This is a genomic window from Rhodococcus sp. Leaf233 (assembly GCF_001426165.1).
GTDB classification, from domain to species: Bacteria; Actinomycetota; Actinomycetes; order Mycobacteriales; family Mycobacteriaceae; genus Rhodococcoides; species Rhodococcoides fascians.
Window position 1 is genome coordinate 170,223 of sequence record NZ_LMRO01000010.1, and the last position, 57,530, is coordinate 227,752.

Below are 57,530 nucleotides of genomic sequence, written 5' to 3' on the forward strand. Positions count from 1 at the left end.
TCCCAGGCGCTGTCGTGGCGCGCGAGCTCGAGTGCGATCTTGAACATCTGCTGGCAGTAGAACGCCATCCAACTCGTGGCGTCGGACTGTTCCAGACGGAAACCGGGCGGCAGCGGAGCGGAACGATTGAACAATCCGATGTTGTCCATTCCGAGGAATCCACCCTCGAAGATGTTGGACCCCTCGGAGTCCTTTCGGTTGACCCACCACGCGAAATTGAGCAGCAGCTTGGTGAACACCCGGACCAGGAACTCGCGATCCTGGTACCCGTCGATCCGATAGACGTGCCAGGCCGCCCAGGCGTGGACCGGAGGGTTGACGTCGCCGAACTCCCACTCGTAGGCCGGCAGTTGGCCGTTGGGATGCATGGCCCATTCCCGGCACATCAGGACCAACTGCTCCTTCGCGAAGTCCGGGTCCACATGTGCGAGAGGAATAGCGTGAAAGGCCAAGTCCCAGGCGGCGAACCACGGATATTCCCACTCGTCGGGCATCGAAATCACATCGGCCAGTGCGAGGTGACGCCAATGGGCGTTACGGCCCTTGGGGTCCTGACGCGAGTGCGGCGCCGGGGCTCCCACCTTGTCGCCCTCGATCCACTGCTCGACGTCGTAGCGGTAGAGCTGCTTGGTCCACAACAGCCCCGCATATGCCCGCCGCGCCACGTGTCGATCGGCATCGGTGAGGTCCGCACCGATCACTGCGCCGTAGAACTCGTCCGCCTCCGCACGACGGTCACCGGTGACCGCGTCGAATCCCGCACCGAACGTCTGCTCGTCCGGCCGATGGGGCGACAAGCGCAGTCGCACCGATTGGGTTGCGCCCGAGGCGATGTCGTCGAATCTATACCAGAATGCAGCCTTCGTTCCGGTCTGCTCGGGGTTCACCGCACCCTGTTCGCCGTCGACGACATGTCGGCCGATACCGTCCTTGGGGTACTTCGACAGGTTGTCCTGCCCCCACAAGGACTCTGCATTGGTTTCGTTGTCGCAGAACAACACTGACGGCGATCCCTCGGCACTGAGGTAGTACCGACCGAGAAAGCCGTGATCGGCGGCAACGGCCTCGAGGCCGCCGGCCAGAAGTTCCGGTCGGGTCAGCTGGGTGAGCGATCCGCCGCGATCGTCGCGCCCCCACGACCAGGTGTTGCGCAGCCACAGTTGCGGCAGCAGATCGACCGATGCCGCCTCGGGTCCGTGATTGGTGATGGAGATCGTGATGCAGATGTCGTCGGGCGACGCTTTCGCATACGTGACCTGAACGTCGAAGAACCGGTTCTCGTCCAGGATCCCGGTATCGGCCAATTCGTATTCGCGGTCGCCTCGGCCGCGTCGGGCACTCTCCTCGCGCAGGTGCGCGTACGGATACTCCGCATGCGGGTAGCGGTAGAGCCACTGCATCCAACTGTGCGTCGGAGTGCCGTCGATCGCCCAGAAATACTCCTTGACGTCCTCGCCGTGATTCCCCTCCTCGTTGGCCAACCCGAAGAGTCGTTCCTTCAGAATCGGATCCTTGCGATTCCACAGGGCGAACGCGAAATTCAGGAAACCGAATCGATCGCAGATTCCACCGATTCCGTCCTCACCCCAGCGGTAGGCACGCTTGTGCGCCTGATCGAACGGAAACGACGCCCACGCGTTTCCGTCCTCGGAGTAGTCCTCGCGCACCGTGCCCCACTGCCGTCCCGCCAGATACGGGCCCCACTGACGCCATGGCCCGCTGACCCCTGGTGACTCCGCCAAACGGTTGTGTTCGACGGTGGACGGGGTGGGAACGCTCACGGGATTGGTGGTCACGGCACACAGTCTGGTGCTTCCCGGTCAGCGATGCACGCCGACATTGGCGGCGAGGTACCCGACTCGGCGTTGCACCGCGGCGATCTCTCGGATGCCGTCGGTGAGCAGACTGCGCTCGAGCGGTGAGAGATCGGCCATGATCAGCACATCGCCGGGCCGATGGCCTGCCGTCATCTGATCGATCTGGTGTGACAGCCGCAGCCGTTGAAGCAGCGCGAACACCTCGGTCAACGTGGTGACGTCCCGTTCGGAGAGCATCCCGTTGCCCGACGCGGCCGCCAGACGCGCCGGTGTCGAGGCCGAGGCCATTCCGACCGACAGTCCACCCCACCGAGCGAGATTGACGATGGGAGTCAGTGCATGGGCCTTGAGGTCGAACGTACCGCCGCGCCGCGCCAGCACGTCGCGCAGCGAACGCAGCCTGGCCCGTCCGGCGAGGGCGTCGCGAAGTTGCAGCCGCAGTGCATCGGGGTTGTCGACCAGCAGTCGGCGATAGGCCTCGGGAACGGTGTTCAACTCCCGCGGGCCCCACACCACCCTGCCGTCGATCATCAGCGACGACATGATGAGGCCGGAGTCCCCAGCCGGAGTGGAGCCTGCGGAACGACCAGTGGTTCCTGCTTTGCCACGATCGCCGAAGGGGTTGCTGAGCCAGTGGGCCGCGGCACTTTCCCATTGCCCGGCCGAGCGTGCGAATCTCGGCGAGCTCGCAACCGCACCGTTGGTGTCGGACGGCAACCCGGCACCGTCGAGGCTCGCGTGTACCCGCGCGGCCAGGCCCATCAGCACTTCGTCGCGAGTTCTCGGCACCGAGTTCGATCGTCCACGTACGTAGGGGTCGGCGGTGGTATCCGACCAAGTCAGAGCGCTGTCGACGTCCGAGGAGGGCATCGCCTCCCGTCGGGCGACGCTGCCCAGGGTGATCCAGGCGAAGTTGTGTCGCGGTACTTCGGGCCGCGCCGCCCATTCGATCTCCACGGCTCGGCGAACGAGGCTGTCGACCACGACGGACAGAATCGCGCTGACGGCCAGGGCGTCGGTCCCACCCCGGAACAGGTCCGCCACCAATCCCGGAACGAGCCTTCCTGCGTCGGCGAGTTCGGCCGATGTCGTTGCCGAGGTCACCGCGCGACGAACCACGAAGCTGCGACGCGTGGACGCGGCATGCAGATCGGAGTCCTCGACGACGCCGAGAACCTCGCCTCGGCTGGACACGACGGGCATGTGCCGCAGTCCCAGCTCGAGCATGTCCATCAGGACGGTGCCGGCCAACCGGTCCGCGGTGACCGTCTCTGTGGGCGACGTCATGACGTGCTCGACCGGAGTGTCGACGCCGATTCCCGCGGCGACCACCCGCACCCTGAGGTCACGGTCGGTGAATATTCCGTAGCGCGAACCTCGCAGCGGAACCAGGACGTACGAGCTGCCCTGTTCGGTCATGTGCCGAACTGCGTCTCGGACGGAGGTTCCGACAGAGACGAACACCGGTGGGGCCGAAAGCAGTTCGCCGACGGCGCGGCCGGCACTACCCTCGGCCGCCCCACCGCGATGCGTGCTGGCCGAGGTGACGGCGTCGGCCAGAAACGCCAGCCCGGTCGGCGTTGCGAACAGCGGTCGAATCAGCTCCCCGGGCAACCGAAGAACGGTGCTCGGCTCGGTTGCGCGCGCACAGAATTCGACCGTCCCGCCGACAAGCAACGCCGAGAAACCGAAGACCCCGCCCGGACCGATGGTGTCGATCGGTACGGCGGCGGGCGAGGTGTCGTCGGAGTGCACGATCACCACTCGACCGGTACGCACCACCCACACGGTGTCGGCCACATCGAGCTTCGACGTCGGGCCCACAACCCATGCGCCACTGGCATAGTCGAGTTCGACGGCAGCTCCGGCGATGTCGGTGAGTACCGCAGGTGACGCGCCTTGGAACGGTGGGTGCGCGCCGAGGAAGTCGGCAAGCTCCGATCTATCCGCCACGGATCAGGTCGGCGCACTTTTCCGCCATGGTCATGACCGTGATGTTGGGATTGACATACGGCAGCTTCGGCATCGCCGACGCGTCGACCACGCGTAGGTTCGAGATGCCCTTGACGCGCAACTCGGGATCGAGCACGGCCATGGTGTCGTCCACCGATCCCATCCGTGCCGTGCCTGCCGGGTGATAGACCGTGTTGTGGGTCTTGTGCACGTAGTCGAGCAGATCATCGTCGGTGACGGCATCGGGCCCGGGTGCGAGTTCGCGTTCGATCCAACCCGCGAGTGGACCGTCTGCGGCGATAGCGCGCGCCAGCTTCAGACCGGCGAGCATCACCGCGTCGTCGTGGCCGTCGGGGTCGGTGAAATAGCGCGGATCCACCTTGGCGCGATCGCGAAAGTCCCTGCTGCGCAACCGAACAGTTCCCCTAGAACGACCCTGGGTGACGTTGGGCGTCAAACAGAACCCGTTGTCGGTGCTCGGATAACCCCACCGGAGAGTGTTCATGTCGAACGGCACGCTGCCGTAGTGCATCATGATGTCCGGGTAGTTCAGCGACGAGTCGGTCTGCGCGAACACGCCGATCTCCCACCACTGCGAGGACGTGGTGACCATGGGCTTGCTCGCCTCCCAGAACACCAGCCCCTCGACGTGGTCGTCGAGGTTCTCTCCCACTCCCGGTGAATCGACCCGAACGGTGATTCCCATCTCCTGCAGCTGTGCCGCCGGTCCGATTCCGGAGAGCATCAACAACTTCGGAGTGTCGATGGCACCGGCGGTGACGATCACTTCGCGTCGCGCGGACACGGTGTCGTAACCGGTCAGGTCGGGGCGTTGGTACCGCACACCCGTCGCGGTCAGCGACTCGTCGATCAGAATCTCGCTGATCCAGCAGTCGGTGCGCACCTCGAGGTTGGGCCGCGATCCGATGATCGGGTGCAGGTAGGCATGGGACGTAGACATACGCGACCCGTCCTCACCCGCGTTGATCTGAAACCAGCCGGCACCGTTGAGTACCGGCGTCCCGCGGTTGAATGCAACGGTGGGAAGCCCTACTCCGGCGGCCGATTCGAGCACTGCTGCACCGCATGGATCGTGCGGCGGCACATCGCGGATTCGAACGGGTCCGTCGTGACCGCGGCCGGTGTCGTTGTTCTCTACGCGCGCAACGAACGGCAGGATGTCCGACGCGCCCCAGCCCGTCGCACCGGCCGCGGCCCAATCGTCGAGAGTTTCCGCCGGCGGATGAAAAGCGATGCAGGAGTTGTGCGACGAGCAACCGCCGAGCACTTTCGCACGCGCATGCCGCATGAAGCTGTTGCCACGTTCCTGCGGTTCGACGGGGTAGTCCCAGTCATAGCCGGAGTCGAGCAGATGCATCCACTCGACGAGTTCCCGGATCGCTTTGTCGCCGACGTCGGTGGGACCTGCCTCGACCAGGCAGACGCTGACGGAAGGATCCTCGCTCAGCCGCGCGGCCAGGACGCACCCCGCCGTGCCACCTCCCGCGACGACGTAATCGAACTGGGTGTCTGTCACTGCACGCTCCTTCTAGTTGCCCGTGGAGGCATGTGATTTCAGAGTGCCGATGTGCTTGCGCCCCTTGATTGCGTACCACAGCAGGCCCACGCCCAGGATGCCACCGATGTAGACGAACGCACCGAACGTGTTGTACCAGGGGGTTCCGTACACGGCCTCGCGCGGCCAGGCGAGGTTGAGCGCCATCCCGGCACCCCACACCACCGCCGCAATGTTGACCGGCAGGCCGAACTTACCCATCGTGAAGTATCCGCCGGGTTTGAGATCCTCCGGCGGCCACTCGCCTTTGATGCGCTTGACCAACAGTGGTCCGGTGACCATCAGATACGCGAGATAGATCATGATGATCGCGATCGAGGTGAGGACCGTGAAGATCTGCGGCTGACCGATGTTGACGACGAGGATCACGATGGCCAGCACTCCGATGGTCACCGCGGGCACCACCGGGGTCTGCGTCTTCGGATTCACCTTGGCCAGGCTTTCGCCGAAGGGCAACGCGTTGTCTCGCGCCATGGCGAACGTGAGCCGGATCGCCGCGGTGTGTACTGCCAGTGAGCAGACGAAGACCGCAATGACGATGCAGATGAGGAAGACGGTGCCGAGCGGGCCCCACATCACCGATTCGACGATGGATTGCAGGCTGCCGTCGGGGCTGCCGAGGGAAGGATCGTTCAGGTCCGGCGCGGCCATGACGGCGAACACCAGGATGGCTCCACCGATGACGAACGAGGCGAGGATGGCGCGAAAGATCGCTTTGGGAGCGGTGCGCCGAGGTTCGACGGTTTCCTCCCCGAGCGAGCTCGCGGTGTCGAATCCGTACATGACGTATCCCGACGCCAGCGACGCGACCAGGAAGGCACCGAGGTAGCCGCCGCTCTCACCGGCACCGTAGCCGTTGGTGGAGAAGAACACCTCGGGTCCCCGAGTGATGTTGGCCGCGAGCAAGATCGCGATGAGCACGGCCGCGATGAGTTCGATGAACACACCCGCACTGTTGATCATCGCCATCAATCGAACGCCCAGCGCGTTGATCGTGGTGGTGATGGCGATCAGAATCGCACCGAGCAGCACTGCATTGGCCGCGAAGTCGGTGGCACCCGAGCCGTCACCGATGATCTGAAATCCGCTCCAGATACGTGGCAGATTCAGCTGCAGAGCGAGGGCAACGGCGGCCAGTGTCACGATCGATGCCGTGAGCATCAACCAGCCCGCCGACCAACCGACGATCCTGCGGCCCAACAGCTTCGCCCAGTTGTACACCGATCCCGCCACCGGATACTTCGCTGCCAACTCCATGAAGCACAGTGCCACGCAGAGCTGACCGACGAAGACCGCAGGCCACGACCACAGGTATGCCGGTCCGGCGGTGCCGAAGCCGAAGTAGAACAGCTGAAAGGTGCCGGTGAGGATCGAGATGTAGCTGACGCCTGCGGCGAAGCTGGCGAATTTGCCGAGACTGCGGTCGAGCGATTCCTTGTAGCCGAAATCGTCCATTCCGCTCGAATTGTCGTTCAGTATTGCCATGCCTGTGGCCTTTCCCATCGTGCTCTATCGGGTACCGAACCACCCCGCCGCTGTAGGTGAGGTGTTGTGCCAAATATGCTTCGCTTCTTGATATTCGGACATACCGGACGGTCCGAGTTCGCGGCCGTTCCCGGACTGCTTGAAGCCGCCCCATTCCGCGGCCGCCGTGTAGACACCGAAGTCGTTGAGCCACACCGTTCCATGACGAAGCCCACGCACCATTCTTTCGCCTCGCGCGGCGTCGGACGTCCGAACACCCGCGGCGAGACCGTAATTCGTATCGTTACCCAGTAGAAGCGCCTCGGCCTCGGTGTCGAATCGCTCCACAGTGAGTATGGGCCCGAACGTCTCGTCTTGCACGATATTCATCGACCGATCGCAGTGATCGAAGATGGTGGGCAGGAAATAGCTACCTTTGCTCAAGGACGGATCGTCCGGCTTGGTACCTCCTATGACCAAGGTGGCCCCCTCCTCGATACCCGTCGCCACGAAGCCTTCGATCTTCTCGCGCTGCGCCTGCGACACCAGCGGTCCGGTCTCACTGGCCGGGTCCATACCCGGCCCCATCACGATGGTCTTCGCGCGCTCTGCCACGGCGGCCACGAACCGGTCGGCCACTGATTCCTCGATGATCAATCGGGTACCGGCCGAACACACCTGACCGGAATGCAGAAACACTCCGGTCAGTACGTTGTCGACCGAATCGGCGAACGACTGCTCGTCGGCCACCGCGTCGGCGAACACGATGTGTGGATTCTTTCCCCCGAGTTCCACCGCCACCTTCGTGACGTTCTCCGCGGCCGCGGCAAGAATGTGCCTGCCAGTGGCGAGTCCGCCGGTGAAGGAGATGAAGTCGACGTCGCGGTTCCTGGTGAGCGCATCTCCGAGCGTTGCGCCGCTGCCCTGCAGCAGGTTGACCACACCGGCAGGCACTCCCGCTTCTTCCACGAGCTTGGTGAACGCGATGGTGCTCAGTGGCGTCACCTCGCTGGGTTTGAGCACCATGGTGCACCCAGCAGCCAAGGCGGGGGCGATTTTCCACGAGATCTGCAACAGCGGGTAGTTCCAGGGTGCGATCATGACGCAGACACCGATGGGCTCGTGCACCACTCGGCTCAGAATTTCCGGACGGTCGACGTCGATCAGTCGATCTGCCTGCACCACAGCGAGATCGGCATAGAAGCGGAACACCGAGGTGACGTCGTCGATATCGATCTCACTCTCGCCGAACGTCTTTCCGGTATCGAGGGTCTCGATATGCGCCAACTTCGCCTTGTCCCGTTGGAGCAAGTCCGCGATGCGATTGAGCAGATCACTGCGCTCACCCACCGTCACCGAGCGCCAGGGGCCGTCGTCGAACGCTGCCCGCGCCGCGGCAACCGCAGCCAGGGCATCGTCGGGTGTCGCCTCGTCGACGACGGCCACCACGCTGCCGTTGGACGGATCGACGATGTCGCGGGTCCCGCCGTCACCGGCTCCCTGCCATTGCCCGTCGATGAACAACGACGGCCGCAGTGAGCTCGGGTCGAATCCTGCATCGGAGTCGGTCACTCGACACCTTCTTCCGTGTGGGGGCCTGTTGGTGTGTCTACGGTATGCCTCAGCGGCCGGTGACTCCATCGATCTGTTCGCGGATGATGTCTGCGTGCCCGTTGTGCCGCGCATATTCACTGATCATGTGCACGTAGACCATCCTCAATGACATCGGCCCGCCGCGACAGTCGACCGGATCCTCGAACGAGTATTGGGCAGCGACCACGTCCGAGGCCTCGCACTCGGCAGCGAATCGCGCGAAGTCCGACTCTGCACTCGATGCCGTCGCGCCCAGGAAGTCGGAATCCTTACCCAACGCAGCGTCGTACATCGGGTCGAACGACATCGACGCCAGTCGCTCTCGAAACCAGATGCGTTCGACCTTCGCGAGGTGCCGGACGAGTCCGAGGAGGGAGAGCGTCGAGTGCGAGAAGGGGCGTTGCGCAAGCTGTTCGGCATCGGCACCGGCACAGATGTTCGACAACGTGGCTCTATGCCAACGCAGCATTCCTTCGAGAATGGGTCTGTCGTCACCGACGAGCGGACCGTCGACGGGATCGGGCGTGGGCGCGGTGAAGCTCATACTGCGATTGTCGAGCACGAAGTGGCTCCTGCCGAACGACCCGCCCGAAACAGAGTGCGAAGCCCCAGCAACAACCCATTCGGACAATTCACACTACGGTGGGATTCATGACAATCGAAGATGTGGGCGGCAGGCGAACGGTGACGGCGGATGAGCTTCTTCTGTTGGTGGGTGATCATCTCCTCATCGAGGAGGGTGTCGCGACCGGGTTCATCGAAAGCGCTGGGCAGGTTGCCGAGAACGTGGCGGTGACGGTCACCGACGGCGTCGACGGAACCACCACGACCGAGCGAGTTTTCCTTCCCGACGCCGAGGTGACCATCGAACCAGCCGACCGCGGACGCGCTCCGGTCACGATGTGACGATCGAGTTCAGCCGACACCGAAGTACATTCCTGTAACTCGAGCAACTCGGATCACACCAGCCACACTGGCACCGAACTGAGCTAGGGTGACGAAAACCCGTCATCGTTCAGGAGGGCAGCCGACAATGCGATCCGGCCGAGAACAACCGTCGATTCGCGTTGCCGTGGTCTCTTGTGTCGCCGTGTTCGGGCTCGCCATGGGATCCAGTTCGGCGACGGCCGAGCCCGCTGCGCCGATCTCGACCCCAACGATTGCCGACGCAGTACGTTCGGCCGACGCGCAGCAGTACAACGATGCGCAGAATGCTCTGGTCAAGGGTCGCTACGAGGCCGGTTTCGCCGCACTGGACGCGGTTGCCACCGCCGCACCGAACGATGCCAATGTCGCAGCACTGCAGACGTTCTACGCCAACGCAACCGATGATGCCGACGCGCGAGCGCTGCACTCGGCCCGCCTGCGCGCCCTGTCTCCCCCGCTTGCCGATGCGGCGGATCGGGCTATCGAAGTCATCGACGAGGCGGCGACGGAGGCGATCGACTTCGCGCCTGCGACCGATGGCGTGAGGACGGCAATCGTGGTGCTCGGCCTGGGCCTGAACGACGACGGCAGTATGGCATCGGAACTGGTGCAGCGACTGAAATCCGCTGCCGCGGTCGCCGAGCGTTCCCCCGAATCACCCATCATCGTCACCGGTGGAAATCCGCAGCGCGGCGTCACCGAAGCCGAAGCGATGAAGAAGTGGCTGATCGACAACGAGATTGCGGCCGACCGCATTCACGCCGAGTCCACTGCGAATTCGACGGTGCAGAATGCGCAGCGCGCCACCCCACTGGCTACTGAGATCGGTGCTGTGAATCTGGTGCTCGCAACAACTCCCAGCCATCTTCGGCGAGCGATCTCCGACTTCGAGATCGCCGGTGCCGACGTGATCGGTGCCGCCACATCCACCCCCGACGATCTTCCGGCCCTGCCCGCGCTCGCTCCGACAGCACGGTTGGGCATGACCGTCGACGCCACCAAGATCATCGGGATACCGCGCACCTACTGACGCATCCACCCGCGCAGCACCGACGCCGCCCCGGCGTCGAACATCACCCGACGATCCTCGTCGTCGGCCATCCCGGGTATCGACAACTCGAGCGACACCAGACCGTGCACGATCGCCCAGAACGAGTGGCTGATCACGTCCACCGACGCGCCGCTCATCGTACCTGCCTCGACGGCGCTCGCCACCGCCGCCCGAAGCGGATCCATCGCGGCGGCCGCGAGGTGTGCCTGATCGGACACGTCGACCGAACCGAGCACTCCGCCGAACATCACTGCGTAGAGGTGTGGGTTGGCCATGGCCCAGCGGCGGTACGCATATGCCAGTTCGCGCAGGTCGACCTCGGATTCCCCGGTGACAGGAACGCTGCGTTGCGCGTCACCGAAACTCGAGAACGACGCGCCGAACAAAGCCACCAGCAGCTCCGCTCGACCGCCGAACAGCGAGTAGATGGCCGTGGTCGAGGTGCCCTGCGCGGCCGCGAGTTTACGCAACGACAACGAATCGACGCCATGGCGCGCAACGGTTTCCGCCGCGGCCTCGAGTAGCCGGGTGCGCAGTTCGGCATCGTGAATTCTGGGTCTCGCCACTTGCGAAATCTATCACAACGGTGTTTTATAACAGTGTCACGCCATGCACTCGGCCCCGAAACGAACAGACGGGAACACGTCATGCAATCCATCATCGACGGCCGCACCACGGTCGAATCCGACCGCGACACCGTCACGGTCTTCCTCATCGGAATGCGCATCAACAACCCCCTTGCCGTTCGCTCCTGGCTTCCTGCCGCGCGCGCGATGCCGCGGATGCTCAGCCACCTCGAGCAGGATCCCACCTCCGGACTGCTCGGCTACCACTCGTGGTTGGGCCGCACCACCATGCTCGTCAGTTACTGGCGCAACGCGGAAGACCTGACGCGATTCGCCTCCGATCCCGACGCACCACATGCCCCCGCATGGCGTGCCTTCAACCGATCGGTCGCTGCGACCGGCCATGTCGGCGTATGGCACGAAACCTATACCGCGACAGCCCAGGACAGTGAAGCGATCTACGTCAACATGCCGACATTCGGCCTCGCGGGAGCCATCGGTGGAATCCCCGTCGGCGCCGGCTCGCACACGTGGAAGCAGCGAATGAAGTCCGCGAAGTAAGCCTGTACGAGCTAGAGGAAGTTCCCGGCCCGCGCGGCGATATCGAGAACGGGCTGAGGAAAGACTCCCAGTGCCACGGTGACGACCACCGACACCCCGATCGCACAGGCCACCGGCGCGGTAGGACGCACCACCGTAGCGGTCCGTTCGCTGGGTTCGGTGAAGAACATCAGCACGATCACGCGCACGTAGAAGAACGCTGCAATCGCACTGCACACCACTCCGACCACGACCAGTGCGGCTCCCCCCGCACCCGAGGCTGCGCTGAACACCGCGAACTTACCGATGAACCCACTGGTGAGCGGGATCCCGGCGAACGAGAGCAGGAACAAACCGAACACAGCGGCGACGAGCGGCGAGCGGCGACCGATACCCGCCCATCGCTCCAGGTCGCTCACCTCACCGCGTTCGTCTCGGGCCAGACCGATGACCGCGAATCCACCCAGCGTGCTGAAGGCATAGGCAAGCAGGTAGAACATCGTGGCCGACACCCCCGAATCACGAACATCACTCGAACTACCCAGCGCAGTCACTCCGGTGAGGATGAACCCGGTGTGCGCCACGGACGAGTAGGCCAGCATCCGTTTGACGTCGGTCTGCGTCACCGCGACAACCGAACCGAGCACCATCGTCGCGATGGCGATAACCCACAACATCGGACGCCAACTCGACTCGAGACCGGGCAGCGCCATTCCGAAGATTCGCAGAATCGCACCGAAGGCCGCCACCTTGGTCACGGTGGCCATCAGCGCCGTCACCGGAGTAGGGGCACCCTGGTAGACGTCGGGAATCCACGAATGGAAAGGCACGGCACCGACTTTGAACAGCAGACCCACCGCGAGCAAGGCGGTTCCGATCAGCGCGAGTGATCTGCCCTGACCGTTTGCCGTGATGGCGTCGGCGATGCCGTCCAATCGGACCGTCCCGGCGTAGCCGTAGAGGAACGCGACTCCGAACAGGAAGAACGCAGACGAGAACGCGCCCAGCAGAAAGTATTTGAGGGCTGCTTCCTGAGAGAGCAGTCGTCGTCGTCTCGCTAGTCCGCACAGCAGATACAGCGGCAACGACAGTACTTCCAGCGCCACGAACATCGTCAGCAGATCCGTGGACGCCGGAAACAGCAGCATGCCGCCGATCGCGAACATCGCCAGTGGAAAGACCTCGGTCTGGGCGACGCCTGCATCGATGGCCTGCTTCTCTGCCACGCTGCCCGGCGTGGTCGAGGCCTGCGGAGTGAACGAGTCGATGCGGCGATCGGCCCCGGCCCCGGTGACGGCGACGGTGCGCTCCGCCAATAGTGCAATGGCCGGAATTGCCACGAGCACAATGGTTCCCTGCAGGAACAGAGTCGGTCCGTCGATCGCGACGGCCCCGTTCATCGCGGCTGCCTCGGTGCCGGCCAGGCCGAGCACTGCCGCTAGGGCGCCGACCAGCCCTGCCAGAGCGAGACCCACGTGGGTTGCGCGACGAGCACGTAGCGGTACGAACGCCTCGACGAGAACCCCGAGAACCGCGACACCGAAGACGATCAGCATGGGCGACAGCAGACCGTACTGCACTTCGGGAGTGGTCATCGTTGACCTCCTGCACTGTCGACGATCGTGGATTGCACTGCCGGAGTGATGATGTCGAGTGCCGGTTTCGGGTACACCCCGAACACGACTAGCAGCGCGAGCAACGGGATCACCACCAACGCCTCACGGGGAACGAGATCGGAGATCTTCTCGTTGCCCTCTCGGACCGGCCCCGTCATCACCCGCTGATAAAGCCAGAGAATGTAGATCGCCGACAGCACGAGCGCACCGGTGGCCACGATTGCGGCGACGCCGTAGCGACCGAATGTGCCGATCAGCACCAAGAATTCGCTGATGAACGGGGCAAGACCGGGTAGCGAGAGCGTGGCCAGACCAGAGATCAGAAACGTTCCGGCGAGCACCGGCGCGACCTTCTGGACGCCGCCGTAGTCGGCGATCGCGCGTGAACCACGACGGGACACGAGAAAGCCTGCGATCAAGAACAATGCGGCGGTGGAGATTCCATGGTTGACCATGTACAGCGTGGCACCGGCCTGACTCTGACCGGTCATCGCGAAGATGCCGAGGATGATGAACCCGAAGTGCGAAATCGAGGTGTAGGCAATGAGTCTCATCATGTCGGTCTGACCGATCGCCAGTATCGCGCCGTACACGATTCCGATCACCGCGAGCGTGATGATCCATGGGGCGAACGTCTGCGACGAACCTGGAAAGAGCTCGAGGCAGAAGCGCAGCATGGCGAAGGTGCCGACCTTGTCCACCACCGACATCATCAGCACAGCAGTCGCCGGGGTGGACTGCACTGCAGCGTCGGGTAGCCACGTGTGGAACGGCCACAGCGGTGCCTTGATCGCGAACGCGAACATGAAGCCGAGGAACAGCGCGTTCAGAACCATCGGATCCACACCGAGTCCCCCCGATGACGCCGCATCCGCGATCGCGCGCAGATCGAACGTGCCGCCGTCGAACGGGCCGTCGGGCCTGGCCGTGACGACGTACAACCCAATGACGGCAGCCAGCATCACCAGGCCACCGAACAGGTTGTACAGCAGGAACTTCACCGCGGCACGCGTGCGCTCGGTACCACCGAAACCACCGATGAGGAAGTACATCGGAATCAACATCGCCTCGAAGAAGATGTAGAACAGCAATACGTCCAACGCGAGGAACGAGACGAGCACCATGGACTCGACCACCAGGATCAACGCCATGTAGGTGTGCGAGACCCGGCGCGATCCGTAGTTCGCCACACGGCTGCCGTCGTGCCAGCCCGCGACGAGGAGCAATGGGGTCAGAACGGTGGTGAGCAACACCAGCACGAGGCCTATTCCGTCGAGGCCGAGCGTGTAGCGCGCACCGAATGCCGCTATCCACGAATGGTCTTCGAGGAACTGGTAGCGATCGCCACCGGAGTCGAATGCCACGGCGAGTACCACCGACACCGCGAGTGTGCCGGCGGCGAAGCCCACGGCGACGCTGCGTGCGATCGTCGGTCGATCGGCCGGCACCAGGGCGACGACAATCGCGCCGAGAATCGGCAGAACCCACAGGACGGTCAGCCAGGGGAACGTCACAGGACCACCACCATCAGCACGACGAGAACTGCCCCCGCGAACATCGCCAACGCATAGGACCGTACGAATCCGGTCTGCAGCCGCCTCGATCGAGTGGATACTCCGCCGATGGATCTCCCCACCCCGTCCACGACCGCGTCGATACCCGCCTTGTCGGCGAATACCATTGTGTTCGTGAGCTTTTGACCGGGCCGCATGAATGCTGCCTCGTTGAAGACGTCGCCGTACAGGTCAGCGCGTGCGGCTCTGGTCAGCACCGATACGTCCTCGGGTGGAGTCGGGGGAACGTCACGAGCGATGTACTTCCGGTACGCGACGCCTGCACCCACGAGTACCACCGCCAAAACTGCGACCGTCACGACCCAGGCAGGTATCGCGTGTTCTTCGTGCGCCGATCCCACCACCGGTTCCAGCCACGTCTCGAGGCGTCCACCCACCGCAAGGAAGGCACCCGATGCCACCGAGCCGACGGCCAACAGAATCATCGGAGCCGTCATGGTCGCCGACGCTTCGTGCGGATGTGCCTGCGCCGACCAGCGTTTCGGGCCGAAGAACGTCATCAGCATCACCCGAGTCATGTAGAAGGCCGTCAAGCCCGCACCGAGCAACGTGACGCAGCCCAGCACCACACCTGCCGCTCCCCCGGCCGCGAACGCAGTCTCGATGATCGGATCCTTGGCGAAGAAACCGGAAAACGGCGGAACTCCGATGATGGCGAGGTAGCCGAGACCGAACGTGACGAACGTGATCGGCATCGCGGCACGGAGCCCGCCGAACCGTCGCATGTCGGTCTCGTCGTTCATCGCGTGCATCACCGAGCCGGCCCCCAGGAACAGGCCTGCCTTGAAGAATCCGTGCGACAGCAGCAGCACGATGGCGAAGGCATAACCGGACGGGCCGAGTCCGGCCGCGAGCACCATGTACCCGATCTGACTCATCGTCGAGGCGGCGAGCGCCTTCTTGATGTCGTCTTTCGCACAACCGATGACGGCACCGAACAGCAACGTCACCGCGCCGACCGTGACGGTCGCCGCCCGCGCCACCGGCGAGGCCTCGAACACCGGTCCGGATCGGACGATGAGATACACCCCGGCGGTGACCATCGTCGCCGCGTGGATGAGTGCGGAGACCGGCGTCGGGCCCTCCATCGCGTCGCCGAGCCACGACTGCAGCGGCACCTGGGCCGACTTTCCGCAGGCCGCCAGCAGCAACATCAGTGCCATGGCGGTCGCCACCGATTCACCCGCGTTCCCGATTCCCGCGAACACCACGTCGTACTGCACAGACCCGAAGTTCACGAACATGATCATCAGGGCGATGGCCAAGCCGATATCGCCGACGCGGTTGACCACGAACGCTTTTCGAGCAGCCGTCGCTGCCGATGGCTTGTGTTGCCAGAATCCGATGAGCAAGTACGACGCCAGACCGACACCCTCCCACCCCAGATAGAGGCCGAGGAAATTGTCTGCCAGCACCAGCAGCAGCATGGCTGCGAGAAACAGATTGAGGTACGCGAAGAAGCGTCGCCGCTCCGGGTCATGGCTCATGTACCCGATCGAGTACACGTGAATGAGTGATCCGACCCCGGTGATCAACAGGACGAAACAGATCGAGAGTTGATCGGCACGCATGCCGAAATCGACCTGCAATTCGTCGACGGGCACCCAGCGGAACAGCGTGTGAGTGAGTGTTCTGTCCGACTCGTCCCGTCCGAGCATCGACGAGAACACCAGCGCCGCAACAACGAACGACGACACCGCGGCGGCCGTCGCGAGAAGGTGGCCCCACGAGTTGCAGCGCCGGCCACCGAGCAGAAGGACGGCCGCACCGAAGGCCGGCAGAGCCGGGAGAAGCCACAGGATCGACATCGTTTCTGCTCCCCCGTCAGTTCTTCATCAGATTGTTCTCGTCCATCGAGATCGAGCGACGAGAACGGAAGATGGCCATGATGATCGCCAGGCCCACCACCACCTCGGCTGCAGCGACCACCATGGTGAAGAACGCGAACAATTGGCCGTCGAGATTGCCGTGCATGCGAGAGAACGTGACGAACGCGAGATTGACTGCGTTGAGCATCAATTCGATGCACATGAACACGATGATGGCGTTGCGCCTGACGATGACGCCCGCTGCGCCGATCGTGAACAGCAGAACCGACAGGTAGAGGTAATTTTCTGGATTCATCGCGCGTCACCCCCGTCCACCTTGTACTCGATGCCTCGATCGGCGAACAGTGCGTTGACGGACGAGTCCGACTCGCTTCCGTCCGGGAGCAGAGCCCGTCGATCGACGCCGTTGTGACGAGCGAACACACCGGGGCTCGGCAGCGGCGTCACCCTGGAGCCGTCACGGAACCGGTCCTGCGACATCTCCCGCTGACCCTTCACCGGTCCCAGAGCCTCCCGGTGCGCCAGAATCATCGCCCCGATGGTGGCCGTGATCAACAGCGCGCCGGTCAGCTCGAACGCCCAGACGTACTCGACGAAGATCAGCTCGGCCAGGCCTTCTACGTTTCCGGTGGAGTTGGCCGCGTCGAGTCCGGCGAAATCGAGTCGCCCGGCGCGGGCCGAGTCGCGCAGCAGCACCCCGATGATCAACAGCCCGAAGCCGATTCCGATGACGACGGCCGCGATACGGTGCCCGCGCAGTGTCTCGGTCAACGACTCCGAGGTGTCGACCCCGACGAGCATCAGGACGAACAGAAACAGCATCATGACCGCGCCGGTGTAGACGACGATCTGCACGACACCGAGAAACAGGGCCCCTTGGGCCATGTAGAAGGTAGCGAGAACGACCATGGTGGCCGCGAGGAACAGTGCCGAGTAGACGGCCTTCGTGCTCATCACCACACCCAGTGCACCCATGACCGCAACGACACCGAGGGTCCAGAACTGCACGGCCTCGCCGGTGGAGGTTGCCTCGAGCGCGAGCTGAACGGTGGCAGTCATCGAACCGGCCCTCGATCGGTGTCGGCCTTGCTCTCGGCACCGGTGACGGCACCGCGGTAGTAGTCCTCTGCCGAACACCCCGGTGCCATCGCGTGCGGCGGCGGCACCATGTCCGGCTCCAGCGGTGCCAGCAGCGAATCCTTCTCGTAGATCAGGTCGGCTCTGTTGTCACCGGCCAGTTCGTATTCGTTGGTCATCGTCAGAGCCCGTGTGGGACAGGCCTCCACACACAGTCCGCAGCCGATGCACCGGAGATAGTTGATCTGGTAGACCCCGCCGTATCGCTCGCCCGGCGAGAATCGCTCGGTCTCGGTGTTGTCGGCACCTTCGACATAGATCGCGTCGGCCGGGCAGGCCCACGCACAGAGTTCGCAACCGATGCACTTCTCGAGCCCGTCGGCGTACCTGTTGAGCTGATGGCGGCCGTGATAACGCACCTCGGTCGGCTTCTTCTCCTCCGGATACAGCTCGGTTTCGGGCTTTTTGAACATGGTGGCGAAGGTGACACCGAAACCTGCTATAGGACCGAGGAATTCAGGCATCGGCGTTCTCCTTCTGGGACGCGGCCACGGTGGACCGTGCGCCGGCGTGCCGGCTCGCGATGTTCGTGCCCTGCTTCGGAATGGGAGGTACGGGAAACCCGCCCGCCGCAGCGTCGAACGGTGCGACGGGTGCAGCAGGCGGCAGGTTTCGTGTGCGCGCGCGGCGGCGCAGTAGGAGCAGCAGCGAACCCAGGACGGCGACTGCAAAGATCGTCGACACCACGAACGTGACCAGAGGTACGTCGTATCGCCCGGCCCCCAGTACCCGCACCGTCGCGATCACCATTACCCAGATCAGAGCGACGGGAATGAGGATCTTCCAGCCGAAGTTCATGAACTGGTCGTAACGCAACCGCGGCAACGTCGACCGCAACCAGATGAAGACGAACAGGAACACCCACACCTTGGCGACGAACCACAGCACCGGCCACCACCCGGAATTGGCACCGCTCCACAGACTCAACGGAATCGGAGCCCGCCAGCCACCCAGGAACAACGTGGTCGCGAGCGCCGACACCGTGACCATGTTGATGTACTCGGCAAGCATGAACATCGCGAAACGCAAGGAGGAATATTCGGTGTGGAACCCGCCCACCAACTCCCCCTCGGCCTCGGGCAAGTCGAACGGCGCGCGGTTGGTTTCACCCACCATCGCCGTCACGTACACCAGAAACGACGGCAACAACAGGAACACGTACCAGGTGTTCTGTTGCGCACCAACGATTCCGGACGTCGACATGGTGCCCGCGTACAGAAACACCGCAGCGAACGAAAGCCCCATCGCAACCTCGTAGGAAATGACCTGAGCCGTCGAACGTAGTGCACCCAGCAACGGATACGTCGAACTCGACGCCCAACCGGCCAGGACGATCCCGTACACACCCACCGAGGTGACCGCGAGGATGTACAGAACCCCCACCGGCAGGTCGGTCATCTGAAGCGGAGTCGTAGTGCCGAACACCGACACCTCGGGACCGAACGGAATCACCGCGAAGGCCATGAAGGCAGGGACCACCGAAATGATCGGAGCCAGAATGTAAATCGGCTTGTCGACGCCGGTCGGAGTGATTCCCTCTTTCAGAGCGAGCTTGATCCCGTCCATCAGAGACTGCAACAGTCCCCACGGACCCACCCGATTGGGCCCGACGCGCATCTGCATCCACGCCATGATCTTGCGTTCGGCATAGATGGCCACGAGCGGTGTGAGCACCAGAAAAACGAAGACCGCCAGGGCCTTGCCGACCACCAGCCACCACGGATCGGTGCCGAACATCGACAGATCGGTCGGCGCTGCGGCAATCACGATGCACCACCCCCGGGTCGTTCCGCAGGCTCCACTCCTGCACCCCCGGGTCGTTCCGCAGGCTCCACTCCTGCACCCCCGGGTCGTTCCGCAGGCTCCACTCCTGCACCCTCGGGTCGTTCCGCGGGCTGATCCCTGCAAATCCTCACCACCGCACCCGACTCCGCGCCGAGTGAGCGGTACACCGAAGAACCGGGCGAGTTCATCGGTACCCACACCACGTTGTCGGGTAGATCGGTGATCTTCAGTGGCAACGTGATCGAGCCCCGGCCCGTCTCGACCCTGACCAGGTCGCCGGGCGACGCTTCGATGCTCGACGCCGTCGTCTCGGACAGCCTGATCACGGGTGCCCTGCCGGTCTGCGCGAGATTGTCCTCGCCGTCCTGCATCCGTCCCGAATCGATGAGCATTCGCCAGGTGGCCAGAATTGCCTGGCCGATGGAGAGCGTCGGCATATCTCGCCGTGGTGCCACTCGGGCCACAGGAATCCGTGATCCGCTCCAGGCTCCCAGCCGTGCCAACTCGCCGCGCGCCGCCGCCGCGTCGGGTAGCGACAGTTCGACTCCCATCTGCGCGGCAATGGCGTCGAGAACGCGTTGGTCGGGCAATACTGCGCCGGCACCGAGTGCCGTGTCGAACGTGCGAGGCCTGCCCTCCCAGTCGACGAAGGTTCCGGGCTTGTCGACCACCGGTGCCACCGGAAACACCACGTCGGCCCGCTCGGTGACGGCGCTGTGGCGTAGTTCGAGGCTGACCACGAATGCCGATCGGTCCACCGCGTCGAGCGCACCCTGCGGATCGGGCAGATCGTCCGGGTCGATCCCTGCGGTGATCAGGGCGCGGTCAGGCCCGGCATCCGCCAGTATCGCCGCGGTATCTCGGCCCGCGTCCGTAGGCAGTTCTGTCACTCCCCACACGGCTGCCACCTCGGCGCGGGCGGCGGCGTCGGCGACGGGCCGCCCGCCCGGCAGCAGGTTCGGCAACGTGCCTGCGTCGAGGGCACCGCGCTCTCCTGCCCGTCGCGGAATCCATGCCAGGTTCGCTCCGGTGTCGTCGGCCAACTTCGACGCTGCGGACAATGCACCGGGAACGGAACCGAGCCGCTCGCCCACGAGCACGATCGCTCCAGGGCTCCGGAGGAGCTGGGCGATCGATTCGGTACCGCGGTCACCCACGTGCAGTGCGTCGAGCCACTGTGGTTCCTCGCCGGGAATCGACTGCAGGAGCACCCCGTCGAGCTTGCGCAGACCGCGGCTGGCCCAGGATGCGATGGACGCCACGACCACGCCGCGGGTCCGGCGCGCCTTGCGCAACCTGAGGAACATCAGCGGTGACTCTTCTTCGGGCTCGAACCCCACCATCAACACCACAGGAGCGTTTTCGAGATCCGAGTAGGTCACGCCCAGCCCCGTCGCCGCGATACGACCGGCCAGGAACTCCGCTTCCTCGGCGCTGTGAGCACGGTTGCGGAAGTCGATGTCATTGGTGTGCAGCACTGTTCGCGCGAACTTGGCGTATGCGTAGGAGTCTTCGACAGTCGATCTTCCGCCCACGAGTACCGCAGCGTTCCCGATCGACGCAGCCAGTCCCGTTGCCGCCGCCGCCAATGCGGCCGACCAGGACGTCTCGACCAGAGCCCACGATTCGTCTCTGACCATCGGTGCGCCGATGCGGTCCGGCTCGCTGGCGTACTTGAATGCCCACCGGCCCTTGTCGCAGTTCCACTCTTCGTTGACCTGGGGATCGTCACCAGCCAACCGGCGGAGGACCTTGCCACGACGATGATCCGTGCGTTGCGCACAGCCTCCTGCGCAGTGTTCGCACACGCTCGGCGAGGACGTCAGATCGTACGGGCGCGCTCGGAACCGATACTCGGTGTTCGTCAGTGCACCCACGGGGCAGATCTGGACGGTGTTCCCCGAGAAGTAGGAGTCGAACGGCTCGGTGCCGAAGATGCCGACCTGTTGCACGGCACCGCGTTCGAGCAGCTCGATGGATGGATCACCGGCAACCTGCGCCGCGAAGCGAGTACATCGAGCGCACAGGACACAGCGTTCGCGATCGAGCAGAACCTCGGCCGACAACGGAATCGGTTTGGGATACGTACGTTTGGTCTCGGTGAACCTGGACTCGGTGCGACCCGCGGCCATCGCCTGATTCTGCAGTGGACACTCACCACCCTTGTCGCACACCGGGCAATCGAGAGGATGATTGATCAGCAGCAATTCCATGACGCCACGTTGCGCTTTGCCCGCGACCTCCGACGTCACCTGAGTGCGCACCACCATGCCCTCGGCCACGGTCGTCGTACAGGACGCCAACGGCTTGCGTTGCCCCTCGACATCGACCAGACATTGGCGGCAGGCGCCCACCGGATCGAGCAGCGGATGATCGCAGAATCGCGGAATCTGTACGCCCATCAACTCGGCCGCACGAATCACCAACGTGCCCTTGGGAACACTGATCTCGTGGTCGTCGATGGTCAGTGTCACCATCTCTACTCTGGTGACCGAGTGATCGGGATTGGCAGGAGTGGAGCCTGCGGAATGACCCGGGGATGCAGGAGTGGAGCCTGCGGAACGACCATGTGCTGCTGCAGTCATGACGTCAGCTCCTCTGCCATCAGGGTCGATCGGTGTGGATCGAAGGGGCATCCCTGCTCGGTGACGTGACGGATGTATTCGTCACGGAAGTACTTCAGCGAAGACACGATCGGGCTGGCGGCACCGTCTCCCAACGCGCAGAAGGACTTTCCGGCGATGCCGTCGGCGATGTCGAGCAGGGTCGTCAGGTCGGCCTCGGTGCCGGTTCCACCGTCGAGGCGACGCAGAATTTGCACCAGCCAGTACGTGCCCTCCCGGCACGGTGTGCATTTGCCGCAGGATTCGTGTGCGTAGAACTCGGTCCAGCGCAGCACCGCTCGCACCACGCAGGTCGTCTCGTCGAATATTTGCAGGGCCTTGGTGCCCAGCATCGATCCGGCGGCACCGACGCCCTCGTAGTCGAGTGGGACATCGAGATGCTCGCCGGTGAACATCGGCGTCGAGGATCCTCCCGGCGTCCAGAACTTCAGTTCGTGTCCCGGTCTGATCCCGCCCGCGTAGCCGAGCAACTCCCGCAGCGTGATCCCCAACGGTGCCTCGTACTGGCCTGGACGGCAGACGTGGCCCGAGATGGAGTACAGCGTGAAGCCGGGTGACTTCTCGCTACCCATCGATCGGAACCACTCGATTCCTTTGCGCAGGATCACTGGAACGCTGGCGATCGATTCGACGTTGTTCACCACCGTCGGGCGTGCGTAGAGGCCCGCCACTGCGGGGAACGGTGGCCGCAGCCGAGGTTGTCCGCGCCGACCTTCCAACGAGTCGAGGAGGGCTGTTTCCTCTCCGCAGATGTACGCGCCGGCTCCGGCGTGGATCACCAACTCCAAGTCGAATTTCGTTCCGAGAACACCCTTTCCCAGATAGCCCGCCGCGTAGGCCTCGGCGACCGCAGCCTGCAGCCTGCGTAGCACCGGCACTACCTCGCCGCGGACGTACACGAATGCATGGGATGCGCGAATTGCGTACGCGGCGATCACTATTCCTTCGACCAGAGTGTGCGGGCTCGCCATCAGCAGTGGCATGTCCTTGCAGGTACCCGGCTCGGACTCGTCGGCATTGACCACCAGATAATGCTCTTTACCGTCGTTCTGCGGGATGAAGCTCCACTTCGTTCCGGTCGGAAATCCTGCGCCGCCGCGACCGCGTAATCCGGATTCCTTGACGAAGGCGATGAGGTCGTCGGGGTCCATCGCGAGGGCCTTCTCGAGCCCGCGGTATCCGTCGTGGCTGCGGTAGACGTCGAGCGTCCAGGAATTCTTCTCGTCCCAGAACTCGCTCAACACCGGCGTCAGGGCCATGTCACGCTCCGTTCGTCGGTGGATCGGTCTCGGTGGTGTTCGGTTGTGGTGGCACAGTCGCCGAGGGTGCCGGTGCGGGCTTGTCTCGCACCGTCTCCGGTGCGGCCGCGGCGCCGACGTCCGGGTGATCGTCGTTCGGTCGTGCCCCGGCCTCGGGTGCCGACATCGCGTGTTCGCGCGCGTATCGCAGTCCGGCCAGGGTGGCATCGCCTGCACTACCGGTCGCTTCGAGTGCCTCGGGCCGATCGTCGGAAAATCCGGCGAGAATCCGCTCGGTTTCGCGGAACGTGCACAGCGGTGCTCCACGCGTCGGTGTGACCTGGGTGCCGGATCGAAGTGCATCGACCAGATCCCGCGCAGACGACGGGGTGCTGTTGTCGAAGAACTCCCAATTGACCATCATCACCGGGGCGTAATCGCATGCGGCATTGCACTCGATGTGTTCGAGGGTGATCGTGCCGTCGGCGGTGGTACCTCCGTGCTCGACATCCAGGTGATCACGCAGCGCGTCCATGATGGCGTCGCCGCCCATGACAGCACACAGCGTGTTGGTGCACACGCCGACGCGGTACGTCCCGGTGGGTTCGCGTCGATACATCGAGTAGAAGGTCGCGACTGCAGTCACCTCCGCCCCGGTGAGTTCGAGTACCTCCGAGCAGAATTCGATTCCAGCGGGCGTGAGGCAGCCGTCCTCGGCTTGCACGAGATGGAGCAGCGGCAGCAGGGCCGATCTGGCCTGCGGATAGCGCGCGACGACGATATCGGCGTCGGCGTGCAGCCGGGCGAGCACCTCGGCGGGATACGACGTTCGTGCACCCGGCGTGGCCAGTTGCACCGGTTCGTCCGGCCGGGCTCCGAGTTGGATCAGAACCGGTTCCGACTGGGGCTGCGCGGTCATCGATCCACCCCACCCATCACCGGGTCGATACTGGCGACCGCGGCGATGACGTCGGAGATCATTCCGCCCTCGCACATTGCCGCCACCGCTTGCAGGTTGGTGAAGGACGGATCTCTGAAATGCACTCGGTACGGCCTGGTTCCACCGTCGCTGACGATGTGTACCCCGAGCTCCCCTCGCGGCGACTCCACCGAGGACAACACCTGGCCGGCCGGGACCCGCATTCCCTCGGTCACCAGTTTGAAGTGGTGAATCAGCGATTCCATCGAGGTGTCCATGATGGTCCGCACATGCTCCTGAGAGTTGCCCAGGCCATCGGGTCCCGAGACCAGCTCGGCCGGCCACGCGATCTTCTTGTCGTCGATGACGACCGGGCCGGGACGCAGGCGGTCGAGGGCCTGTTCGACTATCTTGAGCGATTCCTTCATTTCTTCGACGCGAATCAGATATCGCCCGTAGCAGTCGCATCCGGTGTCGGTCACCACGTCGAACTCGTAGTTCTCGTACCCGCAGTACGGATCGGACCGTCGCAGGTCGTAGGGCAGTCCGGTCGAACGCAGCACCGGACCGGTGACGCCCAGCGCCATACATCCGGTGAGATCCAGATAACCTACGTTCTCGGTTCTGGCTTTCCAGATCGGGTTGTCGTTGAGCATGAGTTCGAGGTCGCGCAGGCGTCCCGGCAGCACGCGAAGGAGCTCACGTACCCTGCCGACCGCGTCCTCGGGTAGGTCCTGCGACAGTCCGCCCGGCCGGATGTAGGCGTGGTTCATGCGCAGGCCGGTGATGGCCTCGAAGACGTCGAGTATCAGCTCGCGCTCACGGAACCCGAACAGCATCGCGGTGACCGCTCCCAATTCCATTCCGCCCGTGGCCAATGCGACGAGATGCGACGAGATGCGATTCAGCTCCATCAGCATCACCCGGATCACCGTGGCGCGCTCGGGAATGTCGTCGGTTATACCCAGTAGCTTCTCCACGCCGAGGCAGTATGCGGTTTCGTTGAAGAACGGCGACAGGTAGTCCATGCGGGTGACGAACGTGACGCCCTGGGTCCAGTTTCGGTACTCGAGATTCTTCTCGATTCCCGTGTGCAGATACCCGATCCCGCAACGAGCCTCGGTGACGGTCTCGCCCTCGATTTCGAGAATCAACCGCAGCACGCCGTGTGTTGACGGGTGCTGCGGGCCCATGTTGACCACGATCCGCTCGGTACTCGATCCGCGGGCCAACTCGACGACGTCGTCCCAGTCCTGTCCGGAGACCGCGTAGATGGTTTCGTCCGTTGCACTCATCAGTTGTACGACCTGCGCTCGTTGGGAGGCGCGACGCGAGCGCCCTTGTACTCGATGGGAATTCCGCCCAGCGGATAGTCCTTGCGTTGTGGATGACCGACCCAGTCGTCGGGCATCTCGATCCGCGTCAATGCAGGATGACCGTCGAAGACGATGCCGAAGAAGTCGTAGACCTCGCGCTCGTGCCAGTCGTTGGTGGGATACACCCCGCACAGCGACGGACTGTGTGGATCGTCGTCGGGGACGGCAACTTCGAGTCGGAGCCGACGGCCGTGCGTGATGGAGACCAGATGGTACACAACGTGCAACTCCCGGCCGATCAGGTCCGGATAGTGCACACCCGATGCGCCGGTACACAATTCGAATCGCAATTCTTCGTCGTCCCGTAGCGCCTGGGCGACGGCAGGCAAGTACTCCCGCACCAGATGCAGCGTCAATTCGCCGCGATGAATCACCACCCGTTCGACGGCGGCGTCGAACGTAGCGACGGGGTTCACAGCAAGAAGGACGGTGGCCAACCGATCGACGAGGGCATCGAAGTAGCCGCCGTAGGGCCGCGTCGCGGTGTCCTCCGCTGCCGCCGGCGGCACCAATCGGCCGTAGCCCGACGTGTCGCCACTACCGCGAACCCCGAACATCCCGCGTGGCCGCTGAGACATTTTTCCTGGCGGCTGAGACATCCCACCCGGCGGCTGCGCCGTCATCGGAGCAAACCCTTCAGATCGATCGTCGGGGTGGACGAGAGTGCAGCCGCCTCGGCGGCCGCTCGCACCTGTTCCCGGTTCACACCCAACGGCATCTGCTGAATCTTTTTGTGCAACTCCAGGATTGCGTTGAGCAGCATCTCGGGCCGAGGCGGGCACCCGGGCAGATAGATGTCGACGGGCACGATGTGGTCCACTCCCTGGACCACCGCGTAGTTGTTGAACATTCCGCCCGAGGATGCACAGACACCCATGGCGAGAACCCATTTCGGTTCTGCCATCTGGTCGTAGACCTGCCTCAACACCGGAGCCATCTTCTGGCTGACGCGGCCGGCCACGATCATCAGATCCGCCTGCCGGGGGGACGCGCGAAACGCTTCCATTCCGAATCGCGCGAGATCGAAACGGCCGGACGTGGTGGCCATCATTTCGATGGCACAACATGCGAGCCCGAAGGTGGCGGGCCACAGCGAGCCCTTACGTGCGTACCCGGCCAACCCCTCGACGGTGGTCAGCAGGAATCCGCTGGGTAGCTTCTCTTCGAGTCCCATCGATCACGCTCTTTCGCTTCCGCAGAATGAGAACAGTGCATCGTTCCGTCGTCGTATCCGAGATCGTGTGGTCAGTCCCAACCGAGCCCGCCTCGCCGCCACTCGTACACGTAGGCCACCGACACGTTCACGACGAACAACGCCATCGCGACGAGCCCGAACGCACCGAGAACGTCGAGGTGGACGGCCCAGGGATAGAGGAAGACGATCTCGATGTCGAAGATGATGAACAGCATCGCGGTGAGATAGAACTTCACCGGAAATCGTTGTCCCGTAGGCGCATGCATCGTGGGTTCGATTCCACATTCGTACGCGTCGAACTTCGCTCGGTTGTATCGGGCGGGTCCCACCATCGTGCCGACCATCACCGAGAAGACCGCGAACGCGACTGCGACGGCACCCAGGACGAGAATCGGAACGTAGGCGTTCATTCGGGCATCCGCTCCCTCGATCGACGACCGCGCCGCCGCGAAAGTAAATGCGACGGCCGTACCAATGTGACCTGAACCACACAGTATGGGTTCGGTGCAGATCTCGCGGGATTTCGAGCAGTCCAGTTTCGTAAACCGTTGACGCGCATGGGCCACCCACCCTCGGACCCAATCATTGATGTGATCCACATCACTCTTGCCTCACATGCGGTCCACACCGCGAGGGACGACCAATCACCGAACATTTCCGGCCACCCGACCCGGGCTGCCGCCACCACTGAGGAGAGACGATGAAGTCGATTTCCGTCTCGGCGCTCGCCGCCGAGGGACTGGGAACTGCCCTGCTCGTGATATTCGGCGTCGGCACCGCCGTCATCGCGGGCGACACCGTCGGAACCCCGGGCATCGCCCTGGCGTTCGGGCTCACACTGCTTGCCCTCGTCTACGCGATCGGCCCGATCTCGGGATGCCACATCAACCCGGCCGTGACGATTGGCGCCCTGATAGCTCGCGCCATCACCCCGGTCAAGGCTGCGTTCTACATCGCCGCCCAGGCCGTCGGTGCAGTGATCGGCGCGCTGATCGTACTGTTCGTCGCGTCAGGCCGTCCCGGATACGACATGTCGTCGGACGGTCTGGGCACCAACGGATTCGGCAGCTCCTCGCCCGGAGCGTATGGCGTGGCGTCGGTCGCGGTGTTCGAGACGATCGCGACCGGCCTGCTCGTCCTCGTCGTACTCGCCACCACGGCCCCCACCGTTCACCCCGTCGTGGCGGCCGGTATCCCGATCGGCCTGACCCTGACCGTGGTTCACCTGCTGGGCATCGGAATCGACTCGACCTCGGTCAACCCTGCTCGGTCCCTCGGCCCCGCCCTCGTCGCCGGCGGCCCTGCCCTGTCACAACTGTGGGTGTTCGTGGTGTTCCCCATGCTCGGAGCTGCTGTCGCCGGCTCGATACACCGGTTCGTGCTGACGGTGCCCGCATCGGAGAAAACGGTCTGATCTACCGCGATCGAGAGACCCTGGCACCGACGCGACCCGAGTGCTGCCTCAGCAGATCGACCACCGCGCGCCCGAGTCGGATCGGATCCACTGGATGGGGAACTGCGGCCTCGGCGCGCGACCAGTCGGCCAACCACCGGTCGTCGGGGCGTCCGATGAGCACCAGCACCGGCGGGCAGTCGTCGATCTCGTCCTTGAGTTGCTTGGCCAAACCCAGCCCGCCGACGGGCGAGGACTCACCGTCGAGGATCGCCACATCGATTCCCCCCGCGTCCAGGTGCTCGATCACCACGGCCGCGGTGGCAACCTCGACGAAGTCGACGACGCCGAGCGCCGGATCGGGCCGGGTGCCCACCGCAGACATCACCTGAGCGCGCGTGGCCGCGTTACTGCTGTACACGAGCACACGCACCTGACCTGCCGAACTTGCTCTCGCTGTGGCGTCGGACACACCGCGATGGTAGCGCGGCCCCCGGTGGACCGGGCCCGAACGCACGTCGCAGAGGTACTTTCGCGTCGTCGACGTCGTGTGGCGGCAGCTCAGGAGATGGTGACGACCACGGCCGCCGGTTCCTCGGTGCTGTGCACCGCGAAGTCCGGACGGTCGGACGCCACGGCGACGAAGGACTGTGAGATTCCATCGGCATCGGCCAGGAAGTCGACTGCCACCACGGCGGAGTCCGGCTCGTTGCGAATCCGATCCGGCCCGGCATACGGAACGACCGTGACATCCGGCTCGGTCGAGGTACCGGCGATGTCGACCTGGAGTACGGCTCGCCCGGGAAGCGCGACCGGCTCACTGGTTCCGTATCGGACGGCCTCGTCGACGTAGCGCACCGTGTAGGACACCGGCCCGTTGCCGCGCAGTCGATACTCGACGGAGGAGGCTCCCAACACCACGTCCGTCACCGCCACGGGTGAGCCCGACGGGTGACGAATTCCCTCCAGCGACAGTCCCGGCACGACCGGCGGCAGCGTTTCGGTCGGGGCGGTCGGCGCGGTGAACGGGTCACCGACCACGAGCGAGCCGGTGGCGGTCTCGAAGTTCGGTGGCGGTGACGCATCGGGCGTCGGGCGAGCGGCCTCACCGGCGGAGCAACCGACGAGCAGCACAGCAGCAAGCAGTGGTGCTACGACCGACCCGGCCGCCACAAGCCTGCGATACCCCTCGCTCATCGACTCACCGTACAGATGAAACCGATCGGTTCGATAGTGTCGATCGGCCGCAGTTCGGTCACGGTCCCACCTGCCGCAAATCCTGCTAGCGTCGTCGAGCATGGAGCCCACGAGCTATTCGTCCGGTGAACGCGTGTTCGGACCTCCCAACGGGACGTTCGACGCGGACTGGGCGGCCACCGCGCTGCGGTCCAACCGACCGGAATTGGACCACCCGACCTCGGTGCGACTGGTCGAGCGGGCCTGGGAGTTGCTTCGATCGTCGAATCTTCGCGGCGAGCCACTCGCGACGGCTCTGGATCTCGAGCCCGGCCTCGCCTCGGCGGTCGCGGCCGTGGCAACGGAGACGGCGGAGCTCTACCTTGACCGACGGTAGGTCTATCGGTCGACCACCTCGGTCGCCAACCTCGCGTTGCGGCGCCCGTAGGCGAAGTAGATCAACAGACCGAGGGCCAACCAGACCAGAAACCGTATCCACGTCTCCACCACCAGGTTGGCCATCAGGTAGACGCACGAGAGCCCGGACAGAATCGGCACGACGGGAGACAGCGGAACTCGAAAGGGCCGCTCGAGATCCGGCTTGGTCCGACGCAGGATCGGCACTGCCGCCGAGACCAGCAGAAACGCGAACAGGGCTCCGATGCTGACCATCTCGGCCAGTTCCTTCAGCGGTACCAGGGCCCCCAGCAGCGCCACGAACACCACGACGCCGACGGTCAACCGGGTCGGAGTCCCGAAACGGGGAGACACCTTCGCAACCGACTTGGGTAGCAAACCGTCCCTGCCCATCGCGAAGCCGATTCGGCTGATGGTCACCAACTCGACCAGAATGACCGACGTCAGACCCGCCACGGCCGCTATCGAGACCAGAACTCCAGCCCAGCCTGCACCCACAGAATCGAACGCCTTGGCAATGGGTGCGCTGTCGTCGAGCTCGGTGTATTTCACCATGCCGGTGACGACGAACGCGACCATCATGTACAGCAACGTGCATGCCACGAGCGTGCCGATCAGTGCACGAGGCAGATCATGGGCGGGCCGCTCGGCCTCCTCACTGAGATTGGCAACGGCCTCGAATCCTGTGTAGGCGAAGAACACGACCGCTGCAGCGGTGACGACGCCGGCAAATCCGAACGCCGAGGGTGCGATTCCGGCCACGGCCTGCATCAGGGGCTGATCGAGCGTCGAGCCACCGGCCTCGGCGGGCACGGACTCGGGTACGAACGGAACCAGGTTCGATTTCTGGACGAAGAACAGGCCGGCGACCACGATGAACACCGAGATGGCGACCTTGATCAGAACCAGCACGTTGGTCACTCGCGCCGACTCCTTGACTCCCACAGCGGCAATGACGCCCAGCACCGCGACGATGGCAACAGCCCCCACGCTCACCGGCGCTTCCTCCGTGAACAAGCTGGGTGGCAGAGAAAAGAGATCCGCGAGGTAGCCGGACCAGCTTCGAGCGACAACGGCAGCACCCAAAGCGAATTCGAGGATCAAATCCCATCCGATGATCCACGCGAACAGCTCCCCCAGGGTGGCGTACGCGTACGTGTACGCACTGCCCGCCGTCGGCACGGCCGATGCAAGTTCCGCATAACACAGTGCGGCAAGCAAACTCACGACACCGGCGATGACGAAGGAGATCACGACCGCCGGGCCGGCATTTTCTTTGGCCTGTACACCGGTGAGCGTGAATATGCCGGTTCCGATGACGATGCCGACCCCGAAACCGACCAAATCGCGTAACCCGAGCTGCTTGCGCAGACTGCCGGACCCCTCGTCGTCGACGTCGCTCTCGATCTCGTCGACGGACTTCGTGCGAAACATTCCCATTTCCCGACGCTAAGCCATCCACTGTTTCCGCGCCGGAGGAAAGGTGGTGTTTGTTTTCGCGATTGTCGGTTATCCGGACAAATCGGAAATCCTTGCGTCACAACCGTCCTCGGGACCGAGCGACACTAGGACCGTCCCAAGAATTGTTCGGCGAAAAATCCGGCCAGCAGTACCGCGGTCCCGCCGATCTCGCCGACGATCAGAGCGAGCATGAACAGGTGCGTCCCCGGAACGGGATGGACGAACTGATTCTCGGTGTCTCGCCGGATCCCGTGCACGGTGTAGCCGGCGATCGCGGCGACGAAGAACACCAGCACCACCACCGCTGCGGTCAGGTCGACCACCGTCGGCCAGGCGCTGTAGTGCGCGAGAGCCGCCAGCACGAGCGCAGCGAAGGAGTACATCAACGCTGCCCGATGCGCGATGTCGACGTATCGGTGCGCGGTTCCGTCGCTCGACCTGGTCATCTGGTGGTACTTGAGTACTCCCAGCGCCAACGCCCACATCAGCAACACACCCGACGCGAACACGATCACTTTCGTGTCGATCTCCAGCTGCATCCGCGCCTCCCCTGGTTCCGCTGTCCGGGCCGAACGTAGCACCGGGGGCAATGTTGGTTACGGTTCCGCAATGCCGGTCGACTCCGCCCACACTCAGAACGACTGCGCATTGCGCTTCGAGTGGGGGCTGTCCGCGATCGACGCTGTGGTCGCCGGTGCCGACATCGCCGTCGTCGTGGACGTCCTGTCGTTCACGACCACTCTGACGGTGGCGGTGGACGCCGGAATCGAGGTCGTACCCAGCCGATGGCGCGACGACCGTGCCACCCACCTGGCCGAGCAACACGACGCCGTTCTCGCAGTCGGCCGTTCGGTTGCCACGCCGGGCGACATCAGCTTGTGTCCTGCCACCGTGCGCGCCGCCGCACCACCACCGAGTCGACTCGTGTTGCCGTCGCCGAACGGTTCCACGATCGCCCACGCACTCGCCGCCCGGGTCGACGCGTGCGTGGGCGCATCGCTCCGCAACGCCGCCGCGATCGCGCAGTGGGTCGTCGACGAGCACCCCCACAGCGTGATTGCAGTCATAGCCGCCGGCGAGAGATGGCCCGATTCGTCGTTGCGGCCCGCAGTGGAGGACCTGTGGGGTGCCGGAGCCGTGCTGGCACCGCTCGTGGAGTCCGGCCTGTTCGATCCATCCCCCGAGGCGGTGGTCGCTGCGACCGCGTGGCACGCGGCCGCGGCGGATATAGCGACCGAGCTGCGGCGATGCGGCTCGGGGCGGGAGCTCATAGCGATGGGCCACCCCGAGGACGTCGACATCGCCGCCGAAGTCGGTTCGAGTTCCTGCGTGCCGATACTGCGCGGCGATACCTTCGTCGAGCACCGAGGCCGATAGCCCCATCGGGCCTCCGAAACCCGCACCGACGCGGCCGATCGTGTCCGAAATTTTGATCGGAACACGGAATCACGGATCATACGGTGGTGAGTACGGAACGAGTCGCCCCGAAGACCACCGTCGTTGTACCGACGTACAACGAACGCGAGAACCTCCCCAAGCTGGTCGAACTGCTGGCCGGGCTGAAGGTCGAGGGGCTCGGTGTTCTCGTGGTCGACGACAATTCCCCCGACGGAACCGGTGACATCGCCGACAAACTCGCCATCGACGGTCCCCTCGAGGTCTCCGTTCTGCACCGCACCGAGAAGAACGGTCTGGGCCGCGCATACGTGGCCGGCATGACACGGGCCCTCGACGAGGGAGCCGACATCGTGATCCAGATGGACGCCGATCTGTCGCACCCCACCGAGGTGATTCCGGCGATGATCGACAAGCTGCAGAGCACCGACGCCGCGGTCGTGCTGGGTTCGCGCTACGTCCCCGGCGGTTCGGTCGCGGCGGACTGGCCGTGGCACCGCAAGGCGCTGTCGGCGTGGGCCAACTTCTACGTGAACACGATTCTTCGTCTCGGAGTCAAGGACGCCACCGCCGGCTTCAAGGCATGGCATGCCCGCACGCTCCGCACGATCGACGTTGCGTCGGTGGAGAGCAACGGGTACGCGTTCCAGGTCGAGATGAACTACCGCACCGTCAAACACGGGCTCACTCTCGCCGAGGTACCGATCACGTTCGAGGAGCGTAGCGAAGGCGAGTCGAAGATGAGCCTGTCGGTCCAGCTCGAATCAGCCTTGGTGCCCTGGAAGTTGTTGCGGAACAAGAAGAAGCTCTGAGCACACCTCATCTCGACATCGGCCCACGGTGCTCATGACGCCGCCTTGACATCGGCGGCGTACAGATCGACGTACTCCTGACCCGACAGGTCCGCCAACGATGCCATGACCTGATCCGTGACAGCACGGATGATGACCCGATTGGATTGTCCCCCGGCATATCTGGAGAAGTCCATCGGTTCGCCGACGACCAGTCGCACCTTTGCCGGTCTCCACATCCGCGAACCCACCGGATTGAACCCGAGCGTTCCGTGGACGACCACCGGCACGACGGGAGCACCGGTCTCGATCGCGACCCGCGCCATACCGGTTTTACCCTTGTACAGTCTGCCGTCGGGTGACCGAGTGCCTTCCGGATAGACAGCCCAGATGTCCCCCTGTCGCAGAACACTTTTCGCGGCTTCGAGCGCCGGCTCCGAGGCGGCGGAGCCGCGTCGATCGACCGGGACTTGGCCCGTCGCGGAATAGAACCACCGGAGCGCGGCCCCCTTGACACCTCTACCGGTGAAGTACTCGCTTTTCGCGATGAACGTGACCCGACGTCGAACCAGAAGAACGAGAAAGAAAGAATCGACGACGGTCAGGTGATTTCCGGCGATGATGACCGGACCGGAGGTCGGAAGATTGTCCAGGCCGACCACCGACGGACGGCCGAGAACTCGGAGAATCGGTCCGATGAGCACGTATTTGAACAACAGGTACCACATGGTTCGACCCCTTCGGCTGGACAACGTCGACGCCGAGAGTAGACAATGTCTACGTGGCGGACAACCTCAGGACCCGATTGGTGGACGCAGGCGTGCGATTGCTCGACCGTGACGGGCAGGACGGGCTGACGATCAGAGCGGTGACCCGAGAGGCGGGAGTGTCGCACGGTGCCCCGCGGCGATACTTCCCGACGCTGAACGCTCTGGCCGCAGCCGTGGCCAGGGTCGGGCTCGTCGATCTCGGTGAACGAGCGACATCGGCGGCTCGGCAGTCGAATTCACCCCTGACTGCTCTCGACGCAATTGCCGAGGCCTACGTGCAGTTCGCGGTGGAGCGACCGGCGATGTTCGCGCTGATGTTTCGGCACGACCTGCTGGAGGGTTCCGGCGAGAAGCTCGGCGACACCTCACGCCCGCTGTTCGATACGTTGATCGAGACGGTCGGTGCGGTTGTTCCGGAGAATCCACAGTTCGTAGCCCTGCGACTGTGGACCTCCGCGCACGGGATCGCGGCGCTGCACTCCACGCGGGCGCTCGACCCCATAGGCGGCACGCCGATGGTGACATCCCTGATCCGCCGCGCAGTGCGCGACGCGATCAGGAACGTCAGCGAATCAGAGACTTGACCGACGCGGGCAATTGCCGGACCGACTTGTACGGCCCCACCACGGCGGCACCGAAGGGCCGATCGAGCAACACCGCCGCGACCTCACGCACCTCGTCGTTGCCGACACTGTCGATACGCGCCAGGGTGTCGGTGATGTCTCGGTGATTGCCGTAGTTCAGTTCGCTGCGACCGATACGGTTCATCCGAGAACCCGAATCTTCCAGTCCCAGCACCAATCCACCGCGCAACGACCCCTTGGCGCGAGCGCACTCGGCATCGGTGATGCCCTCGGCCGCAACCTTGGCGAGCACCTCGCGAATCACCGTGGTGACCTCGCCCAGGTTCTCCGGCTGGCATCCCGCGTACACCGAGAACGCCCCGCTGTCGGCAAACGTATCCACCGAGGAGTACACCGAGTAAGCCAGTCCGCGCTCTTCCCTGATCTCCTGGAACAGGCGAGAACTGAGCCCACCGCCGACAGCAGAATTCAGTACCGACAATGCCCAGCGGTGTCCTTCGTGACGTCCGAACGCCCGTACGCCCAGGCACAGATGCGCCTGTTCGCTGTCCCGGGTGGTCAGGCTCAGCGTCGGATTCTGGCGCAATCGCGCTGTGCCGCTACGCTTTTCGGCCGGCCTCAGGCCCTTTTCCAGATGACCCGCGAAGGCGCGACGTACCAAGGACACAATCTGCTTGTGATCGACGTTGCCTGCGACGGCGACGACCATCCGTTGCGGCGTATAGCGGCGAACATGGAACGAATGCAGTTGGGAACGGGTCATCGATTCGATGGATTCGACAGATCCGATGATCGGACGCCCGATCGGGTGATCACCGAACATCGCTTCCAGGAAAGCATCTCCCAGGAGATCCTCGGGATCGTCGTCGCGCATGGAGATCTCTTCGAGGACCACCTGACGCTCGACGTCCACATCTGCCGATCTACACCGACCACGAAGCACCACATCGCTGACGAGATCGATCGCGAGCGCGACGTCCTCGTCGAGCACGTGCGCGTAGAAGCACGTGCTCTCCTTGGAAGTGAATGCGTTCAGCTCTCCCCCGACACCGTCCATCACCTGGGCGATCTCGAGCGCACTACGCGTCGGCGTCGACTTGAACAGCAGATGTTCGAGGAAGTGCGCGGCACCGGCGACGCTGGGTTGCTCGTCGCGCGAGCCGACGCCGACCCACACACCGACCGATGCCGAGCGAACGCCGGGAACGAACTCGGTGACGACCCGAAGGCCGCCGGGCAGAGTCGTGCGTCGAACGCCCGTGTCGGTGCCGCTGGTCTCTGGAACGGCCGAACGGTACGTCCCGAGGGGACGTACCGTTCGGCTCGCTTGCTTCTTACTCAGCGCTGACCTCGGCGGGTGCCTCGGGAGCGTCGGCGGGAGCAGCTGCATTGTCGTCTTCGACGGGAACGAGGCTGATCTTGCCGCGGTTGTCGATATCGGCGATCTCGACGCGCAACTTCGACCCGACGCTCACGACGTCCTCGACCTTGTTGATGCGCTTGCCGTTACCGAGCTTCGAGATGTGCACCAGTCCGTCGCGGCCCGGGAGCAGCGAGACGAATGCACCGAAAGCCGTTGTCTTGACGACGGTTCCGAGGAATCGCTCGCCGACCTTCGGCAGCTGCGGGTTGGCGATGGCGTTGATCATGTCGATCGCGGCCTGTGCGGACGGGCCGTCCGCTGCACCGACGTAGACAGTGCCGTCATCTTCGATCGAGATGTTGGCACCGGTCTGCTCGGTGATGGAGTTGATCATCTTGCCCTTGGGCCCGATGACCTCGCCGATCTTGTCGACCGGCACCTTGATCGCGGTGACGCGAGGTGCGTACGGGCTCATCTCGTCCGGGGTGTCGATGGCCTCGGCCATGACCTCGAGGATCGTCGTGCGAGCATCCTTCGCCTGTGACAGCGCGCCGGCGAGCACCTTGGAGGGAATGCCGTCGAGCTTGGTGTCGAGCTGCAGGGCGGTGACGAAGTCCTTGGTTCCGGCGACCTTGAAGTCCATGTCGCCGAACGCGTCCTCGGCACCGAGGATGTCCGTGAGGGCGACGTAGCGAGTCTCGCCGTCGACCTCGTCGGACACGAGGCCCATCGCGATACCGGCAACCGGGGCACGCAGCGGCACACCGGCATTGAGCAGCGACAGAGTCGATGCGCAGACCGAGCCCATCGAGGTCGAGCCGTTGGAGCTCAATGCCTCGGAGACCTGGCGGATGGCGTACGGGAACTCTGCCTGGCTGGGCAGAACCGGCAGCAGAGCGCGCTCGGCGAGTGCGCCGTGACCGATCTCGCGACGCTTCGGCGAACCGACGCGGCCGGTCTCACCGGTGGAGTACGGCGGGAAGTTGTAATGGTGCATGTAGCGCTTGGACGTCTCGGGCCCGAGCGAGTCGACCTGCTGCGCCATCTTGACCATGTCGAGGGTGGTGACGCCCAGGATCTGGGTCTCGCCGCGCTCGAACAGAGCCGATCCGTGGGTACGCGGGATGATCGCGACCTCGGCGGACAACGACCGGATGTCGGTGATGCCGCGGCCGTCGATGCGGAAGTGATCGGTGAGGATGCGCTGGCGAACCGACTTCTTGGTCAGTGCGCGGAACGCGGCACCGATCTCCTTCTCGCGGCCGGCGAAGCTGTCTCCGACCGAGGTGAGGACCTGAGCCTTGACCTCGTCGAGCTTGTTCTCGCGCTCGGCCTTGCCGGCAATGGTCAGTGCCTCGTTGAGCGGGATCTTCGCGGCGTTCTCGACGGCTTCGAAGACGTCGCTCTGGTACGCCGGGAAGACCGGGTAGTCGCCGGTCGGCTTGGCGGCCTTGGACGCGAGCTCCTGCTGTGCGGTGCACAGGGCTGCGATGAAGGGCTTCGAGGCCTCGAGGCCCTCGGCGACAACTGCCTCGTTGGGTGCGGTAGCGCCGCCCTCGATGAGCTCGATGACGTTCTCGGTGGCCTCGGCCTCGACCATCATGATCGCGACGTCGGCGTCGGCACCGGAGCCGGAGACGATGCGGCCGGCGACGACCATGTTGAACACGGCCTTCTCGAGCTGCTCGTTGGTCGGGAACGCAACCCACTGCTTGTCGATCAGCGCGACGCGAACGCCGCCGATCGGACCGGAGAACGGCAGACCGGCGATCTGGGTCGATGCCGACGCGGCGTTGATCGCGACGACGTCGTACAGATCGGCGGGGTTGAGGCTCATGACCGTGATGACGACCTGGATCTCGTTGCGCAGTCCGTCGACGAACGTCGGACGCAGCGGCCGGTCGATCAGGCGGCAGGTGAGGATGGCGTCGGTGGACGGACGGCCCTCGCGGCGGAAGAACGATCCGGGGATACGGCCCGCGGCGTACATGCGCTCTTCGACGTCGACCGTCAGCGGGAAGAAATCGAATCCCTCACGGGGGTGCTTGCCCGCCGTCGTTGCCGACAGCAGCATGGTGTCCTCGTCGAGGTACGCGGCGACTGCGCCTGCGGCCTGCTGTGCGAGGCGACCCGTCTCGAAGCGGATGCTCCGCTTACCGAAAGAGCCGTTGTCGATGATCGCTGTTGCTTCGTAGACGCCTTCTTCGGCGTCCAATGTTGTGGTGTCCGACATGTGTTCTGTTCTCGTCCTCTCGTCTTTGCCGTGCCCGCGTGGACACACCACCAGCCCTCCTGGCTGTGGCGGCATACCTGTGCCGTCCATCTCCGAGAGTTCGTCTCGGGACGCGGCTGCGCGGAGGCGGCCATCGATCGAAGCCCTCCGGATCTCGTATCCGAAAAGCCACTACCGAAGACCGACACCACGGCGTGACAGGCATACACGGCGGTGTGCGGATACCGTGTATCCGCTGGTCGTGCTGACTATCCTGATGCTGCGGTACAAACACAGAAAGCCAACGAGGAACAGTCTAAGCACTGCCTCGTTGGCTACTGCACTATTGCTGCGAGTCGGGTGTACACCGGCGCGTCGAACCATGCATCGGAAACATCCTCGCGTCGATCGAAGTTATCGACGCAGACCCAGACGCTCGATGAGCGAACGGTAGCGAGTGACGTCTACCTTCGCGATGTACTTGAGCAGACGACGACGACGTCCGACCAGCAGCAACAGGCCGCGGCGGGAGTGGTGATCGTGCTTGTGCATCTTGAGGTGCTCGGTCAAGTCGACGATGCGCTTGGTGAGCATTGCAACCTGCGCCTCGGGCGAACCCGTGTCGGTGGGGTGCAAGCCGTACTCGCCGAGAACGGCCTTCTTCTGTTCGGTGGTCAATGCCACTGGTACTACTCCTGATCAATGACGTCCGCGTGAAAGGAAGCAACGGGCCCCGCCGTGGACGATGCATGATCATCCGGGCGGTATCGAAGCCGGTGCAGCCGCCGCGGACCGCAGCGAACACCGAGGAGTCAGCCTATCAGGCTGCGCTGGCGGCCAGGATCGAGCGGGCCCGGTCGGCGTCCCGGCCCATCTCCTCCACGAGAGCTTCCATGGAATCGAACTTCTCCATTCCGCGCAGTCGCTCGACGAAGTCGACTGCCACGTGCTGCCCGTATAGGTCTCCCTCGCCGTCGAGCACGAACGCCTCGACGGTCCTGGTGCGTCCCGAGAACGTCGGATTCGTGCCCACCGACACCGCCGCCGGGTGCCGCTCCCCCGGAGTGACCGTCCCCATGATCGGACCCGGACCGAGCACGGTGAACCAGGCGGCGTAGACCCCGTCCGCCGGTATGGCCGAGTACATCGGCGGAGCGACATTGGCTGTGGGATAGCCCATTTGACGGCCGCGTCCGTCGCCGTGCACGACGACACCCTCGACGCGATGCGGGCGGCCGAGCGCTGCGGCTGCTGCCGCGACGTCCCCGGCGTCCACGCACGACCTGATGTAGGTGGACGAGAACGTGACGGCATGCTCGGCCAACAGGTTGACTCCGTCGACCGCGAAGCCGGACCGTTCGCCGATCTTGCGCAGCATGGGGACCGTCCCGAGCGCCTTCTTCCCGTAGGTGAAGTTCTCGCCTACGACCACTTCTGCAACGTGCAGGCGTTCGATGAGGATCTCGTGCACGTATCGCTCGGGGGTGAGTTTCATCAGTTCGGGCGTGAACGGCATGACACAGAACACGTCGATACCCAGTTCCTCGGCCAGTTCGGCACGCCGGGTCAACGTCGTCAACTGCGCGGGGTGACTACCCGGACGGACCACTTCCATCGGGTGGGGATCGAAGGTCATGAGCACGCTGGGTACGCCGCGTTCCCGAGCTGCGGCCACTGCTCTACCGATCAACTGCGCATGTCCGCGGTGAACGCCGTCGAACACACCGATCGTGAGCACACATCGGCCCCAGTCGGCAGGTACATCGTCGAGACCTCGCCATCTCTGCACACCGCGAAGCCTACGGCCCGGCGGCCGCTCGGTCATCCTCGGACAGGCGTGTCGCGTGCGGCAGGTATGGACAAAAGGGTGTCCCCACGGTAAATATTTCGGGGTGCCTAACTTATTTCTTCGATCCCGCGGATCTCGCGTGGGCCGAATCGTTGCGAGCTGGGCCGTGGCGGGACTGCTGGTAGCGACGTCGAGCGGATGCGCTCGCGCGGTCGGCGACGACGAGCCGACGTCGATGGACGACGGCAGACCGTTGGTGCTGACGACGTTCACGGTGCTGGCCGACATGGCCGCGAACGTTGCAGGCGATCACCTCCGTGTGGAGTCGATCACCAAGGCCGGAGCCGAGATTCACGGGTACGAGCCCACACCCGGCGACCTACGCACTGCCGAAAGCGCCGATCTGATCCTGGACAACGGTCTGGGACTCGAGGCGTGGTTCGAGAAGTTCGTCGAGCGGGTGCCGGCACCGCACGCGGTCGTCAGCGCACATGTGGAACCCGTCTACATCCGCGACGACGCGTATGCGGGCAAGGCCAATCCACATGCCTGGATGTCGCCGGTCGTGGCGGAGACCTACATCACCAACATCGCCGACGCGTTCGTGGCGCTCGACGCTGTCCATGCCGAGGAATACCGCGCCAACGCCGCCGCGTACATCACCGAGCTGCGGTCGGTCGGCGACGAACTGGAATCCGATCTGGCCCAACTTCCGGCGCAGCAACGTGCTCTGGTGACGTGTGAGGGCGCGTTCGGCTATCTGGCCCGCGACTTCGACCTGCAGGAGGCGTATCTGTGGCCGGTCAATGCCGAACAGGAAGGGACACCCAAACAAGTGGTCCGCACCATCGATTTCGTACGTGACAACGCCGTGCCTGCCGTCTTCTGCGAGTCGACCGTCTCGGACAAGGCTCAGCTCCAGGTCGCCGAGGACACCGGTGCCCGCTTCGGCGGAAAGCTGTACGTCGACTCCCTCAGCGCCGCCGACGGACCCGTGCCCACCTACCTCGATCTGCTGCGTTACGACGCGCGGCTGATCGCCGACGCGTTGGTGGGCACGCGATGACCCGGCACATCTCGGGTGCGAACCGGGACGGTGCCGCGCTGACCGTCGACGCCGTCGACGTTCGGTACCGAGACGTCGTGGCGCTGGTCGGCGCGAGCCTGACCCTCGCACCCGGACGCGTCTGCGGCCTGGTCGGAATGAACGGATCGGGTAAGTCGACGCTGTTCAAGGCCATCATGGGCGTCGTCAAGACCGATGCCGGTTCGATCACGGTCTTCGGCGGCGACCCCGCCCGGGCCCGCAAAGCCGGGACGGTCAGCTACGTGCCCCAGGCCGAATCGGTCGACTGGACCTTCCCCATCAGCGTCCGGGACGTGGTGATGATGGGTCGTTACGGCAAACAGAACTTTCTCCGAACCCCTCGTGCGGCAGACAGAGCTGCGGTGGACGCGGCCCTGAGACGAGTCGATCTCACCGAGCTCGCCGATCGACAGATCGGGCAACTCTCCGGCGGACAGCGCAAACGGGCATTCGTGGCCCGCGCCATCGCTCAGGAAGCATCCTTGCTGCTCCTCGACGAGCCGTTCGCAGGAGTGGACAAGAAGACCGAGGCGACGATCACGCGACTCCTCCGAGAACTGGCCGCTCAGGGTGCGTCCGTCCTGGTGTCCACCCACGATCTGCACGCCCTTCCGGAACTGTGCGACGAGGCAATCCTGCTGCAGCAGCGGGTCCTGATGCACGGCAGTCCAGCCGAGGTGTTGCGCCCGGAGAACCTGGCACTGGCCTTCGGCATGGACCCGTCGAAGATCGACGAACTGGGCGCGAGCTCTCCTACTTCGGAAGCGAGCTGAACCGTGTACCTGATCGACTTCGTCGTCAATCCTCTCGAATACACCTTCATGCAGCGTGCGTTGTTGGTGACCGTCACCGCCTCGATCGTCTGCGCAGTGTTGAGCTGCTGGCTCGTACTCATCGGCTGGTCACTGATGGGGGACGCCGTATCGCACGCGGTACTCCCCGGCGTCGCCCTGTCCTATCTGCTGGGTGCGCCGTTCGCCATCGGCGCGCTGCTGTTCGCACTCATCGCGGTCGGTGCCATCGGGGTGGTTCGCAACACCACCATCGTCAAGGAGGACGCCGCGATCGGCGTCGTGTTCACCACGTTGTTCGCCCTCGGCGTCGTCCTGATCTCCAAGTTTCCGAGCCAGATCGACCTCAACCACATCTTGTTCGGAAACCTGCTCGGGGTGTCGCAGTCGGACATGATCCAGGTGTTCGTGCTCGGCGGACTGGCGTTGGCCGTGATGGTGATCAAGCGTCGCGATTTCACTCTGTTCGCCTTCGACCGCACGCAGGCTCGCGCGGTCGGCATCAATCCGAGCGTGATCTCGGCCGCGATGTTGACGCTGCTCGCGCTGACGACCGTCGTGGCGCTTCAGGCCGTCGGCGTCATCCTGGTCGTCGCCATGCTGATCACACCCGGCGCAACCGCATACCTACTCACCCACAGCTTCGGCCGCATGCTGATGATTGCCCCCGCCATCTCGGTGGGCTGCGCCCTGGTCGGTATCTACGCCAGTTTCTATCTCGACGTCTCCTCGGGTGGCAGCGTGGTGCTGGCCCAAGGCCTGGTGTTCGTGCTGGCGTACCTGTTCAGCCCGGCGCAGGGCATCGTCACGCGCGCTCTGCGCCGCCGAGGACAGGTGACGGTGGCTCCGGCCGGGTGAGATGTCTTTTTCCATTGGATTGCCTAAGCTCGGCGACGTGGCGCAACGAAAAGACGATCCAGCTCCGGCCGACGAGGGCGTACAGCTGTCCGCAGTTGCGCAGGACTACCTCAAGGTCATCTGGACGGCCAGCGAATGGAGTGAAGACTCCGTCAGCACCAAGATGCTCTCCGAACGAATCGGCGTGTCCGCATCCACGGTGTCCGAGGCGATTCGCAAACTCGCCGATCAGGGCATGGTGGACCACGCCCGGTACGGTGCCATCTCACTCACCGAGAAGGGCCGACTGGCGGCCATCGGCATGGTCCGTCGACATCGCCTCATCGAGACCTACCTCGTTCGCGAACTCGGGTACGGCTGGGACGAGGTCCACGACGAGGCAGAAATCCTCGAACATGCGGTATCCGATCTGATGATGGATCGGATAGACGCCAAACTCGGCCACCCCGAACGAGATCCACACGGGGACCCGATTCCGTCGGCCAACGGATCCATCGACACGCCGTCCGCAACCAGACTGAGCGAGTACCTCGACGGTCAGTCGGGACGAGTGGCTCGTATCTCCGATTCGGACCCCGCAATGCTCCGGTACTTCGATTCGGTCGGCATCGAGCTCGATCTACCGATCACCGTGGTCGAACGACGCGACTACGCCGGCACGGTGGCGATCGAACTCGCCCGACGCGGCAGCACGGAGTCCATCGATCTCGGTCACCGCGCCGCCGAAGCGATCTGGATGGTTCCGGCCACCTGAGCGGTGCAGTCCCCTCGGTCGCAGGGCCGACTCGAACGGGAAATCAGTACCCGCGCAGTGTTGCCGGCCGCACCACCATCACCGAGCTCGCCCGCTTGCCCTTTTCCTGCAGCAACGCGATGGTGTGCCCGGTGGGATCGACAGCCGCGTAGACCCCCTCGATTCCGACGGGATCGAGCCAGCGTCCCTGGCTGAGCGACTCCGCTTCGGCGGCATCGATCTGTCGGTGCGGAAATGCGGTGCGCGCGGCCTCGTCTATATCGAGGCCCACAGCGGGATTCTCGGCCAATTCCTCGAGCGTCACGGCGTGGTCGAGCGTGAACGGCCCGACCCTGGTTCTGCGCAGAACCGTCAGGTGGCCGCCGACGCCCAGTGCTGCGCCGAGATCCCGTGCGAGCGCGCGCACGTACGTCCCCGACGTGCAGTCCACCTCGACATCGAGGTCGACGAACCGGCCATCGGAATCGACGACATCGCGGCGAGCCGTCACGTCGAAGCGAGTGACAGTGACCTTGCGAGCGGCGAGGGTGAACTCCTCACCGGCGCGCGAGAGCTTGTGTGCCCGCTGACCGTCGACCTTGATGGCACTGACACTGGCCGGAACCTGCTCGATGTCACCGGTGAGTGCGGCAACCCCGGCCGCGATGTCCGAATCCGAGACATTCGTGGCCGGGACGTCGGCGAGCACCTCACCCTCGGCGTCATCGGTCGTCGTACTGCGCCCCAGTCGCACAGTGGCGGTGTACGACTTGGTCGTCAGCGTCAGCAGTCCGAGCATCTTGGTCGCGCGCTCGACGCCCAGAACCAGCACCCCGGTCGCCATGGGGTCCAACGTCCCCGCATGACCGACCTTTCTGGTCTGCAACAACTTTCGGCACGACGCGACGACATCGTGACTGGTGACGCCCGGCCCCTTGTCGACCACCAACACACCGGCACCGACGAGACCGGACGAGATCTTTCCGCGAGCACTCACGAGAGTGCATTGTGCCAGGCGCGACGAGCCGGTCGTCACATCACCGAGATCGCCGTCATCACCAAACCGTCGGACACCATCCATCGACCGTCGAAAGCCGTCAGCGGAGGTCCGGACACGGTGTCGCCGGGGACCAGCAGTTCGGATCGAAACGTTCCCGAGATGTCGTCACCGGTGCCGGTGCGCTCGAACGTGATGTGCGCGTCCTCGAACCCCAGCCAGCGACCGGTCAGCGGCTCCCAGGCCTTGTACGTCGCCTCCTTGGCGCAGAACAACACTCGATCCCAGTGGACGTCTTCTCGGCCCGCGGTCGAGAGCCACTCGCGCTCGGCTTCGAGGCTGACCGCGTCGAGCACACCGTCGGGAAGAGGTCCGTGTGGCTCGGCATCGATTCCCACCGAGCGAACCTGCATGGCGTAGCCCAGAACGGCACCGCGGTAGCCGTCGCAATGCGTCAACGATCCCACCACTCCCTTCGGCCACTGCGGTGCGCCGGAGGTGCCGCGCATGATCGGCGCGGGCTCCACACCGAGCTTCTGCATCGCCACACGCGCGCAGTGTCGAGCCGAGGTGAACTCACGCTTGCGCTTGTCCACCGCCTTGGCGACCAACGGCGCTTCGAGTGGGTGCGGCATCAAACCCGGTGGATCGGTGAACAATTCGGCCGAGACGACCCCGTTGGGGAGAATCGATTCGATCACTGGCCTGCCCTCATCTTCTCGACCTCTGCCTCCATCTCGGGCGTCACGGTGAAGTGCCCGCCCCATTTGTTCAACGTGCCCGGCGGATACTCGGGAACCGGAAGAATTTGGCGCAGAACGTTGTTCGGCAGTCCACGGCGCTGCCATTCGCGCGGGTAACCCACCGAGACCTCCTCGAAGCGGACGCCGTCGTAGTAGGTGGTCCGCGGGATGTGCAGGTGACCGTACACCGAGCAGATCGCGTTGTACCTGGTGTGCCAGTCGGCCGTCAGCGTCGACCCGCACCACAGGGCGAACTCCGGGTAGAACAACACCTCGGTCGGCTGACGCACCATCGGAAAGTGGTTGATCAGCACGGTGGGAACCGTGGTGTCCAGCGCGTCGAGGCGCTCGCGGGTGGCGTCGATACGGGCATGGCACCAGGCATCGCGCGTCGCATACGGCTGAGAGGACAGCAGGAACTCGTCGGTGGCGACGACGTTCTTCTCGCGCGCGATCGCCAGCCCGTGCTCCTTGTCCCGCGCACCCTGCGGGAGAAACGTGTAGTCGTAGAGCAGGAACATCGGCACTATCGTCGCGGGTCCACCTTCGCCTTCCCAGAGCAGGTAGGGATCCTCGGGAGTGACGACGTCGATCTCGCGGCAGAGATTGACCAGGTACTCGTACCGAGCCGCTCCGTGGATCTGAACGGGGTCCTTCACCGTCGTCCACAACTCGTGATTGCCCGGAACCCAGATCACTTTCGCGAAGCGGCTGCGCAGCAGCTCGAGCGCCCATTTGATGTCGTCGGTCTTCTCCGAGACGTCTCCGGCGACGATCAGCCAATCCTCGGGTGACTCGGGATGAATGTCCTCGGTGACAGGTCGATTGCCTCGATGTCCGACATGAATGTCGCTCACTGCCCATAACTTGGCTGCCACTGATGATCCCTTCCGATGCACTCGGCCGCCGACGTCGAATCGCCACAACCGCCCGAGAACGTACCAACCTCCAATACTCCCCGGAGATTCCGCAGCGGTGCACGCGGGGTGAACCGCTGCGGTTCGTCGGACGGCTCCGAAAGGAGGGTCCACGCACCAACGACCGCAGATTCGGGTATATGGTGCCATCTATGACGCTTTTGCGGATAGGTGCAGGAAACGGCATCGTGCGATGACGGCACCGCCGATACGGGTACGCGACGCCGCCGCACTGCTCGGAGTCAGCGACGACACCGTCCGCCGGTGGATGGACAGCGGGACCCTGCCCTCCCGCGACGACGAGACGGGCCGCAAGGTCGTCGACGCGCGCGCTCTCGCGCAGTACGCCCGCGAGCACGCCGCTCCCCCGCCCGAGGTGGCATCGGGCGGTAGCTCGGCCCGGAACCGACTCGTGGGGCTGGTCACCGACGTGGTCTCCGACGCGGTCATGAGCGAGGTCCGCATGCAGTGTGGGCCGTTCACCATCGTGTCCCTGATGAGCACCCGATCGGTCCAGGAATTGGGGCTCGAACCGGGCTCCATCACCGTCGCGGTCGTCAAGGCCACGACCGTCATTGTCGAAACTCCCTAGAACCGAAGGACGATGTCAGTGAAAAACATTCGAGCGGTTCACGGTGCTCTGGTCGCGGTCGCCCTGATGCTTGCAGGGTGCGCGGCCGACCCCGCTGCCGAGGACCCTCCGCAGGACGGGGGTTCGAGCACGCTGACCGTGTTCGCGGCGGCATCACTGCGCTCGACGTTCACCGCCCTCGGCACCCGCTTCGAGCAGGAACATCCCGGCACTACCGTCGATTTCAGCTTTGCGGGCTCCTCCGATCTGGCCGCGCAACTGGTCAACGGTGCACCTGCCGACGTGTTCGCCTCTGCCGATACCAAGAACATGAGCACGATCGTCGATGCCGGCCTCGTCGCCGGCGACCCGGTCGATTTCGCCTCCAACACCCTCACCATCGTCACTGCCCCGGGTAACCCGAAGGCCGTCCGGTCGTTCGCCGATCTGGCGAAACCCGATGTGCTGACGGTGATCTGCGCGCCGCAGGTGCCGTGCGGCGCGGCCACGGCAGCCGTCGAGAACGCCACCGGAACCGACATCCCGGCAGTCAGCGAGGAGTCGTCCGTCACCGACGTTCTGGGCAAGGTCACCTCCGGTCAGGCCGACGCCGGATTGGTGTACGTCACCGATGCAACGGGGGCCGCAGACGCCGTCACCGCCGTGCCTTTCCCGGAATCGAGCGGGGCGGTCAACACCTATCCGATCGCAGCATTGAGCGGATCCGACAACGTGGACACGGCCCGCGCCTTCACCGACTTCGTCGCCGGACCGGTCGGCCGTGAAGTGCTGACGCAGGCCGGTTTCGCGGCACCGTGACCGGGCACGCCGCGGGCACAGGTCCGACCGTCGGTGTACCCGGATGGATATTCGTCCCTGCCGCTGCCGGAGCGCTTCTCGTCGTCGCGCCGTTGGCCGCGATGTTCACCCGAATCGACTGGACGAACTTCTTCGGGCTCATCACGTCCGAGTCCGCAGTAGCCGCACTGCTGTTGAGTCTGAAGACGGCCTCGGCGAGCACGGTGTTGTGTGTGCTCCTGGGTGTGCCGATGGCAACGGTCCTCGCCCGCAGTTCGTTTCGCGGTCTGTCGACGCTGCGTTCCCTCGTCGTCCTCCCACTGGTGCTCCCCCCGGTGGTCGGCGGTATCGCCTTGCTCTACACGTTCGGTCGCCAGGGGCTACTGGGCGAACATCTCGATGCCGTCGGAATCCGGATCGCGTTCACCTCGACGGCCGTGGTGCTCGCCCAGGCCTTCGTGTCGTTGCCCTTCCTGGTGGTCAGCGTCGAGGGCGCGCTGCGCACTGCCGGGGACCGATACGACGTGGTGGCCGCTACCTTGGGCGCAGCCCCTACGACGGTCCTGCGCCGCGTCACCCTCCCCTTGATCCTGCCCGGGTTGACGTCCGGAATCGTTCTCGCGTTCGCGCGCGCACTGGGAGAGTTCGGCGCGACGCTGACGTTCGCCGGTTCTCTCGAGGGAGTGACCAGAACCCTGCCCCTCGAAATCTATCTGCAACGCGAGTCCGACCCCGACGCAGCGATAGCCCTGTCGCTCGTCCTCGTCGTCGTCGCGGCAGTGGTGGTCCTGGCCGCTCGCGGTACTCGAACGACGGGAACACCATGAGTTCGCTACACCTGCGCGCCACCGTCGCGGACCGGGGCGTCGATCTCGAGCTGGATGTCGCCGAGGGTGAAACAACGGCGATCCTGGGACCGAACGGCGCAGGTAAATCCACACTGCTGCAGCTCGTCGCGGGCCTGGTGCCACCCGACGACGGCATCATCCGCCTGGGCGAGGACGTTCTGACCGACACGACCGCAGGGACGGCCGTTCCGGTGCACGCCCGCGGCATCGCGACTCTGGCACAGGAGACACTGCTGTTTCCTCACATGACCGCACGGACGAACGTCGCATTCGCACCACGTAGTTCCGGCGCCGACCGGAGGACGGCCAGGGCAGTGGCCGATCGGTGGCTCGACGCAGTCGGAGCCTCTCACCTGGCCGAGCGCCGCCCGGCACAGCTGTCCGGGGGCCAAGCTCAGCGGGTTGCCATCGCCCGCGCACTCGCCGCCGATCCCCGACTCCTCCTGCTCGACGAACCGCTCGCCGCACTCGACGTCGACACGGCCCCGGCCATCCGAAGACTGCTGCGCACCGTACTCCGAGAGAACGGTCGTACGGCACTGATAGTCACCCACGATCTGCTCGACGTCGTCGCACTCGCAGACACCGTCGCCGTCGTCGACGGTGGACGCGTCGTCGAACGCGGGTCGGTCGCCGACGTTCTCACCGCCCCGCGAAGCGAGTTCGGTGCTCGCATGGCCGGGGTCAATCTGATCTCGGGCCACGCACTCACCGTCGGCGACACCACCGCGCTGCGCACGCCGTGGGACACCGTCGTGCACGGCTCGGGGCAACACGGTTCCGGGACGCCGGTGGTCGCAGTCTTCTCCCCCGCTGCGGTTTCGGTACACCTCACCGCGCCGCACGCCAGCCCGCGCAACGTCTTCGAAGTAGTCATCGAGGAGATGGAAGTGCAGGGCTCGGGCATCCGCGTCCGAGCTCGTCCGCACCCCGACGGCACACCGGGTATCGCGGCTGACATCACCGCCGCCGCGGTATCGGAGCTGGGCCTCGAACCCGGCCGACGGGTGTTCTTCGTCGTCAAGAGCCGCGAGGTGGTGCTGCATCCGGCCCTGGTGTCACGGCGGTGATGCATGCGAACGCGATCAGTCTCGCAGTTGCCGATCGCTACCGGTCACGAGCCATTTACCCGACAGCACTCGACCGGCGACCGCGACCATGCGCAGGCAGACGAAGACACCCAGACCCAACCAGATGCCCACGACACCCCAGTCGAACACCAGGGCCGACCAGATGAACGGCAGGAACCCGACGATCGCACACGCCATCGTGGCGTTACGCAAGAACGCGGCATCGCCGCTGCCCAACAGCACCCCGTCCAACGCGAACACCACACCGGCGACCGGAATGATCGCCACGAAGATCCACCAGATCGCCTGCATCTGATCGATCACCGAGACGTCGGTGGTGAACAATCCCGGGACGACCGGCTGCCCGGCGGCGAACACCGCCGCCAGGACCACCGCGAAGACCGTCGACCATGCTGTCAACCGGCGAGCGAGCGCACGCGCATCCTCGGTCCTGCCCGCACCCAGGGCCGCTCCCACGAGTGTCTGCGCGGCGATGGCCAACGAGTCGAGCATCAACGACACCAGGTTCCACAGATGCAGCACCACCTGATTTGCCGCCACCGATGCGGCACCGAATCTCGACGCGACCGCTGCGGCAGACAGGAAGCACGCCTGGAACGCGAGACTGCGCACGATCAGATCGCGGCCGAGTACCAGCTGCGCCCGCATGACCGACCAGCGCGGGCGCAACGGCGCACCCGACCGCCCGAGGGCACCGACGAACAGAGCGCCTGCGACACCTTGGCCGATGACGTTCGCAACGGCCGAGCCCACCAATTCGAGCCGGGGAAATCCGAGCAGGCCGTGGACGAGGAGTGGACACAGCACCGCCGACACGCCGAAACCGAGCACGACGAACCGCAATGGTGTCGTCGTGTTCTGCACGCCGCGCATCCAGCCGTTCCCGGCCAGCGATATCAGAATGAACGGCACCCCCACCAGCGCCACGCGCAGCCACAGCAGTGCCTCCGCGGCAATGTCACCGCCACCGGCCAATAGCGACACGACGGGGGCGGCGAACAACTGGACCACGAGGACGATCGCGAGACCGATCGCCACCGCCAGCCACGTCGCCTGCACCCCTTCCCCGACGGCGTCGCGCTCACGACCGGCACCGTGCATGCGCGCCGCACGCGCAGTGGTTCCGTAGGACAGGAAGGTCAGCTGCGTGCTGACCTGAGCGAGGACGAGCCCCCCGATCGCCAGGCCGGCCAGAGCCAACGCGCCGAGCCGCCCTACGACCGCCGCGTCGAACAGGAGGTAGAGGGGTTCGGCGGCCAGAACTCCGAGCGATGGAAGCGACAGCCCGAGAATTCTGCGAGCCGTGACAGGGGTGGAACTCACGACGCCGACAAGGCCTCACGCAGCGCATCGATCACGTCGGGGAGCTCACCGGTCGCGGTGTAGCCCGCGGCGTTGTGATGCCCACCGCCGCCGAGCCCGGTCGCCACTGCAGATACGTCCACCTGCGTCTTGGATCTGAGCGACACCACCCAGACCGACCCGAAATCCTGCTGCTTCAACACCGCGGCCACCTCCGCCTCGGAGGTGGTCCGCACGATGTCGATGACACTCTCGATCTCCTCCGACCTCAGACCGGCCGAATCCTCGCTCCGGATGACGGCGTACACGAGCCCCCGTCCGCCCGCCGCGTCGGGCAGCAACTCGGCCGAACCCAGTACCGCCCCGAGCATCGGCAGCCAGTCGAAGGGGTGCGTATCGAGGAGGCGACGGGCGATACGTGCACCGTCGATGCCGGTCGCGAGCAACCTCTCCGCGAGCAGATGCGAACCCGGCCGCACCCACCGGAACGACCCGGTATCGGTGACCAGACCCGCGAACAGCAGATGCGCCAGGTCCGCATCGATGTCGACACCCCACCGATCCAGCAGGCGGACGATCACGGCCGTGGTGGATTCGGCGGACGCGTGGACGACGTTCAGTGTTCCGAACCGCGTATTACTCCGGTGATGGTCGATGACCAGGGACTCCGATGCGGAGTCGAGTCGCTCGCCGAGCGAACCGAGTCGACCTCGGCTTCCGGCGTCCACGGTGACCACCAGATCGACCGATTCGGCCACCTTCTCCGGCTCCACCAGCAGATGCCGGTTCGGTAGCTCTTCCATCGATTGCGGCAGAAACGCGGGCGCGGCGAACGCCACCTGCACCTGCGCGCCGCGACGTTCGAGTACCGAACCGATTGCCAATCCGCTGCCGATCGTGTCGGCATCCGGCTGGACATGGCAGAGCACGGTCACCGAGGAAGCGCGCTCGAGCATCTCGATCGCACGCGCCAGATCCTCGTCCAGCTCGAACTCCGAACCAGAGCCATCGGACATCTCAGTCGGCTTCGGCTGGCTCGACGGCTTCTGCATCGCCGCGATCCGCGGGGGACTCCTCGCGGGGAGCCTTGTACGGGTCCGGGTCTCCGGCAGGCTTCGCGTTCGCCCGGGCGCGAGCCAGCTCCTCGTCGGCTGCGCGAGCGCGTTCGAGCAGCTCTTCCATGTGCCGGGCGGTGTCGGGGACGGTATCCGTCACGAACGTCAGCGTCGGAGTGAACCGCACACCGGTACCGGCTCCGACCTTCGAGCGGAGAACGCCCTTGGCCTTCTCCAGACCCGCCGCAGCTCCCTGCAGATCGGGCGGGGTATCGAGATCCTCGCCCATCACGGTGTAGTACACCGTGGCGTCGTGCAGGTCGGCCGTCACCTTCGTGTCGGTGATGGTCACGAACGCCAACCGTGGATCTTTGATCTCGTGGTCGATCGCCGTCGCAACGATAGCGGCGATTCGCTTGGACAACTTACGAGCCCTGGCCTGATCCACCACGACAATCACACTCCTCTTTCATGGCCGGACGTCACTGCAGTGCGACGTCTCGGCGATTACGCTCCAACATTCGCCGAACACGTTCGACGAACTCCCCGATCTAATCCTCGGGGCCGAAAATTCTCCGGCGTACTGCCAACAGTTCCAGATCCTGACGCTCGGCGACGTGCCGCTCGCACTCGTCGAGCTTGTCGTGTAACAGGTCGACGTTCGTGCCGGCCGCTGCCACGCCCAACATCGAACGCCGAATACGTTCTCGCTCACCGGTTTCGGCGGCAGACACTCCCAGCCTCTGCAGATCGCCGAGAACCGGTTCGACCATCGACCGTTTCTCGGCGAGCGAACGCACGTCCCCCAACAACACGTCCAACTCCAAAGCACCCAGATACACGCTGACGTCGCCCCTTCGATCAGCTCCGACGACAAAGCCGGTGGCGGTACATATGTCGTACCACCACCGGCTCGTCCCCGGAGTGCAGTGTCACTCCCCTGGCTTCACCACCGAGCCGACGTGACCGGGAACGGAGCTGTTCAGCTCCGGACCTGTTCTAGTCGCGCGGCTTTTCACGGAGCTCGTACGCCTCGATGACATCGCCCACCTTGATGTCGGAGTACGTCACCGTCAAACCACACTCGTATCCCTCACGAACCTCGACTGCGTCGTCCTTCTCGCGGCGAAGCGAGGAGATCGTCACGGTCTCGGCCACGACCGCATTGTCACGGAGCAGGCGCGCCTTGGCGTTGCGACGGATCGTACCGGAGGTGACGAGGCAACCGGCGATGTTTCCGACCTTCGAGGAACGGAACAGCGCGCGGATCTCGGCCTGGCCCAGAGCGACCTCTTCGTAGATCGGCTTGAGCATGCCCTTGAGGGCCTTTTCGATCTCGTCGATGGCCTGGTAGATCACCGAGTAGTACCGAATGTCGACGCCCTCGCGGTTGGCGAGTTCGGTTGCCTTGCCCTCGGCCCGCACGTTGAAGCCGATGATGATCGCGTTGGATGCCGACGCCAGGTTGACGTTGGTCTCCGTGACGCCACCGACACCGCGGTCGATGACGCGCAACTCGACTTCGTCGTCGATCTGGATACCGAGCAAGGCCTCTTCGAGCGCCTCGACGGTTCCCGAGTTGTCACCCTTGAGGATCAGGTTGAGCTGCGAAGTCTCCTTCAGAGCTGCATCGAGATCGTCGAGGCTGATGCGCTTGCGACTCTTGGCCGCCAGAGCATTGCGCTTACGGGCATTACGGCGATCGGCGATCTGACGGGCGATCCGGTCCTCGTCGACGACCAGAAGGTTGTCGCCTGCACCGGGCACCGACGTGAAGCCGATGACCTGAACGGGCCGGGACGGCATCGCTTCGGTGACGTCCTCGCCGTGCTCGTCGACCATGCGACGCACGCGGCCGTAGGCATCGCCGGCGACGATCGAGTCACCGACGCGCAGCGTTCCGCGGGCGATGAGCACGGTGGCCACCGGACCGCGACCGCGGTCGAGGTGTGCCTCGATGGCGACACCCTGGGCATCCATGTCCGGGTTGGCACGCAGATCGAGTGACGCATCGGCCGTCAGCAGCACCGCTTCGAGGAGGGCATCGATGTTGGTGCCCTGCTTGGCGGAGATGTCGACGAACATCGTCTCGCCGCCGTATTCCTCGGCGACCAGACCGTATTCGGTCAGCTGCTGCCGGATCTTGTCCGGGTTCGCGCCTTCCTTGTCGATCTTGTTGACCGCGACCACGATCGGCACGTCGGCCGCCTGGGCGTGGTTGATGGCTTCGACCGTCTGCGGCATGACACCGTCGTCGGCCGCGACCACGAGGATCGCAAGGTCGGTGGCCTTGGCACCACGAGCACGCATGGCCGTGAAGGCCTCGTGACCCGGGGTGTCGATGAAGGTCACGAGACGCTCGTTGCCTTCGAGCTCGGTCAACACCTGGTACGCACCGATATGCTGCGTGATTCCGCCTGCCTCGCCTTCGCGCACCGTGGTGTTACGAATCGAGTCGAGCAGTCGAGTCTTACCATGATCGACGTGGCCCATGACGGTGACCACCGGGGGACGCTGCTCGAGATCTTCCTCGCCGCCGGCATCTTCGCCGTAGGTGAGGTCGAACGAATCGAGCAGTTCGCGATCCTCGTCCTCGGGACTGACGACCTGCACGACGTAGTTCATCTCGCCGCCGAGAAGCTCCAGCGTCTCGTCGTTGACCGACTGCGTCGCGGTGACCATCTCACCGAGGTTGAACAGTGCCTGCACGAGTGCAGCGGGGTTGGCGTCGATCTTGTCTGCGAAGTCCGACAGCGATGCTCCGCGGGCGAGACGAATGGTCTCGCCGTTGCCGCGGGGCAGCCTGACGCCGCCGACTGCGGGAGCCTGCATGCTCTCGTACTCGGCGCGTTTCGCCCGCTTCGACTTGCGACCGCGGCGGACTGCTCCGCCGGGCCGACCGAACGCACCTGCGGCTGCGCCACGCTGACCGGGACGGCCACCGCCGCCGGGACGGCCACGGAAGCCACCTGCGGGAGCGCCGCCTGCCGGTGCACCACCGGGCGCGCCGGGAGCGCCACCGCCGCGGTAGCCACCGCCACCGCCGCCGCCCGGACGTCCACCCGGTGCGCCGCCGGGGCGACCGGGACGTCCTGCTGCGGGGCCGGGACGTGCCGAACGAGTCGGCATCGCACCCGGATTGGGGCGAGGAGGCATGGAGCCCGGGCTGGGCCGAGGTCCGGCCTGACCCGGTGCGGGACGGGGGCCGCCCTGTCCGGGAGCCGGACGAGCGCCGCCTGCCGGTGCGGCCGGACGGGGTCCACCCTGTCCGGGAGCCGGTCGTCCGCCGCCGGGGCGGGGAGCACCGGCACCGGGAGCGGGTCGCGGAGCCGGTCGTTCCACCGGAGCCGACGAGTACGGATTGTTTCCGACGCGCGGAGCCTTCGGGCCGGGCTTGGGGCCAGGACCAGCGGGCTTGGGGGCGGCCGGAGCCGACGCTGTTGCCTCGGCCGACGCGGCAGGTGCCTGCTCGACCGGAGCAGCGGGTGCTGCCGGACGAGGGGTGGGCGCAGCCGGTGCCGGCGTGGGCGCAGCGGCCGGTGCCGACGGGGCAGCGGGAGCTACCTCAGCGGGCGACTGTGCTGCCGGAGCTTGCGCTGCGGGTGCCTGTGCAGCGGGGGCCTCGGGCTCGGCCGGGCGGGATGCCGGCTTGGGTCCGGGACGAGGTCCACTCGGCTTTGCTGCGCCGGGCTTCGCGGCGGAATCCGACGCACGATCTGCTGCTGCGCGACCGTTGGGTGCTGCTGCACCGGACGCCGGCGCGTCCGCGTTTGCGGACGGGAAGGATTCACGAAGTCGACGAGCCACGGGGGCTTCGACTGTGGATGATGCGGACTTGACGAACTCGCCTTGCTCTTTGAGCCGTGCGAGTAGTTCCTTACTGGTGACACCGAGTTCTTTTGCCAACTCGTGCACGCGGGCCTTGCCTGCCACTGCTCTCCTCACTGAGAGGCCGAGCGAGGCTTGGTGCCCGCACGACCTCGGGTTATCTCCGATGGACGTTCATCGTTGGTGCTTCACGGTGTGCTCATCAGTGCTGTTGCCTGTTCTTGTCGACGGGTGTTGCTCTTGTCGTGTTCTCGCCGTGCAGCCGTTCGTGCTCGTCGAGCACGTCCGATACTGCGGACGATTCCACATTTCCCGATATCCGAAACGCGCGGCCGAAGACTCGGCGACGTTCCGCATTGTGCAGGCATTCTCGGTTGTAGTGCAACCAAGCACCACGACCGGACATCGAATGCCGGATGTCGGGGACGAGAGCGAATTCGTACGAACCAGCTTCTCGAACCACGATCCTCAACAGATCGGCGGCCGGCACCCGCTCCCTGCACCCGACACATGTACGAATCGGCCGGCTTGTCACAACCGGATTCTCGCGTTCACGTCTCCGAGCGGAGAGGTCGTTACCGAACCATCGACCACTCTACCGCTGTATTGCCTCGATCTCCGCATTCCGGCCCTAGGCGCTGGTCGTCTCGGGTGCCGCCGCGTCACTGCGGATGTCGATACGCCAACCGGTCAATCGAGCGGCAAGTCGAGCGTTCTGCCCTTCCTTGCCGATCGCCAGCGACAACTGGTACTCCGGGACCACCACGCGCGCCGCGCGAGCGGCTGCGTCCACCACGGTCACAGACACAACCTTCGACGGCGACAGTGCATTCCCGACGAACGTCGCCGGGTCCTCGTCGAAGTCGATGATGTCGATCTTCTCGCCGGCCAGTTCGCTCATCACATTCCGCACGCGCTGCCCCATCGGCCCGATACATGCACCCTTGGCGTTCAGGCCCGAGACCGTCGACGCGACCGCGATCTTCGAGCGGTGCCCCGATTCACGCGCTACCGCCACGATGTCGACCGAACCGTCGGCGATCTCGGGCACCTCGAGCGCGAACAACTTGCGCACCAGATTGGGGTGTGTGCGCGAGAGCGTGATCTGCGGGCCGCGGTTGCCCCGCGCGACTCCGACGACGTAGCACTTGATGCGCTCACCGTGCTCGTACGTCTCCCCCGGAACCTGCTCGGCGGGCGGAAGCAGGCCGTCGGCCCCGTTCGCCTCGCTGCCGATCCGGACGATGACGGTGCCCTTGGCGTTGGCGCGCGTATCGCGCTGAATGACGCCGTTGACGATTTCACCCTCGTGGGTCGAGTACTCCCCGAAGGAGCGCTCGTGCTCCGCATCGCGCAAACGCTGCAGAATCACCTGACGAGCGGTGGTGGCAGCGATCCGGCCGAAGCCTTCCGGCGTGTCGTCCCACTCGGAGATCAGATTGCCCTCGGCGTCGAACTCCTTGGCCATCACCCGGACGGAACCGGTCTTGCGATCGACGTCGATTCGCGCGTTGGACTGGTGCCCCTCGGTGTGCCGGTAGGCGGTCAACAGCGCGGTCTGGATCGTCGAGATCACCATCTCGATCGGAACGCCCTTGTCCGCCTCGATGGCGCGCAGAGCTGCAATATCGATATTCACTTGTCCGACCCTTCTTCCGGTGCTTCCACATTCACGATTTCGTCGGTGTTCGCGGGTGACGGCCTACCGCCCACCACGCCGCCCGCAAGATCCATCTCTTCTGCGGTCGGCCGCGAAAATTCTACCTGCACAACAGCTTTC

Annotated in this window: 57 protein-coding genes (2 of these 57 cut by a window edge); 16 read left to right on the forward strand and 41 right to left on the reverse strand. The window is 64.8% G+C overall.

Annotated features, from left to right (window positions below; genetic code table 11):
- The 6 genes in view from ASH04_RS16420 to ASH04_RS16445 are tightly spaced (at most 49 nt apart) and all read right to left on the reverse strand, a layout consistent with a single transcriptional unit that may run on beyond the window.
- Positions 1-1,796, reverse strand: partial view of an MGH1-like glycoside hydrolase domain-containing protein gene (locus ASH04_RS16420; RefSeq protein WP_235580029.1) — the 5' portion only. It extends 883 nt beyond the left edge of the window; the window shows 1,796 of its 2,679 coding nt (coding positions 1-1,796); the start codon lies at positions 1,794-1,796; its stop codon lies off the left edge, out of view.
- A gap of 24 nt (positions 1,797-1,820) precedes the next feature.
- Entirely contained in the window at positions 1,821-3,770 is a 1,950-nt protein-coding gene (locus tag ASH04_RS16425) for a putative nucleotidyltransferase substrate binding domain-containing protein (protein ID WP_057474066.1), read from the reverse strand.
- Positions 3,760-5,307 carry a GMC family oxidoreductase gene (locus ASH04_RS16430; RefSeq protein WP_057474067.1) on the reverse strand — a complete coding sequence of 516 codons (1,548 nt, stop codon included), beginning with the start codon at positions 5,305-5,307 and terminating at the stop codon, positions 3,760-3,762. Before ASH04_RS16430 ends, ASH04_RS16425 begins: the two co-directional genes overlap by 11 nt.
- Before the next feature lie 12 nt (positions 5,308-5,319).
- A complete protein-coding gene (locus ASH04_RS16435) occupies positions 5,320-6,831 on the reverse strand; it encodes an APC family permease (RefSeq protein ID WP_032407077.1) in 1,512 nt (503 codons plus the stop codon).
- Between the two features lie 24 nt (positions 6,832-6,855).
- Entirely contained in the window at positions 6,856-8,382 is a 1,527-nt protein-coding gene (locus tag ASH04_RS16440; RefSeq protein WP_057474068.1) for an aldehyde dehydrogenase family protein, read from the reverse strand.
- Positions 8,383-8,431: 49 nt separating this feature from the next.
- Positions 8,432-8,947, reverse strand: a complete 516-nt coding sequence (locus tag ASH04_RS16445) for a DinB family protein (protein WP_032366611.1) — start codon at positions 8,945-8,947, stop codon at positions 8,432-8,434.
- 107 nt (positions 8,948-9,054) lie between these two features.
- Between ASH04_RS16445 and ASH04_RS16450 the strand changes: the two genes are divergently transcribed.
- A complete protein-coding gene (locus ASH04_RS16450) occupies positions 9,055-9,309 on the forward strand; it encodes a hypothetical protein (protein WP_032370974.1) in 255 nt (84 codons plus the stop codon).
- Positions 9,310-9,436: 127 nt separating this feature from the next.
- On the forward strand, positions 9,437-10,360 hold the full coding sequence (locus tag ASH04_RS16455) for a YdcF family protein (protein ID WP_057474069.1): 924 nt from the start codon (positions 9,437-9,439) through the stop codon (positions 10,358-10,360).
- On the opposite strand, the gene ASH04_RS16460 is transcribed toward ASH04_RS16455, so the two are convergent.
- The gene (locus tag ASH04_RS16460) at positions 10,354-10,947 is read right to left on the reverse strand and encodes a TetR/AcrR family transcriptional regulator (protein ID WP_032370832.1); all 594 of its coding nucleotides are present in this window, start codon (positions 10,945-10,947) and stop codon (positions 10,354-10,356) included. The genes ASH04_RS16455 and ASH04_RS16460 overlap by 7 nt on opposite strands.
- Before the next feature lie 81 nt (positions 10,948-11,028).
- Between ASH04_RS16460 and ASH04_RS16465 the strand changes: the two genes are divergently transcribed.
- Complete coding sequence (locus ASH04_RS16465) at positions 11,029-11,508, forward strand: DUF4188 domain-containing protein (protein WP_057474070.1); 480 nt, start codon at positions 11,029-11,031, stop codon at positions 11,506-11,508.
- A gap of 11 nt (positions 11,509-11,519) precedes the next feature.
- Here ASH04_RS16465 and nuoN read toward each other — a convergent pair whose 3' ends face one another.
- The 14 genes from nuoN to ASH04_RS16535 form a co-directional block, all read right to left on the reverse strand.
- Complete coding sequence (gene nuoN, locus ASH04_RS16470) at positions 11,520-13,082, reverse strand: NADH-quinone oxidoreductase subunit NuoN (protein WP_057474071.1); 1,563 nt, start codon at positions 13,080-13,082, stop codon at positions 11,520-11,522.
- Positions 13,079-14,617, reverse strand: coding sequence for an NADH-quinone oxidoreductase subunit M (locus ASH04_RS16475; RefSeq protein WP_057474072.1), 1,539 nt, complete (start codon positions 14,615-14,617; stop codon positions 13,079-13,081). Before ASH04_RS16475 ends, nuoN begins: the two co-directional genes overlap by 4 nt.
- Positions 14,614-16,485: an NADH-quinone oxidoreductase subunit L gene (gene nuoL / locus ASH04_RS16480; protein ID WP_045841817.1), complete on the reverse strand. Its 1,872-nt coding sequence runs from the start codon at positions 16,483-16,485 to the stop codon at positions 14,614-14,616. The genes ASH04_RS16475 and nuoL overlap by 4 nt, the downstream gene beginning before the upstream one ends.
- Positions 16,486-16,501: 16 nt before the next feature.
- Positions 16,502-16,801, reverse strand: coding sequence for an NADH-quinone oxidoreductase subunit NuoK (gene nuoK, locus ASH04_RS16485; RefSeq protein WP_032383367.1), 300 nt, complete (start codon positions 16,799-16,801; stop codon positions 16,502-16,504).
- Positions 16,798-17,565 carry an NADH-quinone oxidoreductase subunit J gene (locus ASH04_RS16490; protein ID WP_045841818.1) on the reverse strand — a complete coding sequence of 256 codons (768 nt, stop codon included), beginning with the start codon at positions 17,563-17,565 and terminating at the stop codon, positions 16,798-16,800. Before ASH04_RS16490 ends, nuoK begins: the two co-directional genes overlap by 4 nt.
- Positions 17,562-18,107, reverse strand: coding sequence for an NADH-quinone oxidoreductase subunit NuoI (gene nuoI, locus ASH04_RS16495; protein WP_032391511.1), 546 nt, complete (start codon positions 18,105-18,107; stop codon positions 17,562-17,564). Before nuoI ends, ASH04_RS16490 begins: the two co-directional genes overlap by 4 nt.
- Positions 18,100-19,380, reverse strand: coding sequence for an NADH-quinone oxidoreductase subunit NuoH (gene nuoH / locus ASH04_RS16500; protein ID WP_032391636.1), 1,281 nt, complete (start codon positions 19,378-19,380; stop codon positions 18,100-18,102). The genes nuoI and nuoH overlap by 8 nt, the downstream gene beginning before the upstream one ends.
- Before the next feature lie 26 nt (positions 19,381-19,406).
- Complete coding sequence (locus ASH04_RS16505) at positions 19,407-22,013, reverse strand: NADH-quinone oxidoreductase subunit G (protein ID WP_082519301.1); 2,607 nt, start codon at positions 22,011-22,013, stop codon at positions 19,407-19,409.
- A complete protein-coding gene (gene nuoF, locus ASH04_RS16510) occupies positions 22,010-23,311 on the reverse strand; it encodes an NADH-quinone oxidoreductase subunit NuoF (protein ID WP_032366451.1) in 1,302 nt (433 codons plus the stop codon). Before nuoF ends, ASH04_RS16505 begins: the two co-directional genes overlap by 4 nt.
- Position 23,312: 1 nt before the next feature.
- Positions 23,313-24,209: an NADH-quinone oxidoreductase subunit NuoE gene (gene nuoE, locus ASH04_RS16515; RefSeq protein ID WP_032366450.1), complete on the reverse strand. Its 897-nt coding sequence runs from the start codon at positions 24,207-24,209 to the stop codon at positions 23,313-23,315.
- Complete coding sequence (nuoD, locus tag ASH04_RS16520; RefSeq protein ID WP_032366449.1) at positions 24,206-25,504, reverse strand: NADH dehydrogenase (quinone) subunit D; 1,299 nt, start codon at positions 25,502-25,504, stop codon at positions 24,206-24,208. The genes nuoE and nuoD overlap by 4 nt, the downstream gene beginning before the upstream one ends.
- Positions 25,504-26,208 carry an NADH-quinone oxidoreductase subunit C gene (locus tag ASH04_RS16525; protein ID WP_200937334.1) on the reverse strand — a complete coding sequence of 235 codons (705 nt, stop codon included), beginning with the start codon at positions 26,206-26,208 and terminating at the stop codon, positions 25,504-25,506. The genes nuoD and ASH04_RS16525 overlap by 1 nt, the downstream gene beginning before the upstream one ends.
- On the reverse strand, positions 26,205-26,759 hold the full coding sequence (locus ASH04_RS16530) for a NuoB/complex I 20 kDa subunit family protein (RefSeq protein WP_027496776.1): 555 nt from the start codon (positions 26,757-26,759) through the stop codon (positions 26,205-26,207). Before ASH04_RS16530 ends, ASH04_RS16525 begins: the two co-directional genes overlap by 4 nt.
- Positions 26,760-26,830: 71 nt before the next feature.
- Positions 26,831-27,190, reverse strand: coding sequence for an NADH-quinone oxidoreductase subunit A (locus ASH04_RS16535; protein ID WP_027496775.1), 360 nt, complete (start codon positions 27,188-27,190; stop codon positions 26,831-26,833).
- Between the two features lie 290 nt (positions 27,191-27,480).
- Here ASH04_RS16535 and ASH04_RS16540 point away from each other — a divergent pair, with 290 nt between their 5' ends.
- Positions 27,481-28,194 (forward strand): aquaporin, encoded by a 714-nt coding sequence (locus tag ASH04_RS16540; RefSeq protein WP_057474073.1) that lies wholly within the window; start codon positions 27,481-27,483, stop codon positions 28,192-28,194.
- 1 nt (position 28,195) lies between these two features.
- Here ASH04_RS16540 and ASH04_RS16545 read toward each other — a convergent pair whose 3' ends face one another.
- Entirely contained in the window at positions 28,196-28,645 is a 450-nt protein-coding gene (locus tag ASH04_RS16545; protein ID WP_057474171.1) for a hypothetical protein, read from the reverse strand.
- 89 nt (positions 28,646-28,734) lie between these two features.
- A complete protein-coding gene (locus ASH04_RS16550) occupies positions 28,735-29,370 on the reverse strand; it encodes an AMIN-like domain-containing (lipo)protein (protein WP_143536274.1) in 636 nt (211 codons plus the stop codon).
- 100 nt (positions 29,371-29,470) lie between these two features.
- Between ASH04_RS16550 and ASH04_RS16555 the strand changes: the two genes are divergently transcribed.
- A complete protein-coding gene (locus ASH04_RS16555) occupies positions 29,471-29,746 on the forward strand; it encodes a hypothetical protein (protein WP_027496773.1) in 276 nt (91 codons plus the stop codon).
- Between the two features lie 2 nt (positions 29,747-29,748).
- On the opposite strand, the gene ASH04_RS16560 is transcribed toward ASH04_RS16555, so the two are convergent.
- Together ASH04_RS16560 and ASH04_RS16565 are read right to left on the reverse strand one after the other, a co-directional pair.
- Positions 29,749-31,206, reverse strand: a complete 1,458-nt coding sequence (locus ASH04_RS16560; protein WP_057474075.1) for an APC family permease — start codon at positions 31,204-31,206, stop codon at positions 29,749-29,751.
- A gap of 125 nt (positions 31,207-31,331) precedes the next feature.
- The gene (locus tag ASH04_RS16565; RefSeq protein ID WP_057474076.1) at positions 31,332-31,766 is read right to left on the reverse strand and encodes a hypothetical protein; all 435 of its coding nucleotides are present in this window, start codon (positions 31,764-31,766) and stop codon (positions 31,332-31,334) included.
- A gap of 70 nt (positions 31,767-31,836) precedes the next feature.
- On the opposite strand from ASH04_RS16565, the gene ASH04_RS16570 reads away from it, so the two are divergent.
- Together ASH04_RS16570 and ASH04_RS16575 are read left to right on the forward strand one after the other, a co-directional pair.
- Complete coding sequence (locus ASH04_RS16570; RefSeq protein ID WP_057474077.1) at positions 31,837-32,604, forward strand: 2-phosphosulfolactate phosphatase; 768 nt, start codon at positions 31,837-31,839, stop codon at positions 32,602-32,604.
- 86 nt (positions 32,605-32,690) lie between these two features.
- Complete coding sequence (locus ASH04_RS16575) at positions 32,691-33,434, forward strand: polyprenol monophosphomannose synthase (protein WP_027496769.1); 744 nt, start codon at positions 32,691-32,693, stop codon at positions 33,432-33,434.
- A 32-nt stretch (positions 33,435-33,466) separates the two neighbouring features.
- On the opposite strand, the gene ASH04_RS16580 is transcribed toward ASH04_RS16575, so the two are convergent.
- The gene (locus tag ASH04_RS16580) at positions 33,467-34,141 is read right to left on the reverse strand and encodes a lysophospholipid acyltransferase family protein (protein WP_027496768.1); all 675 of its coding nucleotides are present in this window, start codon (positions 34,139-34,141) and stop codon (positions 33,467-33,469) included.
- A gap of 53 nt (positions 34,142-34,194) precedes the next feature.
- Between ASH04_RS16580 and ASH04_RS16585 the strand changes: the two genes are divergently transcribed.
- Positions 34,195-34,767, forward strand: a complete 573-nt coding sequence (locus ASH04_RS16585) for a TetR/AcrR family transcriptional regulator (RefSeq protein ID WP_032366444.1) — start codon at positions 34,195-34,197, stop codon at positions 34,765-34,767.
- On the opposite strand, the gene ASH04_RS16590 is transcribed toward ASH04_RS16585, so the two are convergent.
- The 4 genes from ASH04_RS16590 to ASH04_RS16605 all read right to left on the reverse strand — a co-directional run bounded on the left by ASH04_RS16590 (position 34,748) and on the right by ASH04_RS16605 (position 40,131).
- Positions 34,748-36,157 carry a M16 family metallopeptidase gene (locus ASH04_RS16590; protein WP_196250467.1) on the reverse strand — a complete coding sequence of 470 codons (1,410 nt, stop codon included), beginning with the start codon at positions 36,155-36,157 and terminating at the stop codon, positions 34,748-34,750. The two genes, ASH04_RS16585 and ASH04_RS16590, sit on opposite strands and share 20 nt — an antisense overlap.
- The gene (locus ASH04_RS16595; RefSeq protein ID WP_027496765.1) at positions 36,102-38,363 is read right to left on the reverse strand and encodes a polyribonucleotide nucleotidyltransferase; all 2,262 of its coding nucleotides are present in this window, start codon (positions 38,361-38,363) and stop codon (positions 36,102-36,104) included. The genes ASH04_RS16590 and ASH04_RS16595 overlap by 56 nt, the downstream gene beginning before the upstream one ends.
- A 393-nt stretch (positions 38,364-38,756) precedes the next feature.
- Positions 38,757-39,026: a 30S ribosomal protein S15 gene (gene rpsO / locus ASH04_RS16600; RefSeq protein ID WP_027496764.1), complete on the reverse strand. Its 270-nt coding sequence runs from the start codon at positions 39,024-39,026 to the stop codon at positions 38,757-38,759.
- Between the two features lie 136 nt (positions 39,027-39,162).
- Positions 39,163-40,131 carry a bifunctional riboflavin kinase/FAD synthetase gene (locus tag ASH04_RS16605; protein WP_027496763.1) on the reverse strand — a complete coding sequence of 323 codons (969 nt, stop codon included), beginning with the start codon at positions 40,129-40,131 and terminating at the stop codon, positions 39,163-39,165.
- 103 nt (positions 40,132-40,234) lie between these two features.
- On the opposite strand from ASH04_RS16605, the gene ASH04_RS16610 reads away from it, so the two are divergent.
- The 4 genes from ASH04_RS16610 to ASH04_RS16625 are packed head-to-tail and all read left to right on the forward strand — an operon-like array spanning position 40,235 to position 43,621.
- Positions 40,235-41,197 carry a metal ABC transporter substrate-binding protein gene (locus ASH04_RS16610; protein ID WP_057474078.1) on the forward strand — a complete coding sequence of 321 codons (963 nt, stop codon included), beginning with the start codon at positions 40,235-40,237 and terminating at the stop codon, positions 41,195-41,197.
- Complete coding sequence (locus ASH04_RS16615; RefSeq protein ID WP_045841827.1) at positions 41,194-41,991, forward strand: metal ABC transporter ATP-binding protein; 798 nt, start codon at positions 41,194-41,196, stop codon at positions 41,989-41,991. The genes ASH04_RS16610 and ASH04_RS16615 overlap by 4 nt, the downstream gene beginning before the upstream one ends.
- A 48-nt stretch (positions 41,992-42,039) precedes the next feature.
- Positions 42,040-42,867 carry a metal ABC transporter permease gene (locus ASH04_RS16620; RefSeq protein ID WP_205912357.1) on the forward strand — a complete coding sequence of 276 codons (828 nt, stop codon included), beginning with the start codon at positions 42,040-42,042 and terminating at the stop codon, positions 42,865-42,867.
- Position 42,868: 1 nt separating this feature from the next.
- Positions 42,869-43,621: a metal-dependent transcriptional regulator gene (locus ASH04_RS16625; protein WP_370878688.1), complete on the forward strand. Its 753-nt coding sequence runs from the start codon at positions 42,869-42,871 to the stop codon at positions 43,619-43,621.
- A gap of 43 nt (positions 43,622-43,664) precedes the next feature.
- Here the strand turns inward: ASH04_RS16625 and truB are convergent, their stop codons facing one another.
- Genes truB through ASH04_RS16640 form a run of 3 tightly spaced genes read right to left on the reverse strand, consistent with a single transcriptional unit; the run spans position 43,665 to position 46,218 of the window.
- Positions 43,665-44,597 (reverse strand): tRNA pseudouridine(55) synthase TruB, encoded by a 933-nt coding sequence (gene truB / locus ASH04_RS16630; protein WP_027496758.1) that lies wholly within the window; start codon positions 44,595-44,597, stop codon positions 43,665-43,667.
- A gap of 35 nt (positions 44,598-44,632) precedes the next feature.
- Positions 44,633-45,298, reverse strand: coding sequence for a 4'-phosphopantetheinyl transferase Npt (gene npt / locus ASH04_RS16635; protein ID WP_027496757.1), 666 nt, complete (start codon positions 45,296-45,298; stop codon positions 44,633-44,635).
- Positions 45,295-46,218 (reverse strand): metallophosphoesterase family protein, encoded by a 924-nt coding sequence (locus tag ASH04_RS16640; RefSeq protein WP_027496756.1) that lies wholly within the window; start codon positions 46,216-46,218, stop codon positions 45,295-45,297. The genes npt and ASH04_RS16640 overlap by 4 nt, the downstream gene beginning before the upstream one ends.
- Before the next feature lie 232 nt (positions 46,219-46,450).
- Between ASH04_RS16640 and ASH04_RS16645 the strand changes: the two genes are divergently transcribed.
- From ASH04_RS16645 to ASH04_RS16660, 4 genes are read left to right on the forward strand one after another with little or no spacing between them, the layout of a single operon-like run.
- Entirely contained in the window at positions 46,451-46,849 is a 399-nt protein-coding gene (locus tag ASH04_RS16645; RefSeq protein ID WP_032372598.1) for a TOBE domain-containing protein, read from the forward strand.
- Positions 46,850-46,861: 12 nt separating this feature from the next.
- Positions 46,862-47,647: a molybdate ABC transporter substrate-binding protein gene (gene modA / locus ASH04_RS16650; RefSeq protein ID WP_057474079.1), complete on the forward strand. Its 786-nt coding sequence runs from the start codon at positions 46,862-46,864 to the stop codon at positions 47,645-47,647.
- On the forward strand, positions 47,644-48,453 hold the full coding sequence (locus ASH04_RS16655) for an ABC transporter permease (protein ID WP_057474080.1): 810 nt from the start codon (positions 47,644-47,646) through the stop codon (positions 48,451-48,453). Before modA ends, ASH04_RS16655 begins: the two co-directional genes overlap by 4 nt.
- Positions 48,450-49,544 carry a sulfate/molybdate ABC transporter ATP-binding protein gene (locus tag ASH04_RS16660; RefSeq protein WP_057474081.1) on the forward strand — a complete coding sequence of 365 codons (1,095 nt, stop codon included), beginning with the start codon at positions 48,450-48,452 and terminating at the stop codon, positions 49,542-49,544. The genes ASH04_RS16655 and ASH04_RS16660 overlap by 4 nt, the downstream gene beginning before the upstream one ends.
- Before the next feature lie 15 nt (positions 49,545-49,559).
- On the opposite strand, the gene ASH04_RS16665 is transcribed toward ASH04_RS16660, so the two are convergent.
- The 8 genes from ASH04_RS16665 to rimP form a co-directional block, all read right to left on the reverse strand.
- Positions 49,560-50,888, reverse strand: a complete 1,329-nt coding sequence (locus ASH04_RS16665) for an MATE family efflux transporter (protein ID WP_057474082.1) — start codon at positions 50,886-50,888, stop codon at positions 49,560-49,562.
- Complete coding sequence (locus tag ASH04_RS16670) at positions 50,885-51,883, reverse strand: DHH family phosphoesterase (RefSeq protein ID WP_032366435.1); 999 nt, start codon at positions 51,881-51,883, stop codon at positions 50,885-50,887. Before ASH04_RS16670 ends, ASH04_RS16665 begins: the two co-directional genes overlap by 4 nt.
- Position 51,884: 1 nt before the next feature.
- A complete protein-coding gene (gene rbfA, locus ASH04_RS16675) occupies positions 51,885-52,373 on the reverse strand; it encodes a 30S ribosome-binding factor RbfA (RefSeq protein WP_027496749.1) in 489 nt (162 codons plus the stop codon).
- A 100-nt stretch (positions 52,374-52,473) separates the two neighbouring features.
- Positions 52,474-52,764, reverse strand: coding sequence for a DUF503 domain-containing protein (locus tag ASH04_RS16680; protein ID WP_027496748.1), 291 nt, complete (start codon positions 52,762-52,764; stop codon positions 52,474-52,476).
- Between the two features lie 157 nt (positions 52,765-52,921).
- Positions 52,922-55,855, reverse strand: coding sequence for a translation initiation factor IF-2 (gene infB / locus ASH04_RS16685; protein ID WP_032366434.1), 2,934 nt, complete (start codon positions 55,853-55,855; stop codon positions 52,922-52,924).
- A 97-nt stretch (positions 55,856-55,952) separates the two neighbouring features.
- Positions 55,953-56,285 (reverse strand): YlxR family protein, encoded by a 333-nt coding sequence (locus ASH04_RS16690; protein ID WP_052053323.1) that lies wholly within the window; start codon positions 56,283-56,285, stop codon positions 55,953-55,955.
- 96 nt (positions 56,286-56,381) lie between these two features.
- Entirely contained in the window at positions 56,382-57,389 is a 1,008-nt protein-coding gene (gene nusA, locus ASH04_RS16695) for a transcription termination factor NusA (protein WP_027496745.1), read from the reverse strand.
- Positions 57,386-57,530, reverse strand: partial view of a ribosome maturation factor RimP gene (rimP, locus tag ASH04_RS16700; RefSeq protein ID WP_032370966.1) — the 3' end only. 431 nt of this gene lie beyond the right edge of the window; the window shows 145 of its 576 coding nt (coding positions 432-576); its start codon lies beyond the right edge, outside the window; the stop codon is at positions 57,386-57,388. Before rimP ends, nusA begins: the two co-directional genes overlap by 4 nt.

Coding starts and splice junctions, on each gene's coding strand:
- ASH04_RS16595 (WP_027496765.1), bottom strand. CDS start 38,363: ATGTCGGACACCACAACATTGGACGCCGAAGAAGGCGTCTACGAAGCA.
- nuoH (WP_032391636.1), bottom strand. CDS start 19,380: ATGTTCGGCACCGATCCGTGGTGGCTGGTGGTCGGCAAGGCCCTGGCG.
- ASH04_RS16530 (WP_027496776.1), bottom strand. CDS start 26,759: ATGGGACTCGAAGAGAAGCTACCCAGCGGATTCCTGCTGACCACCGTC.
- ASH04_RS16490 (WP_045841818.1), bottom strand. CDS start 17,565: ATGACTGCCACCGTTCAGCTCGCGCTCGAGGCAACCTCCACCGGCGAG.
- nuoI (WP_032391511.1), bottom strand. CDS start 18,107: ATGCCTGAATTCCTCGGTCCTATAGCAGGTTTCGGTGTCACCTTCGCC.
- ASH04_RS16565 (WP_057474076.1), bottom strand. CDS start 31,766: ATGCAGCTGGAGATCGACACGAAAGTGATCGTGTTCGCGTCGGGTGTG.
- nuoK (WP_032383367.1), bottom strand. CDS start 16,801: ATGAATCCAGAAAATTACCTCTACCTGTCGGTTCTGCTGTTCACGATC.
- ASH04_RS16645 (WP_032372598.1), top strand. CDS start 46,451: ATGACGGCACCGCCGATACGGGTACGCGACGCCGCCGCACTGCTCGGA.
- ASH04_RS16450 (WP_032370974.1), top strand. CDS start 9,055: ATGACAATCGAAGATGTGGGCGGCAGGCGAACGGTGACGGCGGATGAG.
- ASH04_RS16555 (WP_027496773.1), top strand. CDS start 29,471: ATGGAGCCCACGAGCTATTCGTCCGGTGAACGCGTGTTCGGACCTCCC.
- ASH04_RS16620 (WP_205912357.1), top strand. CDS start 42,040: ATGCAGCGTGCGTTGTTGGTGACCGTCACCGCCTCGATCGTCTGCGCA.
- ASH04_RS16525 (WP_200937334.1), bottom strand. CDS start 26,208: ATGACGGCGCAGCCGCCGGGTGGGATGTCTCAGCCGCCAGGAAAAATG.
- nuoN (WP_057474071.1), bottom strand. CDS start 13,082: ATGACCACTCCCGAAGTGCAGTACGGTCTGCTGTCGCCCATGCTGATC.
- ASH04_RS16505 (WP_082519301.1), bottom strand. CDS start 22,013: ATGACTGCAGCAGCACATGGTCGTTCCGCAGGCTCCACTCCTGCATCC.
- ASH04_RS16455 (WP_057474069.1), top strand. CDS start 9,437: ATGCGATCCGGCCGAGAACAACCGTCGATTCGCGTTGCCGTGGTCTCT.
- ASH04_RS16660 (WP_057474081.1), top strand. CDS start 48,450: ATGAGTTCGCTACACCTGCGCGCCACCGTCGCGGACCGGGGCGTCGAT.
- ASH04_RS16670 (WP_032366435.1), bottom strand. CDS start 51,883: ATGTCCGATGGCTCTGGTTCGGAGTTCGAGCTGGACGAGGATCTGGCG.
- ASH04_RS16590 (WP_196250467.1), bottom strand. CDS start 36,157: ATGCAGCTGCTCCCGCCGACGCTCCCGAGGCACCCGCCGAGGTCAGCG.
- ASH04_RS16580 (WP_027496768.1), bottom strand. CDS start 34,141: ATGTGGTACCTGTTGTTCAAATACGTGCTCATCGGACCGATTCTCCGA.
- ASH04_RS16535 (WP_027496775.1), bottom strand. CDS start 27,190: ATGAACGCCTACGTTCCGATTCTCGTCCTGGGTGCCGTCGCAGTCGCG.
- ASH04_RS16435 (WP_032407077.1), bottom strand. CDS start 6,831: ATGGCAATACTGAACGACAATTCGAGCGGAATGGACGATTTCGGCTAC.
- ASH04_RS16550 (WP_143536274.1), bottom strand. CDS start 29,370: ATGAGCGAGGGGTATCGCAGGCTTGTGGCGGCCGGGTCGGTCGTAGCA.
- modA (WP_057474079.1), top strand. CDS start 46,862: ATGTCAGTGAAAAACATTCGAGCGGTTCACGGTGCTCTGGTCGCGGTC.
- nuoD (WP_032366449.1), bottom strand. CDS start 25,504: ATGAGTGCAACGGACGAAACCATCTACGCGGTCTCCGGACAGGACTGG.
- ASH04_RS16625 (WP_370878688.1), top strand. CDS start 42,869: ATGTCTTTTTCCATTGGATTGCCTAAGCTCGGCGACGTGGCGCAACGA.
- ASH04_RS16615 (WP_045841827.1), top strand. CDS start 41,194: ATGACCCGGCACATCTCGGGTGCGAACCGGGACGGTGCCGCGCTGACC.
- ASH04_RS16570 (WP_057474077.1), top strand. CDS start 31,837: ATGCCGGTCGACTCCGCCCACACTCAGAACGACTGCGCATTGCGCTTC.
- ASH04_RS16560 (WP_057474075.1), bottom strand. CDS start 31,206: ATGGGAATGTTTCGCACGAAGTCCGTCGACGAGATCGAGAGCGACGTC.
- ASH04_RS16465 (WP_057474070.1), top strand. CDS start 11,029: ATGCAATCCATCATCGACGGCCGCACCACGGTCGAATCCGACCGCGAC.
- ASH04_RS16445 (WP_032366611.1), bottom strand. CDS start 8,947: ATGAGCTTCACCGCGCCCACGCCCGATCCCGTCGACGGTCCGCTCGTC.
- nuoE (WP_032366450.1), bottom strand. CDS start 24,209: ATGACCGCGCAGCCCCAGTCGGAACCGGTTCTGATCCAACTCGGAGCC.
- nuoF (WP_032366451.1), bottom strand. CDS start 23,311: ATGGCCCTGACGCCGGTGTTGAGCGAGTTCTGGGACGAGAAGAATTCC.
- nuoL (WP_045841817.1), bottom strand. CDS start 16,485: ATGTCGATCCTGTGGCTTCTCCCGGCTCTGCCGGCCTTCGGTGCGGCC.
- ASH04_RS16540 (WP_057474073.1), top strand. CDS start 27,481: ATGAAGTCGATTTCCGTCTCGGCGCTCGCCGCCGAGGGACTGGGAACT.